This is a genomic window from Candidatus Omnitrophota bacterium, from assembly GCA_028707125.1.
Lineage (GTDB): Bacteria > Omnitrophota > Gorgyraeia > Gygaellales > JAQTUX01 > JAQTUX01.
Genome location: JAQTUX010000002.1, coordinates 343,931 through 401,601, shown reverse-complemented (window position 1 = coordinate 401,601; position 57,671 = coordinate 343,931). Strand labels below are relative to the sequence as shown.

At 50.2% G+C, this 57,671-nt stretch carries 1 protein-coding gene (cut by both window edges); it reads left to right on the top strand.

This entire window lies inside a single protein-coding gene on the top strand: locus PHR44_08075, encoding a HEAT repeat domain-containing protein. The 68,022-nt coding sequence extends 9,891 nt beyond the window's left edge and 460 nt beyond its right edge, so the window shows coding positions 9,892-67,562 (codon 3,298, complete, through codon 22,521, partial); the first codon wholly inside the window starts at position 1. Both codon boundaries (start and stop) fall beyond the window edges.

Below are 57,671 nucleotides of genomic sequence, written 5' to 3'. Positions count from 1 at the left end.
TTCTTCCGTAGATTCCCCTGGGCGGAGAGGGTATTTATTATACTCGCTGCCAGTATGTTCACGGAGAAGCAGATAGAGCTGGCAATAGAGAGGATGGCCAAAGAGACAACAGGCAGGGCGATCCCGTTTGAGGACATCAGTATCTATCATCAGATGTTGAATCCCGTGCTTCTGCCGATAGCTGATGAGATAAGGATCGCCTTCGCGATAAAGGCATCCGCGCATGAGATAGCGAAGAGAGAGGACGAGCGGCTCTGTTCCAAGTTGATAGACGATCTGGCTCTGCGGCGCCGGGAGGCAGGCGAAAATAACGGCGAGGTCTACCGAGTCAAGTTTCCGCATACAGGCCTTAGCCCCGAAGCGCAGCACGCGCCCGCGGGCCCGGTTGCCGGGCTTGAAGCCCTGGTTGTAGGCAGGCAGGATGGCGTGCTTACAGTGGAGAGAATGAGAGAGGTATGCCATACAGGTGAGATAAATGAGGGGCTGCTTAAACTGATACCCCCCGATGAGCAGGAGCGCGGCATGCCGGCAGCCAAGTGGTCATTGGTAATGAATTCGCTCAGAGGAGCGGTAGCGGTGGTCATGGCCGGAGGCAATATGGTGCAGTATGGCGGCGGGGATATGGCAGTGGCAGAATCGGCTACAATGGCCGTTGCCATGAGAGGCCTGGTAGCCAATATGTTTGAACAGGGAGGCGTGGATTATTTCAGCAGGGAACTGATCTCCGGGCTCAAGCAGGCAGAGCGCGGGAACAATGGCTTCTTCAGGAGGGCGTTAGACAGGTGGTTTAATAAGGGTAAAGACACATTCGCGATCATACAGTTCACCAACACAGCCGGTGACGTGCGTAAGGCAGGGTGCCTGATGGTTGATGAAAAAAGGATCGTCCGCCTTATCGCGGCCCAGGATTTCTTAGGCGCGGAGAAGATGTTATTCAGTAATGAGCAGATACACATGGCCCAGCCCAACGGCACGATGTTTATAAACATCCGGCTTTTATATAAGATGTTGAGATATGGCAGCATTGAAGAGTATCTTGGCAGCACCGAAGCAGAGCGTAAAGGGCGCATGAGGGAATCAATGGACCGCCTGTGGAAGAAGACATACGCCCTGAAGATAATGACCGAGGAGAGCATAGGCACTGAAGAGGATTACCTGGCGTTTATCACGGAGATAGAGCCGCATCATGTGATCGAGTGGATGCAGGAGGAAGGCCTGATAGATCCGCAGCAGGTGGTATATCAGGAGCGCTCGGCGTGGATGACAAAGAATGAATACAAGACACAGGCGGAGCAGGATGTCGTGTTCATGAAGGGCGCTTTCTATCGCAGCCGCGCTGGAGAACAGGTGCCTGTTCCGCCCTGCGATGTAATGCATCCCGGTGTCGCGGTAAAGGATTGGTCTGAATGGGCAATGACCTATGTTGAGTTCGGGCTTTTTGACGACGCGCGATACGCGCTCGGGCGCGCTCGGGAGCAGCTTGAGGCCGGCAGAGAGGCATTGACAGAGGGCGAAGAGAGAGAACTTAAGGGTATCGTATCTCAGCTTGAGAAAGACATACGGCAGGCAGAGAAGGCATCCAGCAGCAGCGTTGATGCCCAGGCGTTCTCCTGGGACGCGCTTTTGGAGTTGACCCAGAGAGCCGTAATGAAATACCGCGAGATGTTTGACCTTAATTGCCGCTGGAACGACGATCCCGCGAAGATCAAGGAGGAGATGGGGATAGTCGCGGAATGGAAAAAGCAGGCAGCGGCCTGGAAGCAGGAAATAGAAGGGCATGAGCTGCTTGAAGCCGAGGCATTGGAAGGCCGCCTCGGGCGTATGTTTAACCTGCTTGCCAACGCTTATCTGCATAGAACAGGCAGGGTCAGAGGCATGAGGTTTTTCCCGGGTTCGGGTTTAATGCTTCAGGATAAAGACGCGACTGTGTATAAACCGCAAGATACATCCAACTGGAAGCAGGGTTTATGGATGATCCAGATGACGGATATGCTGATGAGGACTATTCTTACGGGCTCAATGGGGGTTGAGGGCCTGACGCAGGTCCTCAAGGCGCATGTGCTGCCGATGTTGGACGCGAAGGATAATCCTACCGGGCTTTCCCTGGTCGGGCGCATATTTGCCGCGGAGGACATCAGGGTGATGGCTGATGACGCGGGCACCAGGACAGAGCTGGAATACAGCTTTGAGGATAATTGTTTTGGCGAAGGGGATTTCGCGCATGGCAGGGTCTATAACGATGACGGCGAGTGGGTCCCCTTTAAGACGCTCAAGCTTTTAAATACCGATGGCAGCGAGGACAAGGCCAATCGCGTAATGATGACCGAGATGATGGTCAAGGGTTATATACACATGGTTACCCGCCTTGACCTGATCAGGGACGCCCTGGGTATCAAGCGCGGCTCAAATGAGGATGATTCTTTGCATGATTTTATTGAGGATGGTTTGAGATTAACCCCTGACGATGTGCCGGAATTAAAGAAGGCCAACTACTACCATGTTCATGAGGAGGCGTATTGGACATTCAGGAAGATGCTTGCCAATGTTGACATTGACGGGGCAGACGGCAGGAGGTTTGGATACTGGAAAAGATATTTTGAACAGTTGATCATGGAGTCGGAACGCAGCGTGTTCGAGAAGCTCGCGCAGCCCAAAGGCGAAAGAGAGCAGTTTACGGACAGAGAGATGATCCTGGTGGTATTGCTGGCGATCCTGATAAAGGACAGCCACTGGGTGTTCTTTTCGCTGGACGGTGCCTCCCTTGTAAAGCGGGTGAACGTAGAAGAGGACGACCGCCTGGTATTGCCGGCATCGGTCATACTGGATAACGAGTTCTGGGGCGAGATCGTGAAATACTTCGGCAAGGAAAGAATATGGATGATAAAAAGCAGGGACGGGCTGCTGCTGGTGGATATCGGGCGCATAAGAACGGCAATGGGCTACACCAACGCCCCGGCAGGGACAACCGAAGACGGCGAGTTTGTTTCCAAGAAGAATTTCAACTACGGCATGCTGATGTCGGCCATGACGCGCTGGCTTGCCGTTTTCTTTGAAGGCGACGCGCCGTCGGATCAGGGCTATGTCCCGGTTGCCTCCAGGGAGCTCATCGAGATCGCCGGGGGCTCCAGGCTATTTGATCTTGTGCAGGAGGCGGCGCCGGCGCGCGTTAAACATAGCGGCCTGAAGGTATTGTATGACGACCTGGCGGAGAAGACGCTGTTGCGCGGCGTCGGAAGCATGGGCGGGCGGGAAAGGGCTGCGTTGTTAGAGTTGAGCAGCCGTCCGGAGTGGCAGGATGCTATCAACAAGCTGAAGACCGCCAGGGAATCAACGTTTGACGAAGGCCTGCCGGCTGATATATTGAGGCGCTTTGAGATGAGCGTCGTAGAGAAGAAAGACAGGAGGTATCTGCAGCTGTCATGGAAGGGCAGGATGAGCCCGGGCAATAAGATGGCCCTGAAGAAGATCGTCTGCAGGTTTCCCGGGTTTAATAACAAGAAATACGCGGAGCTTAAGCGCGAGTGGAACAGGGCGATCGATGGTCTGGGCAAAAATGCCGCTGAGCTGGATATGCGCATGATATCGCGCACGCTGTTGAATGATCTCAATGAACTGGATGCTTCAGAGAGAGAGGAGTTTGAAAGAGAGGGGCTGCATACAGTAGCGTATAACGGCCGGGTATTGGATATCCGGGGATGGCGCGATCACGAGATGTGGGGCCCGGCAATGTCCTGGATGTACGGGCTTGTGCGCTGCGCCTTTTTCGCCAGGGATATGATACTGTCCGGCAAGGACATGCAGGAGATATACGACCGCTATCAGATAGAGATAGCCAGGATCTGGAACGAGATGATGATAGACGGGGGCACGCCCATCCTTCATCCTTCGGTGACCAGGGTCAAGGGCGACTTCAGCGGCCGCTCCTCTTCATCCGTCAGCAACTCCGCCTCAACCATCCTCTTAGGCGTTTCAGGCGGCGACTGCGCCGGGCTTAACGCGGTGCCTGCCGGCCTGCTTAGGTATGTCTCAGGGGCAGGGCTTCAGGTCGCGCTTATGGACGGCGGTTTCAAGACCCTCTGCGCTGATCCGCAGAAGTTCCCCGCCGGCCTGCGTGTTACACAGCCGGATGAAGCGGTTATGCTTGAGTATCTTCCTTCCATTATCAGCCGTTCTTCCCGCGCGAAATTAGACGATAAGAACCAGGAGAACGCCGTTGCCAACGTCAGGGATTTCGCGGCAGTGGTGCTTATAGGCGGCGATGACCACGCCCGGCAGGCAGCAAAGTTTGCCAATCTCCTTAAGGAGAGGAATATCCCTGTTCCGGTATTCGCGGCGCTTAAGACCGTTGACAATGATACCTTTGCCAAGCCGCTGGGCGCGGATAGCGCCATAGAGCATCAAAGAGGAGACTTCTTAGCTACCTGTGTCAGCGCCTATGGGCATACCAAGCCGTCTGTCTTTGAGGAAATGGGCAGGAACAGGGGCTGGGTGGTTATCGGTACCGGCGACCCCCGTATAAGCGAGCGCGACAGGGCTATCCCCGGAAGAGAATTGATGCTTAAGCAGATAGGCGGCAGCATCATCAACCTTATTCCCGAAAGGACCTCTTATCTGAAATATTTCTTTATTGAAGCGCTCAGGCGCATGGCCGAAGAGGAGATCGTCTATGATGCCTGCCTGCGGCCCGTGGGTACGCGCCTGATGCGTCTCTACGTTAATGTAAATGTGAGCGAGGGCTACAACTTTAAGGATACAGGCAAGGGCCATCAAGAGTCAAAGGACAGCTTGTTCTACAAGTTGTTGGAGCTTGACCCTGTATCCAGGGCATCCTTCTATGCCGTCAGGGAATACGATATCCACGGCAACCCCAAGCTTACCGGTTTCTCCAACTACGTGGTTGCCGCCCTCAAATACCTTCCGGAGTTGGCGCGATTTGACCCTGAACTAAACCAGGCCCTGGCAGCCTTCAGAGAAGGACTCAAAGCCAATGGATTTAGAGACAAAGATGCATTTGGCGAAGAGAAGGTAAGCGAAGACGTCAAACACGCCATTATCTCAGGCGTACGCCCGAATATCCCCGGCTACATCATCCGCGGCCTCACGCCCAATATCCAGGACAGGACCTACGGCCTTAATATAGGTAAGGTGTTATCAGGGGCCATCCTTAAGGCGCGGGAGCAGATCGCTTCAGGCCAGGAGCTCACTATAACCGGCCTGGTAGCCGCTATCCTTAAGGATGAAGACCCGCTTATCACAGAGCCCCGCCTTATGCCTGCCGATGAGGCGGCAAGAGGCGTTGAGGTGACTTCAACCTACACAGACGCGGAATTAAGAGAGATGGGAGTGTGGTGGGAAGATAAGGAACAGGCCGGTTCTTCTTCAGCGATTCAATTTGATTTCGCCACCCAATTTTGCGAATTACACACTATTTATAATAAAGCCGGAAGGGCTGTCGGCCCGAAAGAACTAAGAAGAAGAATAATCGATGTAAGGAAAATATATATGTTAAAGGTCAGCGCCTCTTTAATAGACCTGCCGCCTCCGCGCCCGCGAAGTTTCCCGGAGGATGTCCGCGATTACTTTGTCCTGGAGGTCCCGGTTGAGCTCGGGGGCCTTTTTGACGGTTTATCTCAAGAACGGACTTTTGAAGAGAAGGGATACCGCTATTCTCTAAAAATGGTTTTAGAGGGGCCTTATTTCAGGATGGATTATTTGAGTTTCGTTAAGATAGAAGAGGACATGAGGCCCTGCATTGAAAGCTTTGAGGATACGCATAAAAAGTTGAAGGCAGTAATAGGCGGCGCCTTAGCAGAGGCGGATCCAGAGGCCTTGTTTTCTGATTTTGCGCTTCTCGCCGATTCTTTAGAGCGCCTTGCGGATAATTCTCAATATACGGCTGGGCAGTTTAAGGAAAAGCTGCGGCAGCTTGAGCGCGCGTTTCTCCAGGCCGATAAATCCGGAAAGGAGGCCTTATTGCAGGGGCCGGTTTGCTGGCGGAATAACGAGCCGGAACTTGGAGAGGTGTCCAATTTTAATCAGATGCTTAATTTCCTGCATAGCGCCTATTTAAAGGCTAAAAGCAACAAGGTGGAGATAAAGGTGAGGCGGCTGCTATTGGATACCCTTAATCTGGAGATCAGGGATGAAGAGACCTGCGCTGTCTGCGATCTGGGGTTTGACCCTGAACAGTTCAAGATTTCTCCCGTATTAAGGGCGCTCCTGAGGAACCTGCCGTTAGGGATAGGCAAGGATACCGTTTCTGTCCGGCTGAGCGATTTTGTGAATATATACGTGCACAGGAATATCGTGAGTGTGGACTATAAGGACCGAGGCGCCGCCCACACTGTTTATATAGAGTTTAACATCAGCCCGCACTATAGCGGGGGTAATTATGAAGGTATGATTATCGGCGGCGGCGGGGTAACAGATGGCGGAGAAGACCTGGGCAATATTCCGCGCACATGCATTCTGGGAGAATTAGGCGCGCGGATGAAACAAAGGGCCAGGATGTATCCTTCGTCGGTATCTTTATGGTTTACGCATCTTGTTTCCGGTTTATGCTACGGACAAGACTTGGTTGAGCTGGATACTGAATGGGGCAAGTACGCCTCAGGGGGCTGGTATGATATTCCTAAGCACAGCGACCTATCAACCGCGTTGAAGCTGGGGATAAGCCCGAACGACATGATATATAGGGCCGTATTGGGCCAGGTCAATATGCGGCAGAAGATGTGGCAAAGCGGGGTCTTTGAGCCGATAAGATATTTTACAATTGAATGGTTGAACGCCATTTTGACCGGATTAGGGCCGGGCCTGGGCACAATACCCAACCTGCCATTAGGAGAAGGCAACGAAAATCCCGAATATATGCCGGTTATGGTGAATCAGGCGGTTTTCAATCGTTATTTTGTAAATCCTGTATTACAAGCCATCGCGGCGCGCCAGGTTGTTACGAAAGAAGGGAAATTGGCGAATAACCCGGGTTTTGATATTTTTGACTACATTGACCAGTGTCTTGACTCTGATATGGATTCCGCGCGAGAAATGGGTGATCTGCTTAACGCCATAGACAAGCGGTCGTATTCTAACCTTTCCCATATCGGAAAGTATGGCAGATGGGAGCTTTATATAATAGAAATAGACCTGTTTGACGAGCCGTATAGGATAATAGGGTTCTATAATCGCTTGAGGGACAGATATGAACTGGGGGTTTCTTTAAGCAGTTCGGCAGTAAGCGCCTCTGATCTGAAACAAAGGATAATCGAGGCAGGGCATCATGTTAAAGATATCTGGCCGGACAAGGCATCCCAGAGCGATATTGACATTAGGGAAGCGCGAAAGACAAGGCCGGCGGAGTTACCCGTGTCTATACATCGCATACTGCAGGGCTGGGGCCTTACAGACGGCTTTGCCAGCGGCAGATTGGTGCAGATCCTCCCGGGGAACGACAGGCCCGCAGTAAAGGAATTCGGCAAAAAGGGCGATGTGGTCTTATTGGTCCATGATGTTGATGAGAAGATGCTGTCCTGGATAACCAGACATCGCGATCGAGTAAAGGGCATTATTCAAATAGAAACCCGGGGTAATATCGCCAGCCATATCAATCTTTCCCTGGGGGTATTGGGGATACCGCGCGTAGAAGTGTTGAACAGTAAGGAGTCCCCGAATCCATTTATTGCCGACGCGAGCGGCCGGATCGCAAGGATTGACAGCTTAACATATTCTTATGTGCCCGTGAACTGGCGCCCTTATCTGTTAAAGGCATGTCCTCAGAAGAGGTCCTTTGTGTTGGATAGCCGAGACAAGGTCATGATAGACGGAGACAAGGGCGAGGTATATCTGGTTTCAAATCAAGGGGATAAATTCCTTTCGCTATATAAAGCCCTGCGAGAAGGCGATGATACCGAGGTTTTTGCTATTTTTGCCGGCCTTAAAGGCAAGAAGGTAAAAGACCTGGAATTTTTGTTGGCGCCGGTGTTCTATGATCTGGCGAGGGATTTAACCGATTTACTGGACAGGAATATAGACGCTCTTAGCAGGATCAATAATTTTCCGGAGCTGCTCCATCACAATGGCGAGGTTAAGAGGCAGTTTTCGTTATATGGCGCTTTAGCGGGGTTAATGGGGCAGGATCCGGACAGGGAAATAATCGATAAATTCAATATATATAACGACGGGAGAAACAGCGCGTTGGACAGGGTATTAAACGATGTCCTTAAGGATGCCAGGATGAAATTGGCGAAGAAGACCTGGGGCGCGTATGATTTTCTTGCCGCGAGGGGTTTGTTGATGGAGATGGACTACTGTATCAAGCTCCATCTTTGCAGGGATGACCGGGAGCTAAGAGGCATCTTTAAGGATCTGGCAGCTGAATCTGACAGGCAACAGAAAAACGTAAAAGAAGAAAACTCTCATCAATACTGGATCGATTTCTTCGCAGGCGGGATATGGCTTCCGGAGTTGATCGGAGGCAAGACCAGCACCCTGGCGGCATTAGATGATTTTCATCGCAGGATATTCTGGGATTTCTTCTTAGTCCCCACCATAGCTGTTACCACCCGGCTTTATGAAGATATTATGGCGGTCCTTGGCGATGAGATCGGGTCAATAATCATAGAGAATGAAAGTAACGAAGAAAGGTATAGGGCAATTGAACGATTACTGTATCAAGACAGGATAGTAAAATTAGTCGCGGAGCGCCTAAGGCCTTTGTGGTTAGAGTACGCGGAGTTTTTCAGTAATGTTACAATCGCGCGTTCTTCAAATCAAGTTGAAGACATATCAGGCACTCAGCCGGGAACCTACAGGAGCATTCCAAACATATCAAACTTTGATGGGCTGGTTCAGGCGGTGCTGGGAGTCATCGCAAGCAACTTCGCGGTGGACGCTACGAATAAGTATCCTATGGCGATCGCCTTGCAAGCCCAGATAGACCCGGAAGCGTCCGGCGTTATACTGGTTGATTCCCGCAATGTATTTATTAATGCCGCCAGGGGGCTGGCCGGCGGCACGCAGGAAGACAGGGACGCGGATTGCTGGGAATACTCTTTCTTTAATAATATATTGGACTTTTTTGAAGCCGACAGAACTGGGATCAACGGATCAGACGTTTCTCTCGCGGAAAAGGATGTCCGCGGTTTGATACATATCGCGGCTGCTATGTATAGCCGTTTGAAATACCCCATTAATTTAGAGTTCGCGGTAAAAAATGGTATTTATATCGTCCAATTCCGAAGGTGGAATACTAAGGAAAGAAACAACGCCTACCGTGCCGCAGGAAGCGTTCAGGCGATCCGTGCGCCATCGGTTGAAGAGAGGGTGTCTTCCGAGCCGGACACGCTGTTTGCGCCTTATTTCTTTGCTGATGAAAAGGGCGTGCCGCGTGATTACCGCGGTGGTGAGATCGCTGAGAAATCCGGTATGGAATATAACCCGGAAAGATTTACCTATAGGGGGCTGCGTCTTCATCTTGGTGACCTGAAAGAGATCGCGGCTAATGGACTTGAGATCTGGAAGGCCACCAGATGGCTGATGGAGTTTGACGTCTCGCCGGCTGAAGCGATCAACTATGCTTTCTGGCCGTGTGAGTTCCACAAGTACCCCAAGGATGATTTCTTGTCCGTTGTGGCGCAGGTTAATATTAATAATAACCCCGAATGGAACGGCATGGATAATCTCGTATTTGAGACCAGGCAGGATGTGCCCCGGGAATGGATAAATAAAATATTCGTATTTGATAGAAATAAAGGCATATTTGTAGATTTGACAGAGTTTTTAGAGAATCTTAACCACGCCGCCTTGATCGCGCATCCTCTGCTTAAGGCCATTTTCCAGGCCGGCCAGGGCAGGAAAGAGGATTTGACCCTTGAAGGATTGGCAGGCGATTTTAAAGGAGTGCTGATACGGGTTATCAGAGGTAAGACCGGCCTTGATCTTGGACAGGCGTTAGGGGTGATGGAAAGGAAGGGATATAGCAAAGATGGTGTTTATGTCCGGATGCAGTTCTTGGAATATTCCGTCCAGCAACAAAAGCTTTATTGTGATCTGCATATAGTTTGCTCCGGCAAAGAAGGCGATAGCAGATATGGGCTGAGCAGGCCCCTTAGCCAATTAAGCGAAGAAGAGATTAAATACGGCCTTCACTATATAGGCGAAGAAGTAGAGATGAACAACAGCGCCTCTTCATCCGCCGCCGCATCTAAGGTAATAGCCGTGATCGGGCCTTCGGGAGTAGGAAAGACGGCCTTCTGCCGCAGGTTGATAGCAGCGCATCCCGATAATTTCGCCATGGTCATCCAGATATCTACCCGCCAGGCGCATCAAGATGAGAAGTCCGGAGACACTCATAAACATCTGGTCAGCGCGGAAGAATTTGATGCCTTAAAACAATCCGGGGCACTGATGCTGGTCAGGGAAAGGCACGGCAGGCAGTATGCCGCGGAGAAAGAGGCCTTCGCTGGGCAGCAGAACAGCGGAAAGCGGTTGTTATTTGATACTACGACACTTGAAACGCTCAATATGCTGGAGAGAGAGATAGCGGATATAGCCAGCATACTGATGTTGCCGTTCTCGTTAAAACATTGGCGGGAAGAAAGAGTGCGGCATATCGGCATACTTCGTAAAATGACCTCCGGCAAGGATAATGCTGCCATACGGATGGTAGAAAACATCGCGGCCATGGACGCATATCTGAATAATCCAGATAAGATTGACCGCTTCGTCATCAATGACAGGATTGATGGCACGGGGATGAGCAGCTTCCGGATGTTTAAGAGCGCGATAGAGTCAATAACCGGTCAGCGGTTTGGTTTCAGCCCGGTATCATCGTTTGGATCAGCCGGGCTATATGTAACTTCATGGCCTGTTGCGGCAGTGGTTAACCTCTCCGTGGCTGGTGGGGAACCATTTATTTCAGCCGCAACAGGCCTTTTGTTTGATGAGGATCATGTTTCATCTTCCGCGGAGGCATCCGGGCGCCAACCCGGAAAGATATTTACCTTGCCGCAAGAGGGCGCGGGTAGATTCGCGCTTACGCTGGAGAGATTAAATGAAGTTTATGGCAAGGCCAAGTCGAACCTGCGAGGGGCCCGGAAACTCATCAGGATACTTGAGGATGATCCCGAATTAAAGCACCGGGTTTCCCTGCTTATCCGCGGCCAGGCCAGGCAGGATGAAATGAAGGGGTACGCTGTTGATACGGCCTGGTCAAGGGCATTCAAGGATTATGAGTTACAGAACGCGATAAAGAATATCGGAGACAGCGATATCTGGGTGCTGCAGATGGAATATGAGTTTTCAATAAAGTTTCTGCGGGCGTTAATTATAACATTAAAGCACACCAGGGGATTTATGCGCAAGGCGCTGCGTTGCGCGGGCATAATCGCCAAGCTTATTATGTCCGGAGGGCTGGGCAGCTTCAAGCCCGACCTGGTAAGGGGCTGGTACAGGGTGCTCTCGCGTTATAACGGCGGGCCGTTCGCGGCGCGCAAACAGTTGAACGTTATGGGCATATTCTACTCCAAAAAGATCAAGGGGTTCAAAGAGGATATCGTGGACCCGCAGCTTATTGAGGTCGTAAGGGGCGGTCTCAGGTTGATAACCAGATATGGCGGCATCGAATTGCCCAGGCCTTATAACGGTAAAAACAGCGTGGATGTTGAGGTGTATTGCAATCCGGAATCCGAGCTGAACGAATACTGGATGTATTGCCCGGAGGTGTTTGAAGAGGCCTATCCCGATGACGATGATATGCGCGCCCTGCAGACATTGTTATATCGCAGGGTCCTGCTCCGTTTCATCAAGGAACAATCAGGAAGGAAAGGGGAGCCGGAGAGCGATAAAGATTATGTGTCCTGGAGGCCGCTTGGATTTACCGCTTTCGGTCCGCTGGTTGAAATAGATACCGCTAAGGTAACGCCTGTAGGCAAGAGGATTATTTTCTCAACCAGCGAAACCAATACTACGCTGGCCATACCCCGCGTTGTCAACGACGGCTATAACACAGACCCGTTCTTCAGCAATATAGTCGTGCATCACTACAATCACACCATCGTCCTTGACGGCATGCGTAATTATAATGACTACATGTTCGATGTGTTAAAGATAGCCGAAGAATTCAGGGATACCATGGTCAAGGCCAAAGGGCACGACAAAACAGGATACATAGACTTGGTGAGGATCACCGGCAGGGTGAGCGATTTTATCACAGGGTGTTCTTCCCTCCATACGGAGATCCTGCGCAACGAGATATTCGCTGAATTCAGCGGCAAGGTGGTTGAGGACGACCTCTTCGGCAACAGCGAGGGCTCGGACATAACTCGCTGGCAGGGCGAAGGCATACAGGAGCTGGTTAAGAACAACATGAAACGGCTTAAGGTAGCCATACCCGATGCTTTGTTGGAGGCGCTGGACCATAAGCCCGAAGACAAGGATAAATTTATCAAGGAGTTACTGCGGATAAAGCAGGAGCAGAAGGAATACCTGATCGACCAGTTGTTTGACGGCGCGTTCGGAAAGGTCTTTATAACAAAGGAGGAACTCAGGGCCCTTGGCGTCAGGATTTACGATATGGCATTTATCGCGGCTGTACGCAGGATGGTCCCGTATAAATGCCTTGATTGGTTCCTTGACCGGATGTTTGACGCGGCCAACAGGGACCTTATAGTAGAATGGGGGGCGGTATTTCTTATCGGCGGCAGGAGGTTCGACGAGTGGGGCTATAATCTGCAGCGTAAGTTCGAGCAGCTGCTCGCGATAGACCCGCGCATGCGCTACCACCTTTTCTTCATTGACGATCACAATGTGGTGACGTCCTGGATCATTCAGCAGGGGGCCAATTTCGGCATGATGATCTCAAAGAAAGGCAAAGAGGCCGGCCCGACGAGCATAACCAATTCTCAGCAGAACGGCGCCCCGACCATCGCGGTCTTGGACGGGGTGCTGTTTGAGCGCCTGAGGGCTATGGCGCGGGATGGGTTAAAGAGGATATTAAGAGGCACCGGATACGTGGTTGATTATGAGAATACGCCTTGGGGCGATAACGAGATATGGCCGAACTGGGAGTCGTTTATGCGCGCGGTCAAAGACGCCTGCGATGACTATTACGGCAGGAGCCACCCGGATAATTACGGCCTGGCCGCTTATAACGCTCTTCGCATGGGCATGACCCAGGGCAATATTGAAGAGCAGGCAAAGGGCCTGCTGCGCCTGATGGGCAGATACTGCGGAGAAAAGACATCAGAACAAGCGGCCGCATCCCCGGCAGGCCTCATTCCTAAGTCCCGCTTCACCAAGGGCGACTTCAAGCTGCGCAGCTTTGAGTCGGTGAGCACAGCAGCCATACTTGGGCTCATAGTCAGCCATCCTGTAGAAACACTTATCTTTGTGGCAGGCGTACTCTTTGCCTACCTCGCCTGGAGGGCGATAAAGGCATGGGGCCCGCCGATAGTACAATACGCCAGGAAGGCGCTGATCAACCTGTTGATCATCATGACCCTGCTGGCATCCACACCCGCATCCACACCCGCCCAATACGGCAATATGCCCGCGTTTATATCGCAACAAACGATCATCTCCCAACAGCAGAAGTCAGCCAATGACTACTTCCGTGAGGCCGCGCAATACCGTGAGCAAGAGGATTACCAGAAGGCATTGGAGGCCTGTAATGAAGCCATTAAGCTGGAGCCCAATGACGCGGATTACTACAGCCATAGAGGATATATATACATAAAACTCCGTAAATACCCCGAAGCAATCGCTGATTACACTAAGGCCATAGAGATTAACCCAAAAGTACCCGATTTCTATAGAAACCGAGGCATTGCCTACGAGAATCTCCGCAAATATCCCGAAGCAATCGCCGATGCAATGAAAGCAGCCGATCCACTTACAGCATTTCAGCCGGCCAATGTCAGCGAGGAAGAAATAGAGAATCTAATAAGCAGATTGAGACTTGAGTATAGTGTGTATGGAGTGGTCGGAGAACAGTTGGTCAGCATTGGTAAGCCGGCCGTTCCCTATCTTATTAAAGTATTACGAGATAAAAAACAGTCTTTTAGTATTCGTTCACACGCAGCAAAGATCTTAGGTAGAATTAAAGATGCGCAGGCAGTAGAGCCACTTATTAATGCATTAAAAGAAGGCGGCTGGACGCTTCGTTCAGCTGCGTCTGAAGCATTGATGGAAATAAAGGACAGGCGATCTGTCCCCTCTCTTATCAGGATATTGAGACAGCATAAAAGTCTGTTTGCCGACTTTATTAGAGAAATGGAAGACGCCTTTGTCCGCGCAGATGCAGCAGATATTCTAGGTGTAGTAGGTGATAAACGAGCCATTTCTGCCCTTATTGGAGCAGCACGAAATGATAAAGAGGAGGGTGTCCGTCGCTCCGCAGCCAATGCATTAGGTAGGATCGGAGATTCAGGGGCGCTTAATGTGCTTAACGAACTTCTGAATGATGAAGATGAGTCCGTTAGAGACGCAGCCGCTGAAGCTATAAAGAAGATTCAAAACGAGCCTTCTGTTCAAACTCAAATTATAACCCCAACGCCGCAGCCCACGCCTACTCATACGCCTACTTTTACGCCCACTCACACGCCGACCTCTACGGCGACGCCAACTAGTATCCCCACCCCCACTCATACGCCTACTTTTACCCCTGTCCCTGAGCCGACATTCACAGCGACACCGACCTCAACTAATACCTTCAAACCAAGCCCGACCGCTGAGCCGACCGATACCCCCACTCATGCGCCTACTTTGACGCTCGTACCTGAGCCGACAGCAACGCTTGAGCCAACCCCAACTAATACCCTCAAACCAAGCCCGACCGCTGAGCCGACCGATACCCCCACCCTTGAGCCGACAGCAACCTCCACTCCTGAGCCGGCTCCGACAAATACCCCTGTCGCTATCCCGACAGCCGTCAATACACCAACACCGACAGCAACGCCTGTGCCTCTATCAGAGATCATCCAGGAAAAGGTGGACAGGTTAAAAGAGGGCGCAGACAGCTTCTTCAGGAGTACCTACACCTTCATCACTACATCAAAGCCCCTACACTATGCAATAGGCATAATAGCAGCATTAATGGTATTACCTTACCTGATAAAACTTCTAAGGTCTGGTTACAAATGGTTCAAACGAACAAAAGACAGAGTCGCAAAGCTGTTCGCTAAGAAGCATAAGCCCCACTTCCCCAAGGGCGACTTCAAGCTGCGCAGCTTTGAGCCGGTGAGCACAGCAGCCATACTTGGGCTCATAGTCAGCCATCCTGCGGAAACACTTATCTTGGCGGCAGGCGTACTCTTTGCCTACCTTGCCTGGAGGGCAGTTAAGACACATGGGCCGCCTCTGATGAAATTGGCCAAAAAGGCGCTGATTATCCTGCTAATTACTGTAACCCTGCTAATTTCCACATCTACAATCACATCTGCCCAACCCATCAATACCCATTCCTTAACTACAATTACAGCTGTAACGGCTGAGACTACTGCTGTGAGTGAGGAGAAGATAAGGAGATTGATGAGGAATTTAGGGAATTCTTCTGACTCGGATGAAGTCATAGCACAATTGGTTAAGATAGGCAAACCTGCCGTCCCTGCCCTCATAGAGGCATTAAAAGATGAAGACTGGGCTGTCCGCCATAAAGTAGCAGAGGCCTTAGGTGTAATCGGCGACCCCTCTGCTATCCCTGCCCTTACAGAGGCATTAAAAGATGAAGACCGGCATATCCGCTACGAAGCAGCATATGCCTTAGGTGACATCGGCGACCCCTCTGCTATCCCTGCCCTTACAGAGGCATTAAAAGATGAAGACTGGGCTGTCCGCCATAAAGTAGCAGAGGCCTTAGGTGACATCGGCGACCCCTCTGCTATCCCTGCCCTCATAGAGGCATTAAAAATAGAGGCATTAAAAGATGAAGACTGGGCTGTCCGCCATAAAGCAGCAGAGGCCTTAGGTGTAATCGGCGACCCCTCTGCCGTCCCTGCCCTCATAGAGGCATTAAAAGATGAGGGCCCGGGTGTCCGCTTTGCAGCAGCATATGCCTTATGTAATATCGCCGACCCCTCTGCCGTCCCTGCCCTCATAGAGGCATTAAAAGATGGAGACTGGGATGTCCGCAATGCAGCAGCATATGCCTTAGGTGACATCGGCGACCCTTCTGCTATCCCTGTCCTCATAGAGGCATTAAAAGATGGAGACTGGGATGTCCGCAATGCAGCAGCATATGCCTTAGGTAAGATTAGAAATAGAGAAGTTACCACTGTTACTCCTGCCGCGACCCCAACTCATACGCCTACATCGCATCCTACATCAACGTCTACACCACAGGCAACGCATACTCCTACAGCAGTGCCTACCTCTACGCTAAAGCCAACATCAACATCTACCCTCCAACCCTCTGATACTTCAACTCCAGAGCCGACTACAACTCCACAGTCGACCGCCACATCTACACCAAAGCCAACATCTACTTCAACCTACACCCCAGAGCCAACGGCAACTAATACCCCTAAGCCTACCTCAACCCCCGAACCTACAGCCACCCCGACCCTGACGCCTACCACTGCCCCCACTGCTACGCAGACCCCTGTGCCCTTGGCAGAGATCATCCAGGAAAAGGTGGACAGGTTAAAAGAGGGCGCAGACAGCTTCTTCAGGAGTACCTACACCTTCATCACTACATCAAAGCCCCTACACTATGCAATAGGCATAATAGCAGCATTAATGGTATTACCTTACCTGATAAAACTTCTAAGGTCTGGTTACAAATGGTTCAAACGAACAAAAGACAGAGTCGCAAAGGGTGGGGCGTTTATATCTTCCCTTCCCGGCCTCCTACAGGCAGCAGCGCTAATTACAGGGCATATCCTTATTGGTATTTATCATTTCGCGGCGACTAAATTCTCAGCTTTGTTTTTCGCTTTGAAAAAAATGGTCTCATACTGGTGGAAATGGCATTTTACAGCCGACAGCGAATTACAGGAGCAATATAAAGAATATGCCGATACCTGCCTGGAGAAGGGGAGGTACCGCAAGGCAAAAAGATACTATGCTATGGCAATAAAGGCCAATCCCGATTATGCTGACGCCTATAACAACAGGGCCTATATTTACAGCCTATTAGGCAATTTCAGGAAAGCCGCAGAGGATATTGAAAAGGCATTAAATATACTGCCGGATAACCCCGATTACCACAATAATGCCGGTTTAATATATTTTGGCTCGGGAGAATATCAAAAAGCAGTAGAGCATTACCTGAAGGCAATCTCACTGAATGCTCCTTTCGCCTCGGTGTATAAATCCCTGGGTAATGCCTATTACTATATGGAAGAATTCCAGGAGGCGATTAACGCCTATAACCAGGCCATAGCAAAGCTTGCCCCAGATGACCCTGATGTTTATCTGAACCTCGGGAAGATCCACGAATTAGCAGGAGACCCCAAGGCCGCAGAAGAGGATTTTGCCAAATGGAAGGAATTGCTGGCGCGCAGCCCGGATAGAAAAACCGTCCCCACGATAGCCAAGAGAAGTAAATTCGTCTTGATTTTGGAAACGGCAGCGAGTTTATTTGTATTCTACGGTTTGTATCTACTTTTGAAGGACAATATAGCGTACCTTAGTTATAAAGATATCGCTATTATGATAACCGCGGTCTCCGCGAGTACCGTTTTATGCATATTGGTCGTTAATGCCTGCCTGGCCCTGCTTTATTACTTCATACTTAGGTATTCCGGTAAACCCGTTTCATTTCCCGGCTGGTATTTACTGCGTCGGTCAGGCATAATTTTAATTCTATTCACAGGCCTGTCCGCTTCGGAGTTTTACTATAGCCCTGTTCAGGCATTTATTTTCGGCACGGCTAACAGGCATATTAACTGGGAGCTAAAGGATGGACGGACCGCTCTCTACAAGACCATGACCGATGCCTCGGAAGGCTCATCGCAGTTAAAAAAGAGGGGCTATCCCTATATACCGATATTTATGCGAGCTCTGGAAGCCGATGATTTTAAGATATCGCAGCAGGTTAATCAAGGCGCCCTTACAAGGGCGCTTATTGAGTGCGGGATAACGCCTCCCTTTGACCGCAAGATAGATATGCCCCGGAAAAATAGCGCATACATTGTAGAGGGGGAATTCTCTATGCGCGGCTTGACCATTTATGAGCGGACCGGCAGGGAGAGCAACAGAAAAGTCCTACAGCCGGACTATCTGATTTATAACTCCTTTGACGAGATACCGCCGCTTCTTGTGGATACGGTAAGCTATGCCGAAAATCACAGGTATTGGCTTCAGGAGACCGCATATTATTCAGGAGTAATAGACCCGCGTATTGTTAAGGCGGCTATCTGGTATCTTTCCGGGCAGGGGAGTTTCGGGGCAAGCACCATTCCGGTGCAGTATTACAAAATTCAGTTTTCAAGCGGAGAAAAGACATTTGGCCCCTTTGATAAATTAAGGCAATACGCGGGGTCATGGCTGTTTATTTATAAAAACGGCCTGGATACCATTGACGCACGCCGCGATTTATTCCTGCATTACGCCAATTCGCTATATTTTGGCGATGAAAGAAACAGGGGTCTGATAAACGCGCTCTATACATATTGTGCCATGAACAAGGTTGCCTTGAAGCGCGATTTAACACTTCCGGAGGGTAAACATCAGGATCTAACCATGAAAGCAAGGGCGCTGAAGGCAGCCGCGATTATAAGCGCTTCAATAAACAACCCGTCCAAGCTAAGGAGTTTAGCCCGGGCAAAAGCAGCGGGGAAGGCATCAATATTTGAAGAACCGCTGAATAATAAAGCCAACAGCGTTATTATGCGTATGGAAGAAGACGGACTGATTAGCGGGGAGCTGGCGGATGCCGCTTCAAGGATAGGCCTGTCGGGCTTAATCAGTTTCAATGGCGACAACAGCTATTTTTACCACTTGACGCAGAGAGAGATTGAAACGCGGGATGCCTTGGCATCATGGGCAGGCCTTAGCGCAACGCCTGAAGAGATAAATTCTATGAATGTTTCTGTGCAGGTAACTTATGATGTAGCCTTGGAGGCCAAAATAAGGGCGTTGTTCAGAGGTATACAGCAGAATAATTATGGGAATTATTTTTCCACCACTGCCCATGCCTCTAATGTGGAATGCGGCCTATTTATTCTTGAGAGGGAGGATAATTTTGACCAGGTTATAGTTGATGTTAATACAAGCAGCCTGCGGGATAATTATATGGGAAGAATGATTATGGGCTCTACTTCCAAGCTACGGGTGATTACGGATTACTTGAGGCTGGTGGAGGGGCTGTATAATTTATGGCAAAGCGATGACGCTAAAATTAAAGAATACATAGGTAACCTGGAAGGATTATATGCCGCAAATAATATCTACGGCAACAAAAACCAGAGGGACACCGGAACGTCTCTCTTAAACTGGATTGGCGCCTTTATGGAAGAAAACCCAACGGCTTCTCTGGCTGAAGTCTTAAGAGAGTCTTTAAGGAGAGAATACCCTACAATAGAAACTTCATTCTATACCGGCAGAAGCGAATACGCCCCTAAGAATAATCACCCCGGCTTACCTGCACAGATGAGCATTGAAGAGGCGTTTGTCCAGTCTATAAATCTTGTTTTTGTGCGCGTACTAGAAGATATCCGTGACGTTGAGATAGCCAGGATAATCGGCGAAAATGAAGCAAGGAAGTTCTACGGATTAGAGAAGGCGGCATTTGAGGTCATTAACCGCCGGTGGCGCGAATTAGGTTACGCCGGAAGTTTTGAATTAAACCCCCATTTAAGTACTACGCTGGGGACATCCGGAGATAACAACGCCTCGTTAGCCAAGCTGATGTCGGTGATTAAAAGTAAGGGATGGCTATGCGATACAATAAGGATAGATGGCCTGAGATTTGCGGAAGGCACGCCTTTTGAAGTTGCGCTCCAGAAGGACGGAAGGGGCACAAAGCGCAGGGTGTTGAATGAAGAAATATGCCTCTTGCTGGAAAACTGCCTGCGTTCGGCGGTTGACAGAGGCACGGGCAGAAACGCGCAGTTTATCCGGGATAACATACAGATTGTGGGCGGCAAGACCGGGACCGGCGATAATGAAAAAGACAGGACGGCGTCTTTTACGTTCTACCTCGGAGATAAGGCCGTAGGCTCCTTCTGTTTTTGGGTTAATCAGAACAGCGGCGCCTCTTTGGAAGATTATAGTTTTAGCAGCGCCTTGGCCGCTAAGATCCTTAAAGAAAATATATTTCCATTGTTGGACAACGCCGGGTACATTAACCTTGTTGACAAACAGCCGTATCCTAAGGGTTCTTCCTCAAGCGGCCTGTCCAAGAAAGGCAAGGAGGCCGGCCCGACGAGCATAACCAATTCTCAGCAGAACGGCGCCCCGACCCGCATGGGCATGACCCAGGGCAATATTGAAGAGCAGGCAAAGGGGCTCATACGGATCATGGGAAGCCAGATCGAGCGCATCGAGGCAGAGCGGCTGGCGCGTCAGGCCGGCGCCTCCTCAAGCAGCGCGGCAGGGGACGCGGTAGATATCGTCTTGTCCGGTATGCCCGGGGACTTCCTGGCGGAGGGGCTGATCGTGATCGGAGGTTTGGCAATAGGGTCTTTCGCGCTGAGTTATATCGTGAGGGCGTTATCCTCAAGGATAGAGTCCGCCAGAATGAGAAAGAGGATGTATTTTATCTCCAGCCGGCATGCGCAAGCCGCTCAACAGGATGCTCCGCCGATGATAAGAGCGGAGCTGCTTATTGATGATGGCGCTGAGAGAGGGTTAAAGAGGCAGGCGCTTGGAACATTCCAAACCCCCAACAGGCTTTATGAGATCATTATTGCAAGGCTGGCCAAGTCGCATAGGCCCGGGATCCAATATGTTGTCAATATGTCTATTATAGACAACGGCGAAGAGAAAACTACCAGCGTTTCACTGGATGGGGCTGATGCGATCAGGCTGTTCCTTAACAGGAAGCGAAGCGCAGACGGCCCAACGCTGCCGGATGAGGTATGCGAATATGATATAGATGATCTGGTAGAGGCGCCTTTCAGGCCCGATAACCTTTATGCCGTCATTAAAGACATCATGTCTGACGCAAGAGAGAGAACGGGAAGCTCCAGCCCGGTTGATGAGTTATTGTCGCGGCTTCCCGCGGGCCTTGTCATGGCAGCGGACAGAGTATCGGGCGGGTACGCGAGGGCCGCAGGGATGGATGATCCCGTAACCAGGGTGGTGCTTATATTAACCGGCCTATTAATATTTATTGTCATAGGTGGTTCCATACTTTTAATAATCGCCCACTGTTACGCGCAGTACTTGAAAGAGCTGCGCAGTTTTGCCGGCGAAATAGCCCCGCAGGTTGTCCGGCAGATAGTAGAAGATTATTATAAAGGCCATGCCTTCGTATATACGGACAGAAATGAGGCGCTCAAGTCGATAGCCCAGCTTATATGCGGTAAGTTTCCCGTGACCTTAAAGAATATCCAGCATGGGATCAGCCGCACGAAAATCGTCAAGGCAGCTTTCAGGAAAAGACAGGGGCGTTATGCCATAGGAGAGGATGAGGTAAAATACCTTGCTAAAGCAGTCCCCGCCTGTGCGGTTAAGATCCAGGCGGGCATCTCAACCATGGTATTTGACGCGGAAAGAGCCGATATGGACGGCATGGTTTATTCCGCGGTTTATAAGATGCTTAAAGATAAAGGCATAGGGCAGCTGGCTGAAACCGAAGAGGAATTCCGGAGAGACCTTGATGGTTTCCTGATAAGGTCTTGCCGCACGGTAAGGTTTAGAGGTGAAAGCAAACCGCTCAGCGAGATTTATAGTGTATGGCGCGACGCGGCGATAAGAAATAATCAGCCCTATAAGACAAAAGGGGAGTTTCCCGAAAAACTAGGGCAGAAGATTTTTGACATCCTGGTTAAAACAAAGGCGATACACAGGGAAAATGGCTCAAGTCCGGCGGCGGCTTTTTCTTCGGCACTATTGACGCCTGAATCAAAAGCTTTATTGGACGCGGGTTTTCCTGTAAGCGAAGAGGAGATGGCGATTGCCAGGAGCGTTTTTGTGACGCTGGGTATTCGTGAGGAAGAATTAGAGTGGCAGCCAGCGCGTGGCGGAATATTTGAGTCCGCGGATCTGCCCCTGTCCGGATTAGATCAACACGCAATATTGACTGCCTTTGAACTTACGGAGAAGACCGCGCTTACAGGCACAATGAGGGTGATACGCTATAAAAATATGCCCATATTGCTATGTTTACATCGGGGTAATAAAGACATAGCAACCATTCATTTCTTGGCATATTGCAGTTCGCTGGATATGGCTATGGCTGAAGCTTTAAGAGAAGCGATAGGATTTCTTTTGGCCCCGGAAGAAGAGTTTTATTTTCTGAATAATACCCGCCATGTCTACGCTCTTTTTAGCAACGGAGAATTTGCAGATATTTTAGCGCATAGCACAGACGTTGTGGGTTATTTTTCCGATTTTAGAGAAATCAGAATAACAGAATTATCCGCCATTCCAATATTGCCCGGAGTTTTTCATGGTATGCATTGCTCAAGTGTTATGAGCGCAAAAGCCGCTGATAAATACGCAAAGCCGGGAATGAGAGTTTTAATTGTCGGGACAGGGAAAGGTTTAGAGGCGCTTATAGCCGCCACTAAAGGCGCTCTGGTTACGGCTGTAGATTTATTAGAAATGGCGGTACAAAATACGTTACTGACCTGTTCCTTGAGGGGTAATGGCCTTCAGGTTGAGGCTTTTGTCAATGACTTATTTAACGGCTTAGGTGAGTATGGTCTGATTATCTTTAATGCGCCGCAGTTGTCACATGAAACCGAGCCAGAGGCGGTGGCTCATTCAGAGAGGAGCGTGTTTGATTATGGCGGCAGATTATTAAATAGGGTCGCGGATGAAATAGCGCCTCATATTGCCCCGGGCGGGAAAGCCGTAATTATTAATATAGCGGCAGGCTCGGAAGAGATTGAAATGTTATTCAGGACAAAAACCGGTTGCGATGTCAGTTCTGTAGATTTCTTTGGGAAAGAACATTCTTCCAAAGCTTATATTATTTCTAAAGAAGAGAGAAATATTTCATCCGCCAAAAGTTCCTCTCCGGAGCAAAAGAAGGCCAGCTTTAGGTTGAAGGGCGGCATGTGGCCGGTGATGCTGCCGGTTTACTACTGGGCAAAGCGCTATTTCGGCCGCTTCTGGGGGTTTGTCTTTGCCCCCGCGTTTGTAGAATCAGTCGGCTGGGTCGCGGGTTGCACTTTGGGGGTGAGTTATCCTATATACCATTGGATGGGTTGTTCTTTGTGTTTCGGCCCTATGGTGTGGGGTTGGCTGCTGCTGTTTGTCCTGCCGATGTGGCATCTCAATCATTTGAGCCGTATTGATCTTATGCAAGGCAATTGGAACAAGGCATTTACGGATGACAAGATAGCGATCAGTATATCCAGCGCGATATTATTGGCCGCCTTAAATTACTTTAACCCTTCCGGGATGTTGTTCGTGGTATTGTTCTCGTTGGCGGCATTCCTGCCTCACCTGGCGGTCAACTGGTATATTATGCCGAAGGGCAGATACGAACTTGATGATCATTCCGCCATGTTCAAGATCACGCTTCAGCAGACAATGGGCGATGCTGTTTTTGGCGGGCTTATATTTGACGTAGGCACAGGCAACGGAGATTTATTACGCGGGCTCAAAAACACATTTCCCGCGGCGCGCCGCCTCGGTTTTGAATTGCCTAGTCCTACTTGGGGCACCAACCCCGTTTCCTGGGCCGGATTAGAAGTAATAACCCGGCGTGATGACGAAACATACCCCAAGAGCGGAACCGTAGATATATTAAGCGAGTCATTCTGCGATATTGCGGCAGGTGAAGGGGGAGAGCTGTTCAATGACAGGAGAAAACACCTCAATGATTATGACGAACTGGTTAAGCCGGGTGGGTACTTTCTCTTTTCTCATAACGACTCCTGGTCGTTCCCTGGAGGCATTCCCGCGCAGTTCTTCACGGACTGGCTTGAGTATAAAGGGTATCCTTACAGGATATATTGGAAGGATGCGTTCCCTCTGGATTATCCTGCTACAGAATGGAGGAGGCGGTATGAGGCGCATGAGGGGAGCCGGCCGTACCTTATCGTGGCAAGAAAGATAAATATGGAAGGGTTCTCCTCCAGTCCGGCCCTGCCTGGAGGCGCACTATTGACAGCTATTGTCCCTGACGGCTTCAATCCAAGGCATTACGATACTTTACAGGAGTTGGTTTTAGCCATTAACAATATCAACAGAGAGGAAGGCAGGAAGTTAAGGGCGGTTCTGGAATCGGTATTTTTTGTAGTTGCGGCAGAGTTTCCGGAAATAGCCATTAAACAGGCGGGTAGCCCCGAGGTCGCCTATACCATTGATCCAGCCGGTGAGGCATCTTTTATCTATCTGAACCCTTCTTTCTTTGAACTTCCCGCGGAGAAACAGATAGGGGCACTGCGCCATGTGTTCACACAAATTGCGCCGGCCGGTAAAGGCGCATCTTCCTCCGCAGGGTTTTTATTTGCGGTAAAAACGAAAGCGCTTACAGGATTTATAATTACAGGGCTTGCTGCGGCGCTGGTTTACCTCTCCGTGGCTGGTGGGGAACCATATGTTTTAGCCGCAGCAGGCCCTTTATTTATGGGCTTGACTGGTTCCAGGCATTCGGCATTACCGCTTATGGGGGGTTATTTTGCTTCCTTTCCCGCGACCGGGCCGCCAGCCGCATCTTCGTCTGTTAGTATCCATTCTTCGTCCGGCCCTGCCAAAACAATATTGCTCATCGCCTCTTTACCTATTATTATCGGTTTCTACCTGATCGTAAAAACGGCGGTTTCGCTCCTTTGCGGGACATTCGTCTTCCATGCCGTATTACTTTCCATACCTTGGTTTACTGCAGGAGCTGCCCTAGTTATTGCAGGAGAGAGATTCCTTCGCCAGCCGCGGCCAGTCCTGACATATAGTTTCATAGCAGTAGTTTCCGCCTTTATCGTTCTCACGTTCTCCGTTATTCAATGCCTGCCCAATCCCTGCCTGAACCTGTGGTTTATAACCGCGATACCCAGCAGCACCACATTGCGCGGCTTCCTGAGCTTGAGCATGTTCATACCTGTTGGGGCCTTCCTGGGGCAGTATCTTGAGCGCAGGAGGGCAGGGGATTTATCAGAGCCGTATAACCTCCGCAAGATCCTGGCGATGCTTGCCCTGGCCGCCTGTGTTTTCAGCTGGCTTTGGCCGTGGAGCTATACACTATGGAGCCCTCTTGATGAAAAGATCCGCGGCATTGCCGACCAGATGTCAACGGCCGCGATCTCTTTGTTTATCACGTTCTTCTACTATGCCTCTATGGAAAGGCGGCTTCTACGCCGCGACGACCTTGCCACTATGCGCGCCGTAGCTATCATCTCTTTCCTGATATTCGCGCCTTTCCTGGGATGGTTGTTCTGGTATTTCCCCGGGCCAGAATTTGAATCCCTGCGTATTATCCTGGTAGGCCTTACCCAGCCGCCGTTCTCCATACTGATGTTCTTCGTCATGGAAAAAAACAGGCATTGCCCCGGGGTGTCCAGGATGCGCCCCTGGGCCGGGCCGTGTTTTATTGCCGCCTTCGCCCATAACATACTCTATCTTCCCTGGTATCCCACCGCAGCGGCGACATGGCTGGGTTTTGCCATCTATGCCCCCGCCCTTTTCCTCGGCTTCAGGAGGGCGAAGGCGGCAGAGGAGGAGGCCTCTTTGGATTCGGCCAGTTCTCCCGCAGGTAACGGCAATGGCGCTAAACCAACACACCCTGCCTGGCGGAAAGAGCGGTTTGACCAATATACAACCGTTTTGGAGACCCAGGGATTTCGTTGCAGGAATAGTGAGGATTTCCCGGCAATAACGGCTCCTTACAGCCATAACATAGTTGAACTCTGGAAGATAAAGAGTTACGAGGTGGATAGGATATCGGTTTTTGTGGAGTTGTTCTGGAACGGGGTGTATTTGGGCCATGCCGGAACTATCGATATTGCAGGAGGCGCGGTTCACATACACGGCTGTTTCTTCCGTGTCCATGCCAAGGGGATGAGGATCGGAAAGGAGCTGGCGGTCAGGATATATCTCAGGGCTATGCAGATCGCCGCGTTGGCCGGATTACCTCCGATAAGGGAATTGCGCGCGTACTATACGTTGAGTAGCGAGGAACAGGAATATATGCCGGTTGAGAAAGAAAAGGAGATCGACAGGCAGTTCAGGGAATTATTCGGCAGTATTGGCCTTACGCCATGCGATTCCTGGCAGGCATCGGGCAGCCGTCAGAGGGGATTCTATTCACACCAATACGGAAATATGCGCATATCCGCAGACAGGTTCCCGGTATTGGCGGCGGGCAACGCCATGAACTGGTTTTACGAGCAGAGGATCAGCGCTGTACATGGGCGGGATTTCTGGAATAGGGTTAAACCGGATATTGACTGGGAATTGGCCTGGGCGATTAAGCGCCTTAACGACAGAATCACGATCAGGCAGATTGCCGATCAACTCAGGGAGCGGGGCAAATGTATAGATGAGCATAGTATCAACGGCATCTTGTCCGGGTCAGCCGGGTTGTTCGGGATCGGAAACGGCGTTGTTTCCCGTGTACCCGAGGAGGCGGCGGCGCGGGCAAAGTGTGACTATGGGCCTGAATGGTCGGAGATAATGCCGGGAGGATGCATTCTGACTCCGGACAGCATCCCGGACGGCTTTGATAAAGGCAGATATGATACCCTGCAGTCGCGGGTTTACGAGATCAATAAGATAAGCCTTGTAACCGACCTCATGGACTCGCTGTTTTTTGTAGTAACGGCGAGCTTTCCCGCGACAGCTGTTGCGGATGGCGACAACCCGGTTGCCGCATTCACCATTGATGAGACCGGCCTGTGCTTCGTCTATCTCCATCCTTATTTCTTCGAGCTTCATGAGGCAAAGCAGGCGGATATTCTGAGCCGTATTTTCACGCGTCTCAGGGCCGCCGGTGGTCAAACAGATGGACGCGGCTACGGCGCAGCTTCCTCAGGCGCTGCCGGCAAAAAGGCATCCCGCTCCGCAGGGTTTTTATTTGCGGTAAAAACGAAAGCACTTACAGGATTTATAATTACAGGGCTTGCTGCGGCACTGGTTTACCTCTCCGTGGCTGGTGGGGAACCATATGTTTTAGCCGCAGCAGGCCTGTTCTTTTATTTGATCAGTCAGCATTTCAAAGCCAAATTTCCATCATACAGCAGTAAGGATGCCGGCTTTAGTTTGATCGAACTACTGGTGGCCGTCGCGATAATCCTTGTCGTGGCGACCTTTGCCATGAGGTCTTATCAGGGGCATATCAATTGGGCGCAGACAGTCGCCGCTTTCAAAGATGCCCGGACAGATTACGACTATTACAAGTTTGAGCTTGTGGATGCGAATCCCCGTGAACACAGGGGAGAGGAGTATATGGAGACATCTCCTAAAGTCGGCGGCGGAGCCCGCTACCGCAGGGTGATTGACAGGGGGGCGCCTTCGAATCCGCTGGTCCTGGTATGCGCCGCCAAACCGCTTAATGAAGAAGCAGGTAAATACACCCTTATTCAATACGGAGATAAAATTGACTGGGAAAAGGAAGATGCTTTGGGTATTGGGGGCTACCCCTTATCTCGGGGCGCAGGGCTTATGATCGCGGACATAGACAAACGTAGTCCACACTGGGATATCGGTCTGTTGGTCTGGTTAGGCGACTATCAGGATCCCGCTGTCATAGCCGAGGCAGGGCTGGCCTTCAGGGAGTTGGATATCAGGGGCATGATCGCAGGGCTAAAGGCGCGGCACGGCCAGGACGAGGGCCGGGTAATTGAAGGACTGAGAGAGGAGATCAGAAAAGCCCTTCCGTCCGCGGCGGAAAATATTGAGGTAAAGAACAGATTTATTAAGAGCATTGCTCCCGTGGCAGAAGAGATTGATTGGAACAGATATGCGCGTTACGTCGTATCGGTGCTTATCCTGGCAGGCGGGATCATACTGGTTTTCAGGAGAAAGGCGCCCGCCTTGACCGATATTACTCAGCGAGTCAAGTTATTAGAGGCGGCAGTCAAGAAGGTATCAGGGGATGACTTAATAAAGACGGGAGATAATCCATCTATTCTGTATCAGGGCATTATTGACGGCAGCGCGATTAAGATCTTACTCGGGCGGCGAAATCCTTCGGGCAGCTTTGAATTTATCCTGCGTCTTGCAAGAGAGCTTTCCGCCAGGTTAGAAGGCGACATTGGGCAGGATGTATTTTTTGAGCTCAAGACGCTTCTCAGGAGGGCATTTATTTATGGGAATAAATTAGAGTCCGGAGCGCCGGTATATTTATATATCAGGCGCGGCAGCGATGGTAAGATAGCGGAAATCCGCGTATTTGACCTGCTTTACGAAAAGATAGTTGATAGTATTACCAAATATGACCTTAAAGTGGAGCCGGAAATCGAGATCTCCGCGATAGATAGAGAAAAAATCGGGACATTATGGAGGTATTCCTCTAAAGTTATCGCGCGCCAGACCTTGCAAGGCAGGCAGGTGATAGGCAGGCAGGTAACCATTAAGAGGCGAAAGGGCGCCTCTGAAAGCAGCAGCCCGCTCAACCAGCCGCCGGGCGGCGAGCCGTCAGACCAGGAGTTTATGGCGGCGGCGATATTGACGTTGATATGCAATAAGATCGAAGGAGGCAGGACGCGTTTTAGTTTTGAGGAGATATGCTCTTTATGCAGGCTTAAGAATGAGAAGGACAGGGCGTTGCTTTGGATAATTTTGGATACCTTGTCTAATCCGGAGAAGTTAGACGGGATGGCGTTTTTCACCCATACAGGCACGCACCCCGAAGATTCAAGCTATACCTCCGTAGCCAGGAATCTTAAGCACTGGGATGACAACAGGCAGGACCTGGTTAGGCGATTAGCCAAGGTCATTTCTGCGGTGCAGGATCAGTTGTCTGCTTTATCTGCTGCCAAGCAAGGGCCGGCCGGCAGCGGCAAGGGCGGAGAGAGTTTAACCATAACGGAATTCCTGGAGCGCGTTAATAGAGGCAGATTGTTTCAAAATCAGAACTTAATACCTGTGATAATTGACGGGAAGGCAACAAAGACAGTGCGCTCTGTCCTGCTTGGCAAATTAGAGATAGTCAAACATGATAAGGCGATACGAATTGTAGTGTCAAAGGATGGCATCTGTATTACGAGGGCTGATGATACAGGAAGTAAGGGCAGTTCCGCCGGCAGCGCCTCTGGCCCGGCGCAGGAAGCACCCATGCCCTTATATAGCGCGGCCCAGAATACATCTTTTCCTGGATTGATTTTCTGGGGAATCATATCCATAGGGCTGTCATTTTCAGGGATATTTATCATTACAGGCCTTCCGGCGGTATTTGAACCGATAGGCGTGTTTGTTTCGTTGGCGGGATCCTTTGGAGCGGTTGTTTATTTTGCGTTGGCAGCAGGGTCATTTATCATACTTTTCTTCACAGACGTAAAAAACAGGAGAGATTACAAGCTATGCTCATTTATTGAACAGGAGATCGGCATGGCAAAGGATTCCGACTTGTTGACAATAATACACAGTATTAATGCGGGAAGAAGATTCAGATACATAGTATATGAGGATTCATTTGGGAGGGGCAGGTTTAGGATTGCCAGGGTTGACCCTGACAGGAGAGTCCTGTTCCTTAATAAGCGCCTGGTGGTTGAGTCCAATTTCCTCATATCCTGGATACAGAGGTTAGCGCTGCCGATCATCCTGGCCGCGGAAGCGATACACATAAGCCGGATGCAGGGGGCATCGCGCCTGTTTAATGAGCTGCCGTCGTACCTCTATATGGCGCCCTACACCGCGTATTTCTTAGCGAAGAATATATTCTTTGTTTTCTTAGAAGGCGTTTATCGCATAAATCGCCTTATAAAGAAATATATAAAGAGAGATAAAGAGGCCGTTATTGAAGATATCATTGAGGGTGTAATACGGCTATATGAGACCAGGCATGAATCCGGTGTATTCAGAAGGCATGTTGCCGGGTATGGGCTGGACCCTGATCAGTTAAGCTGGAGATTTAAAAAGGAGATCGTGGAGGCGGTATACGAGCGGATCAAAAATGTAAGATTGCAGCAATGGGGTGATACCGGAAGATTGATGATCGCCTATTCCGACAAAGGGCTGTATTTCGTAATAAAGATGCTCCTACCCGTCGTGCCGTTTGATGATCCTCAATTTGACAAAGAGGCATACCTGCGGGATTACGAGAATAATTTTAACGGGCTGGTCGAGCCCGGATTAAGGATAGAGGAAAGCAGCCTGGACAGCCTCTTCGCTTCAACCCTGACCGTAGAAGATTTCAAATTCACGCTGCCTGACGGGGAAATCATGGTATTGCCCAAAATAATACTTCAGGAAAAAATACTTTATCTGGGGCCTTATCTTACGATCCTTATGGCGGAAGGGGCGGCGGAGGCCATTCAGATATACGGCAGGCGCGCGGATAAATTATCAAATGAAGAACGGGACAGCCTTCCGTCGTATCAGAGGGCATATGAAGCGATACGCGATTTTAGAGGGCTTCAGATAAATATGTGGGAACTGGGGGTCTGGGACGGCGATGAGCGGGTTATGATCATGAATTACGGCGTGCCGGTGACGGGAGGCGCGGAGGGCATTGACCCCCTGAGGAGGGTAAAGGGGTTTGATGTTGACCAGATCTTTGATGAAGGGGCGATCACTCCAGAGCATGATTATCAGTGGATCGCCGGTAATTATAACAGAAGGGTTATACGGGATTTAGGGCTGATCGAACCGTACCTCACTAATTATTTTGAGCGGTTTACGGCGGAGGAATTCGGCAGAAATTTCGGCAGGCATAAAGAACGAAGGCACGAAATCGACCATATTGTTTGCGATATAGCCAGGGAAAAGATCCGGAGTTATTTACGGGAGATATTTTATGGCAGGGCCGGCAGGCCGGACAAAATGGATCATCCGCGATCATCCAGCAGTTCGTCGCACAGGAGCGGCCTGCCGCTATCAACTGATAAGGTAATAGGTGACATTCAGGAAGCGCAGAGGCGGGTAAGGGACAGTTTGGGCTTAGATCGCGGAATTTCAATTATTCTCTACGGAAGCTTCGCGGAAGGGCGCCAAAAAGTAAAAGACGATCTTGATATAGCCATTTTATACGAGAACGGCAGTTTGCTGGCCTGCAGACAAATGGACGCGGTTATTGATAGCGTCTGCGCCAATTTAAGAGAGAAAGGATATATAATTCCTTATGCCCACGACCTTATTGCCACGGCGCAAGATTTTATAGATAACCGCAGGACAGGCGTGCTTGCCGCAGTAAAGAATATAATCATTATTACCGAAAACCAATATGAATTGATAGGTATTGAGAAGATTGTCAGCGCGCTCTATCTTAGTGATGTAGGAGGCCTGAAATCGGAGGCTGATTTTCCGGAATTAGTATTGTCACGCAGATATCCGTTTAACGATTTGACTGATACCGAATACCGGTTGTTTATTGGCGCATTAAAGATGATGGGCATTGTATCATCTTCTTCGCCGCTTGGCGCGGAACAGGGGGGGCGCGCTATGGATGGCCTGCACCCTGCCGTATTGAAAGTGATCGAGCGGGGCACTGGAGAGTGGCTGCCGCCGGAATTATATGCATATTTGAGAAATACTTATAACGGAGGCCGTCAGATACAGGAAGTTATGATCGCCCGCAGAAGATTTGACGACGTCAAACGCCTTATAATCTCGCTTTCCGAAGATTTGCTTAAGGCGAGGAAGGCCGGCCTGTTTGATATTGTTTTTCTGAAGGTCGTGCATGTTCTCCATGAAGAAACAGACGTCCTTATTGTCGCGGATATGCTTACTAACATTATCCAGCAGCGCGAGCGCATTGAAAAGGCGCTTTATCTGGATAGCGAGGTATTGGAAATTGACTGTAGATTCTGCGTGAAACGAGGATTCATTAACAATGGCGGCAGGGTTTACCGGAATGCCCGCTCGCTCGGGAGCGAATTAAGGGATAAGGGTTACGGCAAGGGGCTGATAGAGCGTGAAATCCGGTTTTGGATAGAGATAGGCATGCGCGGCTGGCAGACCGGCGCGGCCGTGGTGGATTTTACCGCTTTACGTTATGAGTTGATGTATTACGCGTGGCCGCGTACCAGGCGGGTAATAGCGCGCAAGGGCGCGCCGGCCACCCTTAATAAGCTTGGGCTGCTGGACGAACATATATATGATTCAGTGGGATGTGAAAGGCGCGTAAGGCAGCTGGCAAATGAAGCGGGTATGGATGCCGGGTTATGGCTTCTGGACACGCTTTTCGCGTATGGCGCTGCCGTGGTGCCGGGTTACAACAGCAAGAGCCCCGAAGACAGGATTAAGGCCCTGCAATACGCGGCTGAATGTTTTAACGGCTCCTTCATAGTAGATATGGAAGCAAGGGTACCGGAAACCATCCCTGCCGACACCAGGAGCGATAAGGGCTGGGGCATGGGCGCCTCCAGCAGCTCGGTGTCCTGCTGCGGCACGGTAGCGCGCGCAAGTACAGGCAAGCGTGTTATGTTTGAGAGGGAGTTGTCCCCGGGGAAGTTCGCCCCTTGCGCGGCTGATGCGGCATCGTTTTCCGGGGAAGAACAGACGGCAATGGCGCAGCGTTTGCACGCGCTTCTGGACGGCATACTTATGCACGCCCCGCCCCGATACAAATATGTAAATGCTTATCTTGTGCCCGAGGCAGGGCAGGAGGCATTTACGTTAAATGTGAATGAAGACGGAGACACATTGCTTATCAGTATTCATCAACTGCTGATCGAGCGCCTTTCTGATACATCGGATACCGCCTATCTTGCCGACTTCAACCGTCGCCTCACCACTCAGCTAAAATACCTCAATACATTAGATCATGACGCTGCCTGCGCCAAGGCGCGCAGCGACAGCCATGCCTATTTTGCCGCGCACACGGAGGAGCTGTTCGTCTACGTCCAATCCTGCCGCCGCCTCGGCCTCGGCTTCCAGGATGACTTTTCCCGCGCGCTGCTTTCGTTCTACCAGCTCACCCTGAACAGCCATCAGCCGGGTATGCGTTGGTCGCGCCTGCATTATTTTGCCACCTACCTGGCCATATTGCTCATGATGCTTTCTCCGGAAATGGCAGGGACGCGCTATAACTACAGCATTTCTTACACGCTTTCAAAAGAGCTGGTTAAATACGCGCAGTCGCTTAGCGGCGTTATGGGCAGAAGATGGTTCAGGTGGCTCTATCTGCTCTACGTGTTGGCAGGATGGCTGGGGCTTTCGCGGCTGGTCTGGAGGTTCTTCTATTTCATGATCAAGGATAAGGTCGCTGCCCTGGTTAAGGAAGACGCTTTAGACAGAGACATAGGACTGTTTCTCAAGCCATATACGCTTTGGGACAGCGAAGACATCAAATACGCCCAGGCCAGGGCGAGAGAGCTGCCGGCGCAATATCAGAAGACCTGGGCAGTATTCGCTGAGCTGTGGAAAGAACAGTGGCAGGAAGGCGGATTTTTCAGGCAGGATCTCTCTAAAGCCGCAAAAAGAAATATCCTTATATGGGCGCAGATAGCGAAGGCATTGCTTTTGGGGCAGAACCTGGCGCATTTCAACCGCCCGACATTTGCAGGAGCGGGGCCCACGGTCCTGGCAGGTATTCCGGTAAAGGGCAGAAAGCAGGCATATTTCTCCGGAGATAAGAGATCCTTGTTCTCGCGGGCCGGATATTTTGAACGCAGGGTTGATTTCCGCGAGTTCCTGGATACAACCGACCTGATAGCGCTCGCCTCAGACGATATGGCCTTATGCCGGATGGTATATGAAATGACAAAGGCGATGAGCATCTTTCCTAATACGGTGGCGCTGCTTTGTGAAAGAGGCCAGATCGATTTCAGCGTAACCCCGCACATCATATTCGCTGCCATTGCCGACCAGGCCAGGGCATCAAGGGAGGCAGGGCTGAATCCTTTTTATACCTATGATTTAAAGCGGCCGCAGGACGTGCGCAGCCAGATCATTCTCGCCCGCGAGCATTGCCGGCAGGTCTACGGCCAGGAGATGATATGGATATGGAACGCCGAAGGCAATATGGATACGCGATCAGCCGAGCTCCTTGTTGAGCAGGGTATACGTCTGGTTTATGTGGGCAAGGACCATTTCTATAAGATAATAGCCGCCAACGGCATGTGTGCTGACCGGGCAACGCCCCTTGTTTATGAAACCGCCCATGGCGGCCTCATCCTTTGTCCATACTCTTTTGACAGGTTCGTGGATTTTGAAGGCGGGGCCTTACGCCGAGTAAATGATTGGACTGATTACAGGGATTTACCTCGGCAGCCAAGCGACAGCAAAGAGGCCTCTAAGATGGCAGCCCATGTCGCCGGCTGGGCCAGGGCCGCGTCCCCCGACAGGGTCTTCGTATTTACTTCGGAATTTACCGATTCAGAAAATCTGGTGCCCAATTATCTGGAAGGGGCGATGATCTGGAGCGAAAAGCTGGCCGCGGTCAGCAGAAGCGCGGCAGCCAGCTTTATGACCGCGGGAGATATGATCGATTTCATAAGCCGGATGGAGGCAGGCGGGGTGGGATGCCTGCCGCGGCTAAGCCATATTCCTTTCGGCACCTGGCACGACAACGCCGATGCCTCGGCCTGGATAGGCGGCTACTGCGAGCAGTATGTGCTTTACAGCGTCCTGGATCATGTGATCAACGCCCTTGAGAAGGCAGGCCTGCCGTATTTCAGAGCTGCGGGCTCAAACAGCGCCACCGATGCGGTATGGATGCTGGTCTTTGACGCGGAGGTGAGTTGTTACGCCTGGCATTTTCAGCGCAACCCCTTTGCCGTGACCAATCCCAAAGAATATACCTATTATTTCCTGAGGATTTTAGGCTGCGCCGTTGAGCTTGCCTGGAAGCTGGGTTTACGCGTTGTGCCTCCGGTTGTAGTGGATGAAGAACTTGAAGCGATACCATTGTTGAGCATGGAGGTTTTAGGGGAGAGGATTTCTTATGAGCTGTCTGTTGTTGGCGCGCGGGCTCAGGAAGGAGTCAACATAGGCGCCAGAGAGGCGGTTGGGAAAACCGGGATCCAGCCGCTGTTCCGCATGAGCGACATATGGAACGAGCTTCTCTATTATCTGGCCGCAGGTAAAGAAGCGGAACTGAATATGTTGAACAAACGGTTTGGGAGATTGTTCTCCGGCGGCGTGCCGGTAGAAGTAGTTGTGGGCGCGAAGCCAGGGGTAAGGTTTAAGATTGGCGGTAAGAGTGTTGCCGTAAATAATTTGTTGAATGAGGTTAGCCGCATGATTAATGTGGAGCGGGCGCAGTTAAATGAACTTAAAGGCCTCATTACTGCTTTGGCGCAGCGGCTCTGCCGCGTTCCCCAGCGTAAAGGCAGATATATGGTTTTTGCCGTGATCCGGAATTCTTATCCCCAAGGCAGTTTTCTGAAGATCGCCTGCCGCGATTTTGATAATGATGTAGAAGGTATTAACGCAGATTGGCAATCCGGCCATGATGAGGTCGTTAAGGTACAAGGGCCGGATCTGGGGCCGCGCCCAATACTCGGACTGCGTTTTATGAGGGGGTCTTTCCCTGCCGCTGCCATAACGGGTGCTCCTGTTGAAGTGTCTAAGGCTGTTGAACCGTCGTCATTGCGTAACATCCGCCTTTTGGCAACGGGTATTCTTGAGCGATGTAAGCAAGAAGGATTAATGGCGCAGTTCAGCGTGGCTTCGGTTGCGCCGGCTGAGGGGACGCTTAAAGGAAGGAAGCGTGTCTGGGACGCCTCTGCCGATGATTATTCTAAGCCGACATACTGGTATGAGCATCAGGCAGGAGAAGGCGACGGGGTAGAGATCGATTTCATGGTCCAGTTGCCGCAGGGCGGCACCTCCAGCAGCCCGGGAGGATCGATCAGCGTTGGCGAATATACTTATGAGTTTAAGCTTAACCCTGAAGATGGCAGGCGGCTGGCGGTCATCACAGCGCGAGACAGCCGCGGCGAAGAAGCCGGCCGCGCATTGTTTAATATTTCCGGGAAGCCGGACAGGTTTAATTATCCCGACGGCCGCAGTGAAAGCTTTGCTTATGACCGTAATGGGGCGCTGCTATATCGTTTCTTCCAGGCAGCGCGGGGAGGAGAATGGAATGTCCTGCCGGTCGGGCTTCTAAGGGGTTTTTCCGGTGACGCGGGTTTTATGGTGCGGTTTAACGCCTATAATCTTGTCCCTTTGATGAGCTACCTGTTCCTGGAAAGATATCCGCTGGATGAAGTATTGCGATGGCTTGATTCCGCAGAGATCGCCTGCTTTGCGGGGGTATTGAGCGATTTTGAAGCGTATAAGCGGAAAGAAGGGATTTCCCTGCCGCGCACAGGCGACTGCTTCAGGGCGGGGCTTATGGCCCTTGGCCGGTTTGCCGGCCGCGGATTGAGCGGCGGAATGTTCTTAACCGCGGGTGGGGTCAAAGGCGATACCTATAACCATGCGTATAATTATGCTGAACTTAACGGCAGGAGGGTATTCATCGACCTGACCATTGAGCAGGGTTACAGGGACTGCTTCTTGGAGGACAGCGGCGGCTTAGGCATAGTCCTTGTTCCCGAAGAAATGCTTGGCGGCATGCCTTTAAGCGCCGGCGCCTCTTACCTTATGGAATTTCAAAGAGGCATACGCGAAGAGGTATTCTATGAAGGTATAAATACAGGTGTGCGCGTATACGCCCCGGGAGATAACTTAGTGGGTACGGCAACCGGCCTTATGGGGCTCGCGCGAGATGACATATACATAGATTATTTTTCCAGCAGGTCTCATGTTGTTTGCAGGGAGTGGGGTTTGCTTGGAGGAACCAAGGTGCAGTTTTGTGCGCAGATCTTCCCCGGCAGCGGCAGGCACAGTATTTTTATCAGCAGTAACGATGATCGCCGGCCCCCGGTGTATTATGTTGACGTCACGAGATTCAATATGTTTGGCAGCGAAAATAGAGCTGTTATCATTGAGGTAGTTTCAAAACAGGGGAAGAACAGGGTTGTGTGCGGACCGGACGGCAGCGTAGAGGCCGTCCGGTGGCTGTATAACTCCCAGGATGAGCAGCAAACCTCCAGCAGCCCGGTAGTACAGATAATTTTATCGCTTTCCGCCGCGGTCATCGTGATCTATCTGATGAAATTGCGTGAGAACAGAAGGCTCCGCGATATGAGCGGCAGTGTGCGCTCCGGATTATTGCAGAGAGAGCTGGTTGCGATGACCTCAGACAGCGGCTATGGCATATGCAAACCGATAATTACGCCGGCCCTTAAGTCGGAGATAGAGGCGATCCAGAAAGGGCATAAAGGGGTTCCTTTCAATGTCGCGCTGCTGATTATCATCGGCGAGTATGGCAGCGGCGTATTGGATGATCTTATTGAAAGCAAGGCCAGGGCGAAGGCGTTCGCGCACCGGAATAAGGTGACCTTGGGCGATGCCATGGTCGCGCTTATAAGGTCAGGCATGGATTTTAACTCGGCAGCGGGCTTGATCGAGGAGTCAAAGCAGGAAGCGGTCAAGACGGCAAGGAAGCTTAAGGTCAGATATGAGGATGTCCTGCCTAACATATTGATGGGGTATGATATCAGGACCTGCTGGACCAAAGAAGCCAGGAAGCGCAAGAGCAATAAGGATATGGAATATGCCTTAAGCAACGGCGACAAATCGCGCGCCGCCCTGATCGCTTCCATAGAGAGGAAACGCGTGGCTCTCAAGAGGATAGATGGAGATGCTTTGGCGGAGTTTAAATCCAAGATCATGGAGTTATACAGGAAATATGGCGGGCCAAAGGTACCCAGGCCTACGGAGGATATATTAGAGGGGCTGGCGGTAAGGATGGCAAAGGGAGAGAATGTTGCCGCGGATATTATAAAATTGATAAAGATATACCGCCAGAAAAGAAAGCAGATGGATATCGCCGGTAAGGGGCGCAGGAGGAAAACTGACAAGGCCGCCTCCAGCAGCGCGGGTGAGGGGCAGAACGACAGCCAGGCAGATTCCTTCGCGGAACTGTTAAGAGAGCATTTTGCCTCTCGCGGCATTGTGGATTTTGCCGACATCGCATCCGGCCCGAAAGGCGAGTTTGGAGATAATCTGACAGCATTGCTCAATCGGGTTGGAATACGGGCGGGCGAAGGCAGCGTCAACGTTGACAGGAATTGCGACCGACAGGCATTGGCCGCAGGCAGGGTCCGGCATATCGATCTCGCCGATAAAGAAAGCTTGCCGAATGCCGGGTTGATCGAAGCATCAAAAGACCTGGTCTCTATTAATTGCCCTGCCAGCTTTACATTTATTAATATAGGCCTTGATATTTTGAGGGAAGACGGCCTGATGGTCATTACATTCGCTACATCCGATATTGAAACCTATGGATGGGGATATATTGATTCGGCAGAGAGGACCGTTAATGATTACCTCAGAAGTTCGGGCCGGCTGGATTTAATGTCTGTCCATCGCATAAGGGTGCCGCGGGATTTCCCGCGTTCTAACACGCATGCCTCATTTTACGAAATATATCCTGTGATGTTGATCGTGAGCCGCCATGACGAGATGTACCGATTGCTTTATAAGTCCGGCCTGGACAAGAAAAATAGGGCATTTGACAGCGACCTCAGAAAGCAGTCCATCGGTGACGCCTTAATGTATGAAGACGCGCTTATTGACTTATATCTGGCATTTGCCCTTCGCCCCGTGGACAGGGGGTTATTTGTTCTTATAGCTTTTATCCATGCGCGTTTGTCCAGCATTTATAAGCGTTACAACAGAATCTTTGATGCGGACAGGCACCTGTTACCCACAATAAAAGCGCCCACGATTGATGAAGAAGTGTATAGCGCTATGCGTCGGCGTGTAGCAGAGATAAACAGGAACGGCGATGGCGCCTCCAGCAGCGCGCCTGCCCCGCCGCAGGAGGGGAGTGGGAGCGACGCCTGCACTGCAGGCGATAAAATACAGGTGGAAACGTTATTGCGGCTTACCCCACAGCAGCGCGAAGCATTTATTGAGCTTCTGGCCAGAGAAAGATACTGCGGCAGCATAAAATCTGCGCGAAATGATATATCCGCAAGCATATGTTTTTCTCCCGGATTAATAATGCAATTGCTGGTTGCTTTAGACGATGTAAGGCCAACGGGGTATATCAAAATCGAAATAATGAGAGGCAAAGGTAAACTCCAGTATATTTACTGTTTTAAAGAAAGGAGATTAAACGGTATAGGCAGGGCATTGTGGGGTAGCGCGGTTGAATTCTTCCAAAGCCACGGTTTCTCCATCGGCGATTGGATATCAACGCCTTCCATGAGTTTAGATGCCCAGAGGTTTTTCCGCAAGACAATCGGCAGAGATAACTTCTCAACATGCGGCGATGAATGGAAAATCAGGTTGTTGCCGCCACAGGCATCAAGCAGCGCGGTATCGAAACATATAAACGCGGGCCTGCTGGACAATATGAGCGAAGATGCTGTCTCTGTCAGCGAGCAAGAGGCGGATATCGCAAGGCATATCTTTGCCGCCCTGGGCATACAGGATGAGTGCTTAATTTGGCAAAATAGTGATGATGAATTCAGGTTTGCGGATGTGCCTCTGGATAGATTAAATAAACATTGCGTGCTTGGAGCGTTTAATCTTTCTGATGCGGAAATATTAGGGCCGGGTGATTTTATCAGGGTGATCGATCACGGGGATATACCGATATTATTATGCTTCCTCAGAAATGATAACAGGGCATCGGTTATCTCTATCGCGGGCTATTATGCCCGTAATGGATGGATGATAAAAGGCGCCCACGCGAAAGAGCTATTTCTTGCCGGCATGGAGATCGCGTCTGATATAAGCTGCGGGTATACATACGCGTTTCTTAATAAAGAAGGCGAGTTTAGCCGTATTGTAGCGGGGGACAACCTGCATTACTTTATAGACGATGCCGATGTATCCTCTATGATGAAGATCCCCGTATTGCCGATGGTCCATTACGGCGTTCACCCCTCAAGCGTCATCAGCGCGAATGCTGCGCGAAGATATATTGAGCCGGGGATGAATGCGCTGGTGATGGGCTGCGGCATGGGCCTTGATACGGTATCCGCCGCGCTGAGAGGGGCCAGAGTTGATTCTTTGGATGAGAAGGATATGGCGGTTTGGAATACCAGGTTGCTTGCTAAGCGCCTGGGAGTATCTTCAATGGTCAATACCTTTGTGTCCGACCTGTTTGAAAGAGCGCACGGTCAATACGATATCATTATTTACTGTATGCCTCAATCTGACGATGAAGAAGGAGAGGAAATATCCCCTGAGTGTATGACGCCGGCCCTCAGGAACGTATTGGATTATGGCAATAGAATGTTAAGATCTGTTGCGGAAAATATACCTTTGTATCTTTCCGACTGTGGCAGGGCCATACTCATCAATGCCATATCCCGCAAGGTGGAAGATACCCTGACGAGAGAGAGCGGATGCCATATATTCGCCGATCCGTCTTTAGAAGAGCTTGGATTCCAGGGTTATGTTCTCTTAAAGAAAATGTCCAGCAGTCCCTGCGGTGCGTTGACGGCGTTGCAGCAACCCATTGACCTTGACGGAAACGGTAGACCGGTGCCTTCCGGCGTCTCCAGCAGTTCGGTTGACCCGACCCAGGCGGGTGGCGGGGCGGTAAGAGGGTTATCAGGGCCTGGGGCCGGCAGTTTGGGGAAGGTTATTGATATCATATGGAGCGTTACGGGCTTATATCAGAACGGAAAAAATATCAAGAAAGGGCTGTTGCCCGCGAGTTTGATCAAGAAGATAAACAGCGCCGGGCAATATATTCTGCGAAGCTGGGGAGATAAAGAGTCAGTCATGGACCTTACCCGGCTCTGGGCGGATATGGAGGATATAGAGAAACAGGCGCTTATTGGCCAGTTGTTTGTCATCAGGCGGGCAAGGGGGTGTAATCTCTACATCGCCAGAGACGCAGGGTCATTTGTGCGGTTTCTGGATTCTACCCTGAACAGGGCTACAGGCTATTTTGCATACGGTTTGTTTGATAAGGAACAGCAGCTGGCCGGCTTTGTCTATGGCCGGTATGTCCCCGGTATTATGGGTTTATCCGGTGGTTATTCTGACATGTACGTGTTGTTGACCGAGCCGCGTCCGGATGGCAAGCGTGGGCGTGGCTCGGCGATACTGGGTGTTGTCTTTGAGCAGCAGTTTCAGCAAGGGGCTCAGATCTTGGAGTGGGAGTCGACGCATGAAGCAGTCAAGTTCTATCGTTGGTGGCTCAAAAACAGGAATGCGGTATTTACCGAAGATGAGCTTAGTCAGGGTATCTTTTTTAAGGTATTTCTCGATGGTGCCTCCGGCAGCGCTGGTCCAGATGGATTTAGTCCTGCATCATCGGCTGCGGCAGGTAAGTGGCCTGATATCATGAAAGACAGTCTAGGTGAATTTGGCGTCAAAATAGCCGGTGTTACTCCGGAGGAGGCGGCTCAGGGAGGTTATAAGCCGCTTAAGGTTAAAATGCAAAATTTGCGCTATCAGGAAGATTTAATACCCGGCGCCTCAGCGCTTGATAAATCCGCATCGCCGATGGGAATAGAGCCGAGCGCCTCCAGTAGCGCGCCTGCCCCGCCGCAGGAGGGAGACGGAGAGAAAGAGCTCCCCGTTTCATCTAAGCCTGCCAGGGCCCTCAGCAGGCATCCTTTGAGCGCGCAACAGCAGGAAATCGTGGATTTAGTTATGGAGTTGGGGGAGGGTGCCACTGTAGATATAATGGCTTCACGTTTACATAAGCGGCCGGATTACCTGCGCGATAGGCTCATAATTCTGCAGAGAAACCGTAACGTTGCGCCTGCGGTGAGAAAGACGATGAAAACGATCGCGCGGACAAGCCCTCCGGCAGGGATCTCGCGGACACAGCAGGAACTATTGAGGATGATCCGGGAGGCGCGATCACCATCTCTGGATAGCCTATCGGAAGCGCTGACAGGCACCAGAAGTACGGTAAGGAACAGGCTGGAGCGATTGCGGGACAATCCGCATATTACAGGAGAGCAAAGGAAGACCATAAAGAATATACTGAAGGCAGAGCCGGCTAGGGGGATACCAAGGACCCAGCAGGGAATATTGGATATAGTCAGGAGCGGAAACGGGCAGCTTACATTCGGGGAATTAGCAAAACTGGCCGGAAAAGATAATGGGCAAATAAGAGATACGCTGATCAGTCTCAGTAAGAATAAGGCAGTGCCGCAAGCGGCCAGGAAGAAACTCAGGAGGCTATTGAAGGAGTATGAAGAGCAAAGAGAGGCGGGTTTAGTCCATAGCCAGCAGGAATTGATCGCCGTCATCAAACAAATAGACGGAGGGCTCACGCTTGATGTCTTAACGGAAAAAACAGGAAGAGGTAGAGAGTATGTCATTGACAGCCTAAAGCGGTTAGGCGGCAATGGCAGGCTAAGAGGTGATATCCGTCATGCCCTCGATCGTCTTTTGCCGGACATTGAGCTTCCCCGGAGGATACGCGAGGAGGCGCAGGATAATAAAACCCATTGGATATTTCTGGCCTTTATGCTGGCAAGAGGCAGGCTGTCGCTGGAGGAGCTCGTCTATTTATTGCAGGGTTACCTTAAGTATTCCGCAATACAGCGCGTGCTCCAGGGCATTGATTTTAAGCAAAGTGATCTCAACGCGGGGATGCCGTTTGTCCGGCCGATTTTTGCCAGGACGAAGATGGTTGAAGACGCGATATTGAAAAGATTACAGGAGCTGGGCGGATTATCAACTAATGGTGAATTAGCCGTATTATTAGGACTGAGTGTCGGTAACCTTTCCATGGTAATAAACAGGATGGATTGGCAGACAAATAATGCTATACGCCGCCGCTATCGCCTCTTTGAGCTTGAAGTCATAAACCTGAAGAAGGTATGCCGGGCAAGGACTAAAAAAATATTAGGCCTGACCAAGCTAAACGAGGTAATCTTGGATACAGCCACCATTGTCGCAGGCCATTCAAGATGGAGCACGGGGAATGGCAGCGGGAAGCTGCTTCGCTATTTTAAGGTTTTTGTCCATCATCGTGTAGTTGAATTGATAAAACAGGCTGCCGCGGAGGAGGTCCTTAAGATAGGCACGGCAGATGACCCGGGTTACCTGGAGGCCGCGGAATTTCCGGCTGTCTTTGGCCTTATGGAGATAGTGAAGTTCATTATTGAGCGCGCCAAAGAAAAGAAAGATAGTTATGAAATACGCCATTACTTCAGCTGTGTGGTTCCGCGGGTATTCAATGTCCTGGAGCCCCGGAAGATGGGCTTGGAGGAATTAGCAAAGGCCTTTAAGGAAAAATTACTTCTTTCCGAACAGGGCAGGCCTATTTTTGACGGGCAGGGTATTTATTATGGTACGGCAATGAGGCTGCCTCTTCTGAAGGATATAGCCACACAGGCGGCGAGGTCTCTACTTCAGCAGGCCGGGGAGCTGCGGCGGGCCAACCCTCATGCGGTCTTGGTCATGATACAGAGGGTTATGAGGATGATGCCACCAAGCGAAGTTGACCTATGGAGAGAGTTGTGTGATGAGGAAGAGAGGTCTGAAACAGCGCCGCGGCATAATGCCAACGGAGAGGATAAGGCCGCGGCTGATAAAGTAATAAAAGAGTGGGTGGAGTGTCTGCCGCTTGAAGGCAATTGGCTTCTGTTGCAGGACCGAGGTTGGATGTCGCCGGGCGCATCCAGCAGCGCGCCTGCCTCGCCGCAGGCGGAGGGCGGGGAGATCGCTGAGACATGTATCGAGCGGGATGTTAAGATATACAGTAATCCCGCCGACCCCAGGGGTATCCATTCAACCCCGTCCATAACCTTAAGCAAGTGTATAGCCCTGGTAAGAGAAAAGGACGGGCTGAGCATTCAGGTTCTAATAAGGAACAAAACGCGGGATATAGGGTATTTTGACTGCCTTTATGAATCCACGCTAACCTTGTTAGGTTTGGAGTTGTATTGTGAGGACATCGCTACAGTCATGGTCAGGGGCAGATACGATGAGAAATATCTCCGGGTTATTATGGATTTTATGGCAGGCCTGTTGCAGGATTACAGCAGATTGTCCCTTGATATAGAGGCCTTGGAGTCCTGTAATGATTCGTTAGATGAACTTGAAGCAATATTGATCAGAGACGGATATAGGATTAAAAAAAGCAGCAGAAAGAAGCCTCGGGATGCGGTTAAGAGCGGCAAGAACCGAGAGATTCGTCTAGATACGCCGGCATCTATAGCCCTGAGGGCGCAAGATAGGAGGGCGGCGAATCTGCCGCGTTATGACGCGATCATTGATTTTGGAATCTTCCGCTCCGGTGTTACGGGAACGGAACAAGAGCAGGGCGGCTCCAGCAGCCCGGGTGAGGGGCAACTATGTTATATTTCAGCAGAAGAAACAAATGCGTATTACCGGAGGTTAAAGGAGGCATTAACAGGTCATCGCAGGTTTATGGAGGCGATGTTTACATTTGAACAACTTAAGGATCAGGGTAATATCGCCATACTTACGGAGAACATAAGAGCTATCATACTGCCTTGTCCTTTTACAATAGTCACTCCGCATACTTACATATACGCGATTACGAAGGATGAAAATATTATTGGCTACGGTGCCCTTGACTATGTTCGGTCTATTAAGGAGGGTCTGTACGATGTTTATTTCGGAATGTACATATTTGCTGAATATCGGCTTGGAATAGCAAGGGCGTTGCAACAGATGATTTCCAGGATATTCACCGTTGTTGTTTTGTTGCAACCGGCAGGCGGAAGAGTCGAGAATATACGCGTTAGTAACCGCGCCTTGAGGTATGATTATGATGAACAGGTTATTGCCGATATGTATCAAAAAGAGACAGGGGCGCATCAGAGCGAATGGGATGAGCGGCAAGATAGAGAATACAGATCGCGCATCTCTATGGCCGAGCAGGAGGACCGTGACAGATTAATGGCTATGCATTTATGGCTGGTATATGGATTCAGGCCGGAGTCCATTGTTGGTATCGCCGACGAGATGATAGAGTTGACCTTTCCCGGGGACGCGCAGAAACAATCCATGGTCCGGCAGGCATTAAACGGCGATATTAAGGCAATCAGGTGGATGAGAATCGAATGGCCATACTTGTTAAGGGCGCTTATCGGTGATTCCGATCTTGTGATGGCTTTGGAGTCTTCTGGCGCCTCCGGCAGCCCGGCTGAGGAATCCATAGGAGACCTACTCTGCCGGCGTGATGCAGAGGTTGATCATGAATCCCTCGAAAAGATCCGGCAAATCCGCGATCCCCGCGTAGTAGATTTACTGATTGCGGCCATTCGCGATACTGGGCGGAGCATTTTTTCTACGGAAGACGCGTGGTTGTATAAAACGATTATCAATGGAGCAATCGGAGAAGCATTATCAGGAATAGGGACCCCAAGGGCAAAAGTATATGCCTATCTTTTAGAGGAATGGCCCTATAAAGCGATAGATGGAATAGGAGAGGTAGGCAAGGATATAGATGTCGTCTCCATATTGATAGAAGCCCTGAGCCATAAGAATGCCCGCATTCGTTTCAACGCCATATGGGTTCTCAGAGAACTGAAGGACCATAGGGCTGTGAAACCATTAATAGAGATGTTCGACGTTGATGGGGGGCTTTATCTGGCATGGAGCCTCGTACTTATGAATGATCCTTCGGCTATACCGTCCATTAGGAAGCATTTATTGTGGGCTGAACGCAGGCTTCAAGAGGTCCCGAGAGAAATAATGGGTACTTGGACGGAATGGGTGGGCACAGAGCATAATGGAACGCTCGTAGAGGTAAGCGGTGAAGTAGAAAATCCGGAAGTAGGAGAATTAAACGGCAGGGTGGGGGAGCTGCGAAGATGCCTTAATTCTTTAGAGAAGGCAAAAGCAGTTTTGGATGTTCAACAAATAATTAAGGTTGCTGATGTGAACGGCCTTGATGAGCGGCTTGTGCGCCAAGCCATAAATAACGGCAAGGTAAACATAGGAGACATAAAAGATGATAGATTAAGGGCGTTTTTTTCTTTCTTGAAGGACCAAGGCTTAGATAGGGACATTGTTGTTGTTGGGGGAGGGGTGAGGGATATTTTCTTCGGTGAGATACTGGGTGATATAGATGTCAGCATCATGATGGATTTCAATGAGAGTGAGAGGAATGCGCTTAGCCGTGACGAGGCTCAAGATAATTATAGAATTCACAGATACGCCATGGGGGTGTTGGACAGGATTTCACAAGCCCTCGGGGTCAGCGCGGATGATTTATTATGTCCTGCCAGAGCGACTAGAAAGGCCGAATTTAACGGAGTTGAAATTCAATACGCAGGTCCGATGCAGGGAATCACGAACAGCGGAACAGAGGTTTTACTTCGCAGGATTGTAGTAGACCCGCGGACCAGAGAACTCTTCGCGGAATCAGGCCCAACCTTGCTGATGATGGCCTTGGACGCAGAGGGTAATATTTATGGGCACACAGAGGGCTTGACCGCTCTTTTAAAAGGCGAGGTTAGTATGGCGGGGAATGGAAGGAACCTTACCCTCAGTACGCTGACAAGGATATTAAGGCTCAAGTATCAATATGGCTTAAGATTAACGGATAAGATCTATAGCGTAATCCATCAGTCCATACAGGATTATAGAAGCGGTTTAATCCCGATTGAGACAGTTATGATCCCGGCTGTAAATAGGCAGATTTCCGCTATCCTTCAACACGCTAAGGATCCAGAAGAGACAGGAAGCGAATTGCAAAAATTAGGCATAATAGAAATCCTTGATAGGGCGCGGCTTGAAGTAGCCGGGTACGGTCCTTCTGCCTCTGGCTCCTCGCCGGTAAACGAGTTGCAGTCATATAGTGAAGAATTCTCATCTAGCAACCCGGTCGGCTCGCAGCATGCCTCCAGCAGCCCGCTTGTCCCGCCGAAGGCGGGGCCTGCCCCGACCCAGGAGGGGGGCGGGGAACCAGGTAAGGATGCACCCGTGTTCCAACGACCTTTATGGGGGAATTCGCATCCTTGGAATGTGGAATGGTTTGGCGCCGTACACGCGGATGCCCGTTTCTCGTATCTTGGCAGGCATCGGCGGCAAATCGAATATTTTCAGTGCCGGGTTCTGCCGTTAATAGTGGCACAGGGCATGGCCCAAAGTTATATACGTTTGTCAATCATCGGCCCCGCGACTGGAGAAGAAATGGCCACTATTCTCGCGGCAATAATCCAGGCATTTGAGAATAATAAGGGATGGGGAGATGTGGAGCGGTGGCATATCGTGTTAGATGGCATCGAGATGACGCCAGCGTTTGTCAGTGAAGCGCAAAAGCGGCTTTCCGGCCAATCGCCATTCGCGCTAGGAGACCATCTATTGACCGAAGGTTTTAAAGAAAAGGCGGCCGGGTATGAGAAAAGAGCGGCCGGTATCATTGATACTTTGAATAAACATCGGCAATTGACGCAGAGTAGTTTCTCTGTCAGGCAGGGTGACGCGAGCGACGATGGTATATTGGCGTCTTTAAGAGGGTCGGCGGCAGTCTTTATGAATAAGACGTTTACCGCCATAGATGTAAATCAGCTCTATCAGGTCAGGATGGCTTTACAGGAATATGTGGGGGATGCCTTTTTATTGGGCGATGCCGATATGATGTTGTCAGGTATTAAAGGAGGCGCCGTAATTACCTGTCAGGGGGAATTTAGCGATTTTTGTATATGCGTCCCTGCTTGGGCGCAAGATGGATGGAGCAGGCCAGGGTCAATTATTTTCCAAGGCGCCTCCAGCAGCGCGCCTGCCTCGCCGCAGGCGGGGGGCGGGGCGGCTAATGTTGGATGGCATTGGGTTAATGGAGAACTTTTGTTGTTTAATGGCGGTATTGGGGTAAAGCTTCTGGGGGATTTCGGCAGCGGCAAGAGCCGCCTGGCAATAAAGTTAGTTGAAAGCGACGCGCGCTGGCAGGTTGTCAGCTGCGCAGCGTCTTTATTAAGGATAGAGGAGGGGCCCGGCAAGGGCTCCCCACTTATGGGCAAGAGGACAGGCGATTCCAATTTACTATCATCAAGGTTGCTTGGGAATAGGGAAATCGTATTATCGGATCAGGATCAGGCAGCGATAAGAATCATAATTATGCTTGATGATTGTTTCGGCGGCTTCATAAACGACATTTTAAGTTCCGGGACCCGAGCCGATATATTGGGGATAACGATTATAAAGATAACAAGGGAAGAATTAAATTATAGATGGAAGGAGCTTTTGGCGCGGATCAATGATATTGCCTCTGCCAGCAGCCCGGGCGCGATAAAAGGGCAGGGTGGCAATGGATGCATATGGTTAAATAATATAAAGAGTTTTCGCCCGGCTGAAGGGCAGGATAGAGAGATATCCCTTAGATCATTGATCGGTGACATAACCCGCTTTTATAATGACTGGCTGAAGGATCTATTGACAGCGTTTTATTTTAAAATAGGTTTGTTACATATAGACACTTCAGAGATAAGGCCGCTATTGGATGATTTTCTCTACAGATTTTATACGGAAGGCCAGATGGAAGGAGATTTATTGCTTGAGAAATCGGGCGAGATCAGCCCTATTGAGATATTGTCCGGTATATTGTCTTTGAAAGATAGCCAGTTAGAGCTCATCAGCGTTTTCAGGAAAAGGATTGTCTCAAAGTGTGTTTCTATGGAAATAAGAGAACCCGAATCCGTTTTGGTTTATTTGTCTTATTTTAAGGAGCAGGTTGAACAGTTCTTTACTGTTCTTGGTAAGGTCGCCGCGGGCATACCGGAGTTGAACGGAGGCGCGGTTGTAAGAAGGCGCCCTAAGGCCTCCAGCAGCGTGGGTGGGGAAAGGCGTAGCGGTCCATCCAGATACTACCGCGGTAAGCCGTTAGGGGAAGTGTGTCGGAATAGATATGTTGACGCCGGTACGGCTTTTGAATCCTCTGGAAGAGGAGGGTTTCCCGATTCCGAAAAATGGTGGCTATCTAAACCTATCAGCCCCATGGGGGGGTCGTTGTCCATCGGTAATCCGGAAATTGGCTTCCCCATAACAGAGACAGGAGGAAGCTCGTGTCAGATAGCGTATACAGGGTTGGTTGATTTTGAATATGCGGCAGAAGTGCCGTGGGATGAACTTGTGTATGACGCACAAGCAGAGCCCGAGCCCAAAAGCCGTAATCAGCTAAATTTAAAGCGCAATTCTGAGGCGGTCCGGCAGAGATTCCTCTTGTTAGTGAAACAGATCATAGATAATTGCCGTAGGGGGTTCGTTGCTTCTCATAAAATCGCAGATGAAATGCGGCAGCTGCACCGCATCTTAATTTTAAGTGCGGATGAATCTGATACGAAGCGTATATATTATCCGCCCCATATGAATATAGATATGTTTCCGGAAGATATACGCGTAACGCTGGCACAACAGATGGCAGGGCAAGAGCATTGCCATCCGCAGGCCCTAGAGGGGGCAGGGATAAAATTGGCCTGTTGTTTATTGTTTCCTTTATCAGAACTGATAGTTTGCCGGTTACTTTCGCATATTGCCGAATTCTATAGTGAAGAATACAGGGATAACGGAGATTATATATTCAGATACGGCAATAATTCGCTTTTTATGAACATGGTAAACGGGTTTCTGCGGCTGTATCGTCTTAAAGGCATTGAGCACAAGGGGCTCGCCAACGCGCTTTTAAGCGGAGGGTTGTACAAGTTGTGTTTTCGGTTTAAAGATGAGGTTTTGGCTGTTAACCCTCGGGTTGGCCCCATGATGGAAAGCAGCGTGGAGGATTGGTTGAGATTTGCTGCCGGTACTACCGCAGTTAGATCTACTTCACCGGCGAGATCACAAGTCACCCCCGGCAGTCCGGGAGAGTCGTCTTCCCTAGTAGGTGGAATGTGCCGGGATGGCGGTATGCCGTCTTCAGTCGTCTCCAGCAGCGCGGCTGCCCCGCAGGACGCGGGAGCGCAGGAGTCGCTCGTGTCGCAGGAAGAGCGACTGTTTGGACTTATGCAAAATGCGGCATCAGGAACGGAAGATATACTTGTCTTGAAAGAGCGAATCGTCCATATGTTTAAGAAAGACGGTTGTGCGCTTTTGGACGCAGCGCGCGCGCATAACAAGCAGAAAATCATAGATTTATTATTGGGATTATCTATGCAGGGAAAATATGATAGTTTAAGCGAAGCGGAGAGAGAATCGGCGTTAGTTTTTGACGCCGAACTTATCAATTTATGCAACCTCCTTTATGCTTCTGAAGATGCATCGAGCGAAGTAAGGCAACTAATTAGCTCCTTGGAGCAAAAAGGAAAATATGAACGCCTGCTGAAAATATTTGATCTTCAGAAGGGCGAGTCTTCAGAACTGGCTTTATCCGCGCTGTTGCAGTATTTAAACGGAAAAGAGCTTACCTTACGGAATTTTATCAGGGATGGCCTGCTGCCCTGTTTCTTCAGGCATTACAGCCAGAATTATAGTTTGCACTATTATATCCTCAGATACCTGCATATGTGCGATGACTTTAACTATGCCCCTGATTTAATTGATGAACTGGCAAAAGATTCCCACGCACTCAATCACCTTCTGCTGTATTTTGTGTCCAGGGTGTTTTATGAGCGGAAAATAAGGGATGCGCAGACAGCAAAGGTCATCCGCAACATCGGCATCTACCATATTGAGTACGTTGAGAAGATGCTGGCTGAATTGTACGGCAGTTGGTTGCCCGAGGCATTCTTTAGAAACAGCAGCGACTATAAGAATATCCTCGTCCCGGGAAACGGCGAAGATGCCCAGGGCGTATCTCTGGTTTTAAACAAAAATTATACTATTGAGTATTATCGCAGCGCGGATAATCCGGCGGAAGTGATTTCGGGGATTGAAAACGGCAAAAGAGAGCAGATCCATCGGCTATTGGAAGAAGGAGGGATTATCGCAAGGTTAGGCGAAGAAAAAGGTAAGATAATGGTTTTCGGCAGCCCCGACGGCGATTGTTACACCGAAGGCCAGCCACAGGGCGGCGCTTCCAGCAGCGCGCCTGCCCCGTCGCAGGCGGGGGGCGGGGCGGCGAAAATAGCGGAATATTTAAAGATTATGCGAGAGTGGGGCCCTCGTAGCCAGCGCTGCGCCTTTAATGAGAAGGGCGAAATACTTCTTACTTTCCAAGCGTTGTCTTTTAACTTCAAGAGACAGTTAAGAACAGAGAGCGGCAAAGGGCCTGTCTATATGCCATGCTATGTAAACTTGAGCAGCGCAGCCCGGCTTTTGGAGGATGCTCGGTTATCTGTCCCCATAGAATTTAAAAAACGCATGGCTTTGGCAGAGATAAGAGACGGCTTATGCATACGGCTCATATTTTCTGAACAAGAGTGTATAGTTTTCAAGCGCAGCAGTAAGAAGGCCCTGGGAATTATTACTTCCGCGACAATATACAAAGAAGGCAGAAATCCCCGCACGTATAGTTATCGTATTATATGCGACCCCGAGACGCTTACGCCGGTTCGTTCTTACCTGGGAGGCATACCTCCGGCTGAGTTCAGCGTTGATACAGGAAGAAAATTGATCATTATTTCTAAAACAGGATACAACGGTTTCGTAATATTTAATAAGCAGAGGCATCGTTTTAGTGAGGCCCAGAGGAGGATCGCGTTATTAGTATGCGGCAATCGTATTATAAGGGGCCTCTTCCCTGAAAGCCGCGGGCGCCCCAGACTTGCGTTCAGGTATAGATATTCCGATAACGGCATAATTACCGCCATCAGAGAAAAGCGCGGTAACGGCAAGTGGGGCGATTGGGAACCGTTTGTCCTGTTTTGGCTTAACGGCGAATTAATTTTTTCAACGAGAAAGCAGAATCTCGTTAGCCAGCTGAAAAGATCCAAACCCGAAGATAGAATAGTGATTACCGGTTTAAGATCCGCCTATTTCGCATTCTTCAGCCACACGAATAAAGGCAGGAAAAGAAAACCCGTGAGATTCATCCCTTATGAATATTCGGGCATAAAAATAGAGCGGATTTTGGCTTCCGGCGGTGAACACGGCAGGTGTCTGGAGCTTTGCCTGGAAGGCGGCGTAACTGTCATCCCGAAATATGAAGGCGATATCTGTATCGGGGTTACAGTAAACGACCCCGCCAAAAAGAGCCCTCACGAATATCCTTATGTTCTGGCAAGGGATAATAAAGGCAAGATCGTCAATATTTTTCCTCCGGTTGAAACGCGCGGATGGCAGTTGAGCAATATAGACAAATGGGTAACCCGGAATGTATTCACCGGCATTATCGAGGGCGGCATCACCATGAATGGATGGGGCGGCTTAAGGCTGGGTGAAAGCAATTATTTTTATCCCAACAGCGAGGCAGCGCCGATAAAGATAGAGTTAGATAAAGGCAGGCCGAAAGTTTTCTACGTCTATATCAATGCCGAAGGCAGGGAATACAAATGGGAAAAGGCAAATGCCGGCGAAATGGCGCGGATTATTCCTCAAGAAGCCACCGAGCCGATGATCCAATTGGCTCGGGAGGCAATGAAAATAAGGCAGGTCGAAACCGTGATTTATAACTATTCCCGTCATATGTACAGTTTAGGTGTGGAATATGATGATCTGTATAATGAAGTATTGGTTTGGCTTATAGATATTGTTCGGAAGTGGGATTCAAGATGCGGCGGCATTAACGGTGCCGTATTTGTCAACGGAGCCAAAAATGCGATAAGAAGATTCATCGAAGATTATATTTGCCGTAACTTTTCAATCTCGGGAAGAAAGCAGCGTCTGATCTACCGGATGAATCGGCTAAGAAGGGATGCCGCATGCAAAGCCGTCAGCCCAGGTAATTTGGAAGCTTTCTTGGGGGAGGAGTTGGGAATTTCCACCGAAAAAATCAAAGATTTACAAGTTCTTTGTGAGGCATTCAGATCGCTTGCTGCCGCGCAGGATGAGGTCTCATGGGACAGATTTTGGCAGGCAGCAGAGGGGCCGCAATACCTTCTGGAGCCGGAAGTGCCAAGTTCCTCTTCCGCGGCAGAAGAAAGCGAAAAAGACTATCCCTGCGTAGAAAAGCGGATCGGGGCGGTAAAGGCAGAGTTTACCTGGGCCAATGATGAGATTGCAGAAAGGGCAGGGCTTGCCGCGCGTCATAGAGACATAGGCGCAGCAAAAGCTAGGTTCATAACGGCAACCGAAAAAGCCGTTTTCCGATTAGAGTTAATTCTGAAGAGGCACGGTGCAGGGAGAAGCGGCCGCGAATCCATGGCTGTCAAACAGATCGGGATGTCCGGATCAAAACAGGTGGATGCTATCCGGCGGCTCCATGGAGCTGGTCTTGTTCCCAGATTTGGGGGGACTCTTGATGGATTTCATTATGAAGAATGGATCCGTGGTCAGCGGGTACATTCCGTGGCCAGGAAGAGAGAGCTGACAAATTTTGAGCTCCAAAACATTTTAGCAATCTTAATTGGAAGAAAGAGGATAGGGGAGGCAGAGGAATTTCTTAATCAATCCTGTCCCGCGGCTATGGCCGGAGAGGGACGGGCCTCCAGTAGCGCGGATATAACAGAATCCTCGCAATCCTCTGCGCCGGAAAGGGATACAGGCGAGAGAACCGTCCCCGGAACCCCGGGAATCCAGATAGGTTCCCGGATCATCTATCTTCCTTTGAGCCGGGATGAAACAAATGAGTTAAAGGCGCGGTTTGAAGCGGCCGGGAATAACCCTCCTGCCTCTGATTCCTCATCGGTGAACGAGTCTCGGCCAAATGGTGGGAAATTATCATATAGTAACTTGACCGGTTTGCAGCAGTCCTCCAGCAGTCCCCTTGCCCCGTCGCAGGCGGGGGGCGGGGCGGAGGATGATATCTTGCGTGTCTGGGCGCAAACACGGCAGCCGTTTCTGACCCTGGGCTTGGCGGGATTGAGATATATGGCGCGGGAGGGGGCGGCCAGCTATACTGTCCGGCAGGCTACGAATCAGGCAGATGCGCAGATTCAGTTAATGGAATATTTGCACAGGCGTTTCCGTCTGCCGTACGTGCTTACGGCAATGGATCTAGTTTTATTTCCCGAGACTGTTTCGCTTGTCAACAGGCACCTTGGGGCGCCAGAGATCAAGGCAGTTTATGATGAGCGGGAAGGTACTATCAAACAAGGTGCAGATAATTATCTTCTTGATGATTCATTTACCTTCACTGCAGAAAACGTGTCCAAGCTGCTAGTTCCTGATTTTGAGAAAGATGGGCGCGCTAAGGTGTATCTTGATGCGCTAAGGCATTTTAGGCAGATGCTGCCGGATGTTCCGCGCATTGCCTATGTAATGGGTCCGGCTACCCTTGCTTGCGTACTGCAGAAGTTAAACGATATGGCCACGGAGGTAGTATATCAAACAGAGACGGTGGGGGTGTTATTTGACTATTGCACTGCGGTAAGCATCCGATATGCCGAGCAGGCAATTGCCGCCGGTGCCGATGTGATGATCATTCTTGATCCTTATTCCGGGCCGGTTTTTGAGCTTCTTGGCCCGCCGAGGGGCAGGAAATTTATTTTTGCCTTAGCAGGAAGATCGGCCGCCAGGATAAAGGAGTTAAAGAAGAGAGCGGTTTACCACAACTGCGGTAATTCCAGTTTGTATCAAAATAAATTTATGCAGGCGCTGGCAGCACTGGAAGTGGACGCTTTTCATGTGGATGAGGTAATAGGTTTCGCGGAGCATCTAAGGTATTTGGCGGAAAAGGCAGTTGTGATGGGTTCAATCCCCGCGGCGCGTTTACCCGATTTGACTTGCGCGCAAATACGGGAATTGATAGCAGGGAATTCAGCGCGGTACGCGCAATATATAGAGGCAGGTCAAATGGTGTTTAGCATTGCCTGCGATACTCCTGCGCGCACCCCCATCCAAAACATTGAGGCAATAATAGATGCTCTTTGTTCGGTCGCTTCCAGCAGCCCGCTTGCCACGAAGCAGGAGGGGGGTGGGGATATAAATAAATTCGCCATCTTTGAGGGATCATTCAAATGCTATATTGGTGTCGCGGGCATAGCTTCAATAGCAGATGTTTGTAGTTTAGTCGCGAAAGTGAAGGGACTGCACAAGGCAACTACTGAAGGTGTTTCAGCCATGGCAGGGCTTCTTATAGTAGATGATGGAAAAAGCATGTCTGGCAAGCATCCTAATCGTTATATAACTGATATTGAAGAAATGAAGAATATTTTGAAAAAACTAAGGCGATCCGGCCTGCTGAGCTGTGTTCATTATTCCAAGCACTCCAAAAGCGATAATATGTTAACCGATATTATCAGGCAATTAAACGAATCAAACCAATTGCCTGATGCGGTTCAAATAAATTTATTTGGCGATGATATTGATGCCGCGCAGATGGATGCAATAAGAAAGATCGGAGTCAAGGTTATACTTCAGGTCCAATTAGACCGATTCGCGAATGTAAAAGTAGAAGCAGTTAGTTACCTGAAGGCTTATCAGGGGCATATAGACGCGATCTTATTGGACATAAGTTTAGGCACAGGCAAGGAATTAGATAGCGGGATCGCGTCGGGATTGATCAATTCCATCAGAGAGGCGTATCCGCGTTTAAGCATAGGCGTCGCAGGGGGGTTAGATGATACAAATGTAGATAGAAAAATCCGGGAAATAAGGGCAGGTTTAAATGCCGTACTGCCTTTTAATATAGATGCCGAAAGCGGCTTAAGAGTTGATCCTGACGGCAGCGATAGGTTTGATCCGCGTAGGACTATACGATATTTGGGGGAAGCCATGAAAGCCATGTCGGGACCGGCCTCCAGCAGCCCGGTTGGGGAAATTAGTTTTATGGATGTCGAGAGATTAATGGAAGTAGCAGAATGTTTAACGGCTATGCGGAATCCATGGCCTGAAGTTATACGTGCCAGAAAACTAAAAAGAATCCCCGCTACCCCCTACGAAATAGACGAGGTTTTTCCACCGGCACATTTAATGGTTAGTTCATCCAGGGATGTAAAGGCGGTATTGAATCAGGATTTAACCATAGGGATTATCGGTAGCGCAACTAAGTCTAGCCCAGACGGTCGTCTTTTGTCCGACATATTGGTGCGCTCTACTTTCAGTTACGCGGCCAATAAGGGTATTACTGCTGCAGTAGTATCCGGCGGTGCCTACGGAATAGATGAAGCGGCCCATGAGGCAGCTATTGATAATGGAGGCACCACAATAGCCGTCAAACCCTGGAGTGGAAGCGGGATAGGCGTGTTTAAGAAACCAGCATCGAGACAGCAAATAATCAATAACGGTGCGATAGTTTGGGTGGAACAGAGACGTTGTCTTCCCGATATAGATCTTGCCCTTGCAAGAAACGCCGTCACTACCGCGTTATGCGATATTGTCGTAGTTATTGAGTGCAAGCGGGAGAGCGGGACGGTAGACGCGGCTCTGAAGGCAGCCCTTCAGGGAGTGCCGCTTGTAGTTATTGATTGGGAGCGTATTGTACACGCGAAAGAAGGGTTGTCGGATGGCAATGAGGATTTAATAAACATATTAAAGCCAGTATCTTCTCTGCCCCAGCCGATAAGATTTCCCGATTCTAACCAGTCGCTCTTCTTAGATTCTTTAGAAGACCAGAAAAGCATAGATTCTTACTGGCATGGATTTATCGATAGCATGTTCAGCAATGCCGATTCGAGAAGCTGCAGAATAGACCGCTTTTCTCGCTTAGCTGAAAAGTTGCAGGCCTCCAGCAGCCCCCTTGACACGACCCGGGAGGTGGGCGGGGATGAGCGGCAGGCAGAGATTATAATAGATAATGAATTGACTGAGGCGCAATGGCTTGAGTTTTGCGGTACATACAGAGATGGGCGGTATTCTGTAGGCATGGATGATTTTAAATGGTCGGATGAATCGCTGATGACATTCGGCGCCTTTGACTGCGTAGTATTCATTTTAATGGATACAGAAAATAACGAATGCGGAGTAGGGCATTTCAATTCTTTAAATGTTAAATTCCATGAGCATTTCAGGCAGATAGCGGACAGGATCCAATTGTCCCCGGGTAACTACAAGTTATACTTCTTAGCCGCGGGTTACAAATCCGGAGGTGATCAACAGGGATTGAAGGGCGCGGCCGATAGATTTAAGGCGGCGGTGGCAGAGAAATTCGCTTCCATTGGCATAGGGGATTATGCAGATTTAACGGCAGACGGGGCGGACATGGGAATGGCGGCAGTTATAGCCGATCCCCGGGGCGCCTCAATTAGATATTTTTATGAGAGCTTGAATGAGATATCTGCAAAAAATAGAATATCCTTAGAATATGCTGCATGCGCGCTCGCGTTGATCGTTCTTGCCTTAGGGTTTCCGGATATTTGCCTGGGGGCAGAGCAGGCAGCAGGTGCCTTCGGAAGAGGGTGGGGCTGGTGGGATATGTTAAAATGGACCATAGCCGGATTTTTCATTTTGTCGGCGGTATTAACTCCGGTTGTGCTGTTGGTTGTCGCGGCCGGCAAGAAACAGGATGAAATGTTTTATGAGCCGTTTTTCAGGTTTGATGATATCCTTAGAGACGGCGGCTGTGAGGCTGTAGAGAAAGAGGCGGAGGCCCGGGATGA